Consider the following 57245-nt stretch of genomic DNA (forward strand, 5'->3'; position numbering starts at 1 on the left):
GCCCATGCTTTCATAGCTGTTGCAATTTGGTTGGCATCATCAGTATTAATTAATTCACCTTGGTTGATGGATGATATTAATTTCTCATACACGTCTTTAGATAAGAAATCTCTCATTTTTCTCTTATCAAATACATTAGAGCCAAAAAAGTCAGAAATTTTTGCTGATGGTGATTTAACTTCTGGTGAAATTCTGTTTTGAGCCTCTTTTAATGCGATGGTTCTTAAGCTTTTCATTAATTTGTTATGTTTTTTGTCAAAAATACTATATTTTATTAATTTTTATGAAACATTTCGGTGAAATAATTAAAATTTATAGAAAATGAAATAAAAAAATGTTTTCGAGATTAAATTTTTCAATTTTCATAAAAAATGGAGATTTTTTAATTTTTATGGAATTGATGTTGGTATCACATCATGCTATAAACTCAAAAACTATGTTCAACTCATTAATTAACGTATACAAGATCGAGTGGCTCGATATTGTATTTGCAGGCAGAAACAAAAGTTACGGTGCCTATGTGCTTAGGTCGCAATCATCGTCGATTATAACTAAATCACTGCTGATTGCCAGTAGTGCCTTCATTTTATTTTTTGTTGGTCCGATGGCTTACAATAAGCTCTTCCCGTCCGAAATTACTCAGACACCGATAACCAAGACAATCGTTCTCGATGATGTTATTCACAGCATGAAAAAACCCGAGCCAGAAAAAAAAGTGGAACCCAAAAAGGCTGAGCCCGTAAAAGTTAAAACAGTTGCGGTACCATCAAACGTTGTGGTTGTAGATAGGGTTGATTTGCCAGAACCACCAACGATAAAAGAGATTGAAAACGCCGTTGTGAGCAATAAAACACAAGACGGCGAAATTAAACCCAACTTAGTGACGAATACGAATACTGGAAACGGAAATACTGAGGGCTTGAGTAAGGAAGGAGATGGCAATAAGGCCGATACCGAAATTTATATTCCCGGTGGCGTTGATGAATATCCTGAGTTTACCGGTGGCATGAAGGCCTGGGCAAAATATATGGAGCGTAACTTAAAGTATCCTTACCAGGCTCAGGAAGCGAATATTCAGGGCAAAGTATTCATCAGCTTCGTTGTAGAAAAAGACGGTTCGATAACCGATGTTCAGGTTATAAAAGGAATTGGTTTTGGTTGCGATGAAGAAGCTGTTAAAGTAATCAAGAAATCACCATTATGGAAAGCAGGAAAAAACAAAGGCGTTCCGGTTAGGGTAAGGTACAATATGCCAATTAATTTTAATTTAATGTAAAGGTATACTTTGATGGGAGCGTGTTTAAGAGACATGAAATTAAATCGACATACTCAAATTTGTAGCGCAGCAGAATGATAAATACTTTAAACTCGTTGTTTGTTCGGTTGCGGAGATTTGTTGAACATGATTTTCGTGGAATTCAAGGCAAATAACGAAGCAAAAAAAATGGATGATGCTAAATGCATCATCCATTTTTTTATTTTATTGATTTTCAACCCATTTTCTGGCATTTACAAATGCTTCCATCCATGGGGAAACTTCATCTTTGCGTCCTTTTGGATAATTCGCCCAATGCCACTGAAATAAGGAACGCTCTATGTGAGGCATCATCACCAAATGGCGGCCGGTTGCATCACACATCATCGCCGTATTGTAATCAGAGCCATTCGGACTGGCAGGATAATTCTCGTAAGCATATTTTGCTACAATGCTATACTTATCTTCAGCGTACGGCAGACTAAATCTACCTTCGCCATGCGAAACCCAAACCCCTAAAGTGCTTCCTGCTAAAGTAGACAGCATTACAGAATTATTTTCGGCTACCGTTAAAGAAGTGAAGATACTCTCGTGCTTATGACTTTCGTTATGTAGCATTTTAGGTTTTTCTTCATGTTCTTTGTTAATCAAACCGAGTTCAACAAACAATTGGCACCCGTTACACACACCTACAGAAAGCGTATCCGGACGGGCAAAGAATTTTTCTAATGCAATTTTTGCCTTTTCATTATACATAAATGCTCCGGCCCAACCTTTTGCAGAACCTAAAACATCTGAGTTTGAGAAGCCACCAACAGCTCCGATAAACTGGATATCTTCGAGCGTTTCCCTGCCCGAAATTAAATCCGTCATGTGAACATCTTTAACATCGAAGCCGGCAAGAAACATTGCATTTGCAAGTTCGCGTTCAGAGTTACTGCCTTTTTCGCGAATAACAGCAGCTTTTGGTTTTGCTTTGGTGTTATCAATTGCCGGTCTCTTTCCGTCAAACTGAGTTGGAAAGCTGTACTTTAAAGGCTGGTTTTTATAGTTATCAAAACGTTCTTTTGCTTTAACAGCTCCGCTTTGTTTTTTATCCAGCAGGTACGATGTTTTAAACCAGACATCGCGTAATTCCTCAATATCGAAACTGAAACTGTCAGCAGCATTTACAACCTGCAATGTTGGTTTCGAAGACACCTCTCCAATTTTAAAAAATTCTACAGCGTTCGCAGAAAGCGTAGCTTCTACACTTTCATCAGCCTGAAAAACCAGGGCAATGTTTTCGGCAAAAAGTAATTTAATACTGTCTTGCTCTCCCAGAACGGATAAATCTAAAATTGCACCTAATTCCTGGTCGGCGAAACACATTTCCAGTAATGTTGTAATCAAACCACCGCTACCAATGTCGTGCCCTGCCTGAATTTTACTTTCTTTTATAAGCTGTTGAACGGTGTTAAATGCATTTTTAAATTTAGCTGCATCTTTCACATCTGGCGTATCTGAGCCTATTTTTTTCAAAACCTGTGCAAATGATGAGCCACCTAACTTATAATTATCGTTAGAAAGGTTGATGTAATAGATTGAACCTCCATCTTTTTGAAGCACAGGTTCTACCACTTTCGTAATGTCATCGCAGTTGCCGCCGGCAGAAATTATGACCGTACCGGGCGCAATAACGTCGCCATCTTTATATTTTTGCTTCATCGATAAAGAATCTTTTCCCGTTGGGATATTTATTCCTAAATCGATGGCGAAATCAGAACAAGCCTTAACCGCTTCGTATAATCTCGCATCTTCACCCTCGTTTTTGCAAGCCCACATCCAGTTTGCAGAGAGTGAAACACTTCTTAAACCATCTTTAAGTGGTGCCCAAACGATGTTAGATAACGATTCGGCGATGGCAATTCTACTTCCGGCGGCAGGATCTACCAGCGCTGAAACCGGAGCATGCCCAACCGAAGTAGCGATACCTTCCTTACCCTGAAAATCTAAAGCCATTACGCCACAGTTGTTTAATGGCAATTGCAGCGGACCAGCGGTTTGTTGTTTGGCAACCCGGCCACCCACGCAACGGTCTACTTTATTGGTCAACCAATCTTTTGATGCCACTGCCTCCAGTTGTAGCACCTGTTGCAAATAATCGTCGAATTTTTCTTTTTGATAAGATAAAGCCTCGTATTTTCTGTCGAGTTTTTTATCTTCCATAATTACTTTTGGAGAACTTCCGAACATATCTTTCAGTCCCAAATCCATTGGTTTAATTCCGCTGGTTGAAGATTGAAAAGTAAAACCGTGGTTGCCGGTAACCTTACCAACCGTATACATTGGTGAGCGTTCACGATCTGCAATTTTTTGTAGCGTTTCGATATGTTCGTTACCAATAACCAATCCCATGCGTTCCTGCGATTCGTTTCCGATAATTTCTTTTGCTGAAAGGGTAGGGTCGCCCACTGGTAATTTATCGAGATCAATTAAGCCTCCTGTTTCTTCAACCAGTTCTGACAGGCAATTTAAATGGCCACCAGCGCCATGATCGTGAATAGAAACGATGGTATTATGATCGCTTTCTACCATTCCCCGCACCGCATTCGCCGCTCTCTTTTGCATCTCCGGGTTAGAGCGTTGAATTGCATTCAATTCAATTCCGGAGCCATGCTCGCCTGTATCGGCAGAGGAAACTGCGGCGCCGCCCATACCAATCCTATAATTTTCGCCGCCAAGAACCACGATGTTATCGCCTTCTTGCGGCTTTTGCTTTTTAGCCTGGCTTGCTTTGCCGTAACCTATACCGCCGGCAAGCATAATCACTTTGTCGAAACCTAATTTCCGATCGTTTTCTTCATGTTCAAACGTTAAAACTGAACCGGCAATAAGCGGTTGTCCGAACTTATTTCCAAAATCGGTAGCGCCGTTTGATGCTTTAATGAGGATATCCATTGGCGTTTGATACAACCATTTCCTTTCCTCAACGCCCGTTTCCCATTCACGTCCTTCTTCAAGGCGAGATAGTGCCGTCATGTAAACGGCAGTTCCAGCTAGAGGTAAAGAGCCTTGTCCGCCAGCCAATCTATCTCTGATTTCGCCGCCCGAACCTGTTGCTGCGCCATTAAAAGGCTCTACAGTAGTCGGGAAATTATGGGTTTCTGCCTTGAGCGAAATAACAGATTCAAAATCGCTTGTTGCGTAATAATCCGGCTCATCGGCACGCTTTGGTGCAAATTGCTGAACCACAGGTCCTTTAATAAATGCAACATTATCTTTATAGGCCGATACGATATCATTCGGATTTGCCTCAGATGTTTTCCTGATTAACTTAAACAGCGAAGTGTGCTGTTCTACGCCATCAATTACAAAGGTGCCGTTAAAAATTTTATGCCTGCAATGTTCAGAATTTACCTGAGAGAAACCAAAAACCTCTGAATCTGTTAAAGGTCTTTCTAGCCGGTTTGCAAGGGCGTTTAAATAATCAACCTCCTCATCACTTAAAGATAAGCCTTCCTGCTTGTTATAAGCTGCAATGTCCCAAATTTCCAGGATTGGTTCTGGTTTGATATTTATCGTGTAGATTTCCTGGGTTAAACCATCATACTTCTGTGAAAGCATTGGGTCGTAATCTGAAAAATCTGCTGTAACTTCCTTAAATTCTTCAATTCGAATGATGCCATGGATGTCCATGTTTTGGGTAATTTCTACAGCATTAGTACTCCAGGGCGTAATCATGGCAGCTCGTGGACCAACAAAAAAACCGCTCAGGGCAGTTTCATTTTGTATTTTGGCACCGCCGAATAACCATTCTAACTTGGTAGTATCATTTGCTGATAGGGATTGGTCTGTTTGTAAAACAAAAACCGCATCGGATTGACTTTTGAAGAAATGAATCATGCTTTTTTTTTGAAGTTGCAAATTTAGGTTTTTTTAATTTAATGCGTGAAGGAATGGTTAACTGAAAAGCAGAATTTTGAGAGGATAATGTAATTTTTTCCTGGCGCCAGAACCCAGTAAAGAAATTTTAAATGACGGATTTCAGGCGTAAAACCTTGGCTATTTTATGCAACTTTGCCATATTAGAACCGTTAATCACCAACAAATTCACTAATTAATGTTTAACCGCATCCATCACATCGCAATTATTTGTTCCGATTACGAGAAATCTAAAGCGTTTTATGTTAACAAATTACGATTTAAAATATTGAATGAAATTTACCGCTCCGAGCGGAAATCGTACAAGTTAGATTTAGCCATAAATGATTTGTATCAAATTGAACTTTTTTCTTTCGAAAATCCACCGGCAAGGCCTTCTCAACCAGAGGCAAGGGGATTGCGTCACCTCGCTTTTGAGGTGGATGATATCGAACTGGAAATTCAAAATCTCAACAAAGAAGGTGTTGAAACCGAAGCCATTAGGGTCGACGAAATTACAGGCAAGAGGTTTACATTTTTTACGGATCCTGATGGCTTACCATTGGAACTTTACGAAAAATGAGCCTAAACAAAATAGCCAACAATTTGGTTGTTGGCTACTTAGATACCGATCGAGTATGGTTTGTTTTAACAACTCAAAGTCCGGTATAAACGCGGTTCATTCAAATTGCTTTAACAAACATAGGGCATGTACAGCTTTTTTTAAAACAAACGTTTGTTAAAGTTATTAACAGCCTTTATAGCGATAGCTATCGATTTTTTAAGTTCCTGTTTGTCAGTGTTTTATTTTCAATTTGTAATGTGGAAACTTTTTTTAATAAACTTTGTAAATGAGTAACGACAAGCTGATATTTAAGTTCAAACAGTTTGATGTGAACCAGGCTGGTTGTGCAATGAAGATCAATACTGACGGTGTGCTGCTCGCTGCTACCGCCACAAACAAACAGACTAAACATATTTTAGACATCGGAACAGGTACAGGTGTAATTGCCCTTATGCTTGCCCAACGGTTTAATGAAGCAGACATTGATGCTGTTGAAATTGATTTTCAGGCCAGTGAAACTGCCGCAGGTAATGCCAGAAATTCGAAGTTTGCCAGTAAAATTACCGTTCACAACACTGCTTTTGAAGATTTTCAAACGGATAAAATTTACGACCTAATCGTTTCTAACCCGCCGTTCTTTGTAAACGATTTGCGGAGTGGGGAAGACCGGAAGGGGATTGCCCGGCACACAAGCGACAGCTTCTTCAGCACATTAATTCGTAAATCAGCGTCGATATTGGCGGAAACAGGAAGCTTGTGGTTAATTCTCCCGCTAGCGCAGGCAGAAAAGGTTGTGAAAATGGGATTGGACATTGGATTGATTTTATCCGAAAGGGTTTACATTCATTCAGACGAAAGCAAGCCCCCATTTAGAGTAATGCTTTCGCTGGGCAAGCAAAAGTTAGATCTGATAGAAAGACACTTTTATATTTATGAGTCTTTTAAATGCCACACTAAAGATTATAACTTGTTACTAAGCGATTTTTTCCTCAAGCTGGAATGATAATATCATACAATAAATTTTCTGTGCTGAAGGAGAATCTGAACGAAATTTTAATTTTTTCTTATTGCTTGCAAAGGGTGATCTAAAAGCTATTTTTACGGCAAATGAATAACCTGTAAGTTAAAATTTATCAATTGTAATGAAAAAAATAGGTTTAATTTCTGACACGCATGGCTTTCTTGATGAAAGTGTTTTTAAACATTTCGAAAGTTGTGATGAGATTTGGCATGCGGGAGATTTTGGTCCCAATGTAGCGGCACCTTTAGCAGCCTTTAAACCGCTTCGGGGCGTGTTCGGAAATATAGACGATATAGCCATAAGGAGTGAGTTTCCGGAACAAAATCGATTTAGCTGCGAGGAAGTGGATGTTTTGATGACTCACATTGGGGGTTACCCGGGAAAGTATTCAGCTTTAGTAAAACCAGGTATTTACACTAAGCCGCCTAAATTATTCATAACAGGACACTCGCATATTTTGAAAGTCATGTTTGATGAAAAGTTAAAATTACTGCATATAAACCCTGGTGCTGCCGGTAAACACGGATGGCACAAGGTTAGAACCTTAATTCGTTTTTGCATAACTGACGAAAATATTCATACATTAGAGGTAATAGAGTTATCGGGTAGATAATGTAAAAAATACACTAAGTATGACTTTTGGCGTAAAAACATTAGGACAATTTATTATAGAAAAACAAGCAGATTTTCCATATGCAAAGGGCGAGCTTTCGAGATTGCTGCGTGATATCGCGATAGCCGCAAAAATTGTAAATCGAGAAGTTAACAAAGCAGGTTTGGTTGACATTCTTGGTGATGTTGGTACCACAAATATTCAGGGTGAAGAACAGAAAAAACTCGATGTTTATGCAAATGAACAGTTTATTGCCGCGCTAACAAGTGGTGGTGAGTGTTGCATCGTTGCCACGGAAGAAGAAGATGATATCATTCATATCGAATCGCCTGTATCGCAGAATGCAAAATACATTGTGTGTATCGACCCGCTTGATGGCTCCTCTAATACTGATGTAAACGTTGCTGTGGGTACGATATTCTCGATTTACCGAAGAAAATCTGTAGACGGAAAGGCAAGTTTAGAAGATGTGTTGCAAAAAGGCACACAACAGGTTGCGGCGGGCTACATCATTTATGGTTCCTCTACAATGCTGGTATACACAACCGGTAAAGGCGTTAATGGCTTTACCTTGGATCCATCTATCGGAGAATTTTGCCTTTCGCACCCGGAAATGAAAATGCCGGAGGTTGGTTATATGTATTCCATTAATGAAGGAAATTACGTGCATTTCCCTGATGGTGTAAAAAAATACATTAAATATTGCCAGGTGGAAGACGATGCCACAAAACGGCCATATACTTCGAGGTATATTGGGTCTATGGTTGGCGATATCCACCGGAATTTGATAAAGGGTGGTATATATATTTACCCAACAACATCGCGTTCGCCAAACGGTAAACTCAGGCTCTTGTACGAATGCAACCCAATGGCCTTAATTATTGAGCAGGCCGGTGGTAAAGCATCAACTGGCTTCGATCGAATTTTGGACATCAATCCAACTGAGTTACATCAACGGGTTCCAATTTTTATAGGGTCGAAAAAAATGGTTGAAAAAGCAGAAGAACTTATGTCAATGCACACTGATAGAGTAAATTCAATCAGCGTAAATGTGGAGGAACAACTCGGAAACTTAAATATTGTTGGTGGATTAGATTAGCCTGGGAAATGGTTAAATCAGTACAAGTTTATAACCTACATGATTTTAGATCGGAAAAAAGGGTTCGTATCTTTCGAAGCGAACCCTTTTTCTATTTTAGATATCGGTACAAAAACGTTAATTATGCCTGAATAAATTCAAGAATATCTTTATTAATTGTTGCCGCTTCAGTGGTTGGCATTCCATGAGGAAAACCAGGATAAGTAATCAATTTTCCGTTCTTTAACAGTTTTGCAGATTTTACACCGGCATTTTGATAAGGAACAATCTGGTCGTCTTCACCATGCAAAACCAGAACAGGAATATCAACGGCCTGTAAATCTTCTCTAAAATCTGTTTCAGAAAAGGCTTTTATCCCATCGTAATGCGCCACAATACCACCCATCATTCCCTGGCGCCACCAGTTACGTTGTACGCCTTCTTTAATATCGGCGCCTGGCCTGTTATAGCCATAAAATGGAATCGTCAAATCTATATAAAATTGCTGTCTGTTGTTTAATGTCTGCTCTCTTATACCATCGAAAACCGAGATGGGTACGCCATCAGGATTGCTGTCACTTTGCACCATAATCGGCGGGACTGCGCTAATCAGTACCGCTTTTTTAGCCCTTCCATTGGCATATTTGTTCACATATCTGATAACTTCGCCGCCACCTGTTGAATGGCCAATGTGAACAACTTCTTGTAAATTTAGGTGCTCAACCAGCTCAGCGGCATCAGCTGCATAAGTTTCAATATTGTGTCCGTAAATATTCTGACTCGAACGGCCATGACCTCTTCTGTCGTGAGTTATAACCCTAAACCCTTTTTGTAAGAAAAAAATAACCTGCGCATCCCAGTCATCTGATGATAGCGGCCATCCGTGGTGAAACATCAAGGTTGGTCCTTCACCTTGGTCTTTGTAAAAAATTTCCGTTCCGTCTTTTAATTTTAAAGTACTCATAGTTTAAGTGTTTAAATGTGATCAATTTGTATAGAGAGTTTTTTTTTTCTTAAGCGAAGATAATGTGGATACAATTAATCAATCTTGATCTATGATAAATTCATTCAATTTAGTTTCTGCCTGTGATAGGAGCGGAAGCCATTTAACGAATCAATCTTCAAAAAGTATTCGGGCAGTTACTAACTGTTTCTGTTAACGATAGTAAATGCCCCAATTATTATAAGTGTTTATAGCTCATCTCAACAAGAAAAGACAAGGCTTCCTCAATTAACGATCTTCCAGCCTTAACCCACAAAACGTATTTTCATTGGTGGTGGCATAAATATCCAGGTAATAAATGCCGGAAATTAGCAGTTTTTTATCCAGCCCAGCAACTACAGCTATGTTACTAACTTTTAAGGCAGCAAAACCTTCCGTTTTTATGATTGTTCCAACGGCAGCCAAAAACTTTTCTTTGCTTTTCTCTTTATTTCTGACATTGCCTTCAACCATTTTTCATTCCATTAAACTTTACATAGGGCCTGTAAAATGCATGATCAAATTTACTTTTTTTCATATCACCTGGTAAACTACAAATGTTATATTTGAGTTAAATCACTAAATAGTGATAAATTTTTTCAAAGCCGGTGATGGTAGCATCTACTGAACCTAAGCTTCGTAACTATCTGTTTATAAAATGCTTCAATCAAAACAAGTGACCATTATTTTAGTACTCAGCCTGATATCGATGTTAGCAATCGTTATTTCGTCGATTATTTTGATAAACAGTAGCGGAATGGACCAAAGACTACAGGGCTGGGTAAATCTGCTTTGGGTTCCTGTGGCTGTTCTTTTCCTAATTATCGACAGGCTTTGCGTTAAAAAATATGGAACCCATGTGGTAAATAAAGTTGAACTTTATATCCTGGGTATCTTAATTCTACTTGTTGTCCTCAATTGGATTAGACTTCGATTTCAGCACTAAATACTTTTTTATCTGTTTGGATTGCAATAATTTCTGTTGATAACAAGGCTGATCGTACTCGGAGAGGTTTAAAAGTTTCATCCGAGCAGATAGAAAATCATCTTGAATTTATCACTGTTTGGTGACTTATCTTGTTGTTTTTGTTTTGAGGTACAAGGACGGTTTAACTATCATTCAGCTCGCAAGGAGCGATGCAAAAGATTTACGGCAGAATGCTTGAAAAACAAAAAAGCAGTTCTTGAAAAGAACTGCTTTAAAACTCGGGGTGGCTGATGGGGCTCGAACCCACGACCCTCGGCACCACAAACCAATACTCTAACCAACTGAGCTACAACCACCGTGTTTTTTAGTGTCACAAAAGTACGACTTTTAATATTTCTTGCAAATATTTTTTTAAAAATGGGGGAATATCGTTTTAAACGGCTATAATTCAATTATTTGAATTTCGAAATTTTTTAAAAAAGGATTTGCTGGTGTTTAGTTTAAACCTAAAAACATAACTTTACAGTGTTTATGATTGAAATTTATACAGACGGCGCAGCAAGCGGAAATCCTGGTCCGGGTGGCTACGGCACAATTTTGAGGTCGGGGAAACACTACAAAGAGTTAAGTGGTGGTTTTAGGATGACAACAAATAACAGGATGGAGTTGCTGGCGGTTATTAAGGGTTTGGAGGCGCTCAAAAGTTTAAACCAAGAGGTTACAATCTATTCAGATTCAAAATACGTGGTAGATGCTGTTGAAAAAAAATGGGTCTTCGGGTGGGTTGCAAAGCAGTTTAAGGATAAGAAAAACAAGGATTTATGGTTAAGGTTTCTCGAGCTTTATAAGTTACATAAAGTTAAATTTGTTTGGATAAAGGGCCATAACGATCACCCCGAAAATGAACGATGCGACCGTTTGGCAGTTGCTGCATCACAGAATAAACAAAATCTTCTAATCGACTCTTTTTTCGAAGCCGAACGAAGTAAAACCAGTTTGCTTTAATCAGGCAGCTTTAATTACAAATTAGCCTCAACAATCAGTTTCAAAGCTTTTAGCCGCCATATCAATGGTTGGTTCACGCGGCTCTCCGGATTCAGCCTCAATGGCGTGAAGTGGCTTTCAAGAAAATGATCGTAATTTTCAATTACCGTGGCTTCGTTTAAATAAATCGGCGTCGCCTGTTTCGGTGCATTGGCAAAAAAATCCTCAAGCTGCGAAATTTCTTCTCTCGTCATGCTGCGAAATTAAATAAAATTTCTCCAGTTTGCTTTTGTTACCCAGGTGTGTTCGTGGTTTTATCAATCATTTCCAAATTTAATATTTCGCTCTTGTATTGGGCTGGGAGTAACATATTCCTCACAAAGCGGTGTAGCTTAAAAGTTTTCAAAGCTTTGTAAACCAATAGAATTGGCACAATAGATTTTCCATTCCCCAACTTCAACAGTTGTTTAACATGTTGTGGCGCAATAAGCCCTTGAATTCTTTTCAAAAGCGAAAATCTGAACAAACCTAAATTTTTCCGGTACTGTACAAAAAGATTCGCTGAGAATTTACTATAGATTAAATCCTCATCGAGTTGCTTGTTGTGCATAATTTCCCACTGCTCAAAATTTTTAGGCAGGCCACTTATTTGCATTCGCTCACCCACCGCTAAAAACGTCCGAAAAACTTCTTCCTTTTCACTTAAGGTAAGTTTCCTTTCTAATGCTTGGAACGATTGGATGGAGTAATATATCAGCATGAATAAGACGTCCCGGTAAGCCCAGTCAGGAATTTGGCTCTGCCTGGATTTTTCAACATTTTTATGGATAGAAACAATTTGATCTATCGCTGAATTTGCAGCCGACAATTCCGAAAAAACGATTTTTTGTGCGTAGGTAACCGTTGAAAAGAGTCGTCCAAGCGGGTCTTTCGGAAGCTTGCCGGTAAAGTAAAGCCAATCTACGGCCTTATTAAGACTAAATTCTGCGGCGGCCCCGGCGAAAATGAAAAGTACAACATCTGCATCACCCCAAATTTTCCTTACTATCGATTGTTTATCTACAAAATCCATAATTCCATCCACAAACTTTAAGCATAATGACGACTCTAAAAACCTTTGCGACAAACATTACGTAAATAGGCCAAGTTTAAAATAAAAGATATTTTAAAAGCACTTTGAGATACAAAGTTAAAAAAGATTTCGATATTTAAAAATGTAGAGGTGTGCATTATTGAACAGAAGGTGCCTTAAAGTCAACTTTCGATTCAAGCGGCTAATCCTGAATTTATTGAGATTGTTAATAATCAAGAGATGTTAACAAAATTGTTTTAATTTTTGTATGATTAATGAGTGAGAATTATAATTTTGTGTTCGTCAATGGAAAAACGTAAAACTGATCTTAAAACCTTTCTCACAAGAGTTAAGCATCTGAGAGGTTTTGGTGATATGGATGCTTACAAAGCAGCAGCTGATTTTAAAATGATTTCTTCGAATGAAGCTGGCGAGGAAATCTCTGAAATTATGAAAGATTTCTCACAACTATCAACCTATAACAAAGCCAAACAGGCGCTAATTGAAAAAATTGAATCCGAATTAAAAAGCGAAACCGATACCAGTATTTGACTTCTCAGTACATTCCGTTCTTTCTGCTTAATTCGCAGCTGCGCAAGTTTGCCGTCTAAATCCGATGTTGAAGTGCTCAGGCATTCGTATAAAACTCATTTTCATTAAAAATATTCTGCTCAGATTAGTTTCAACTTAAATCTGGAGATTCCGAAAGGAAGATTAGATTGTAACAGAATTCATTTTTGTTCACCAGCTAACTGCTTCCGAACGAACAATTCTAAATAATTCTTAAATTATTTCTGTGTCTTAAAAATAATAGCATAAATTCAGCCTTTAGTTAAACGTTTTACTTTTTAATTGCTGCCTTTCTCAACCATGTCTATTCTGAAGCCAAAATTATTCATCGCAACGCTGATTTTTGTTATTAGTGCTGCTCAACTAGTATTTTCGGCAGAGCCCCAGGCGCTGAAATGTGAATACTTGTTTAGACCGATTGGTGTCGACAACCCCAATCCAAGGCTTTCTTGGCAGATGTCGGATGGGAGAGATGGTGCAATGCAAAAAGCTTATCGAATCGTTGTGGGTACTGATTCGGTTCAGCTTATAAACAAAGCTGGTATTATATGGGATTCTGGTAAAAAATCTTCAACAATTGCTTTGGTGACTTATGACGGAGCAACGCTTAAACCTTTTACAAAATATTATTGGCAGCTGGAACTTTGGGACAAAGATTCGAAGCCGTTAAAAAAGTCAATTTCAAGTTTCGAAACAGGTATGATGGGTATGCAAAACTGGAAAGGCACCTGGATTAGCGACAGAAATGACATCAATATTATGCCTGCGCCATATTTTAGGAAAGTTTTTAAACCGGCAAAGGTTATCAAGTCTGCAAGAGCTTATGTTGCTGCTGCAGGTTTGTATGAACTCTATCTGAACGGCAAAAAGGTTGGTAACCACCGGCTCGACCCAATGTATACCCGGTGTGATAGAAGAAACCTTTATGTAACTTACGATGTAACTTCAGATTTAAGGCAGGGCGACAATGCAGTTGGTGTGCTTCTTGGTAATGGCTGGTATAATCATCAATCGCTTGCTGTTTGGAACTTTGATAAAGCGCCGTGGCGGGCCAGGCCAACCTTTTGCCTCGATTTAAGAATTACCTATACGGATGGGACAGTAGAAACCGTTAAGACGGGCGCAGACTGGAAAACAAGTTTGAGCCCCATTATTTCCAATAGCATTTACACAGCCGAGCACTATGATGCCCGTTTAGCACAAAAGGGATGGAATACCATCAACTTTGATGATTCCAAGTGGCGGGAGGTAACATTGAGGGCTACACCATCAAAAAATATTGTATCTCAACTGATGCATCCAATACGAAATGTGGAAGAAATAAGTGTGAAAAAGCTGCGCAAATTTGCAGATACTTCTTACGTTTTTGACCTCGGGAGAAATATTGCCGGTGTGAGCAGATTAAAGGTAAAAGGTGAAAAAGGAACGGTAATAAGACTGCGACACGCCGAGCGCTTATACCCGGATGGCCACACCGATTTATCTAACATCGACGTTTACCACCGGCCAAAAGATAAATCTGACCCATTTCAAACTGATATTTTTATTTTGGGTGGCGATGGCGAGGAAGAATTTATGCCTTTGTTTAACTATAAAGGTTTTCAGTATGTTGAGGTAACAAGCTCCAGTCCGATATCGTTGAATGAGAAAAGCCTTGTTGGTTATTTTATGCACAGCGATGTGCCGACTGTTGGGAAAATTTCCTCATCAAATGAGTTAATCGATAAGCTTTGGTGGGCAACTAACAACTCTTACTTGTCTAATCTTTACGGTTTTCCTACTGATTGTCCGCAGAGAGAAAAAAATGGGTGGACAGGCGACGGACATTTTGCAATTGAAACCGGTTTGTATAATTTTGATGGCATAACGGTATACGAAAAATGGATGGCCGACCATCGTGATGAACAGCAACCAAACGGTGTACTTCCAGACATTATTCCTACAGGTGGTTGGGGTTATGGCACAGCAAATGGTACCGACTGGACCAGTACGATAGCCATTATTCCATGGAATATTTACATGTTTTACGGCGATAGCAAGTTGCTCGCCGATAATTATCAAAGCATAAAAAGCTATGTAAATTACGTTGAAGGGACGAGTAAAGGTTATTTAACAACTTTCGGCAGGGGAGATTGGGTACCTGTAAAATCCACCTCCGATTTGGAGTACACATCGTCAGTTTACTTTTATGTTGATGCAGATATACTCGCCAAAGCTGCAAAGTTGTTTGGTAATCAAAATGATTATTTACAATACAGCGCCTTGGCTGCGAAGATTAGAAGTGCCATTAACGAAAAGTTTTTCGACAGCAAAACCGGCATTTATGGTAAAGGTGTACAAACAGAACTTTCGATGGCTTTGCAGTGGAATATAGTGCCCGAGGCCTCAAGGCAGTTGGTTGCAAATAATTTGGCGGCTCGTGTAAAAGCCGACGGGATGCATATAGATGTTGGGGTATTGGGTGCGAAGGCCGTCTTAAATGCCCTAAGTGATAACGGGCATAGCGATGTAGCTTACAAACTTGCATCGCAGGATACTTATCCTGGTTGGGGTTGGTGGATAAAAAATGGCGCTACAACCCTTCACGAAAACTGGGATATGCAGGCAACCAGAGACATCTCCGACAACCACATGATGTTTGGAGAAATCGGTGGGTGGTTTTTTAAAGGAATTGGAGGCATCAAAGTTGATGAAAAACAGCCAGGATTTAAAAATATTTTGCTGACGCCACATTTTGTTGAAGGACTCGACCATTTCGAAGCCTCGCACGAAGGGTCATACGGATTGATTCTATCTTCCTGGAAAAGAGTACCAAAAGGTATTAAATACAATGTGATCGTACCTGCAAACTCAACAGCAAGTGTTCAAATCCCGGTTACAACAGATGCTGAAGTTTTTTTGGATGGAAAAAAAGTTGCGAACAACTTAAATATCAAATCTGGTAAATATCTGTTCGAAATTAGGTATCTGAAAAATTGATATATTATAACAGAAATTGATGCGCTTGTTATATTTTTGATTACAATGCAATCGTTTTTAGCTTCGGGAAAATTTGGATGTTCTCAAATAAACAACAAAGCTTAAGCGTGCAAACTTTTCCGTTTGATTAGCATTATATTAACTTACAAAGAATGATATGAAGATAGCGACTTACAACGTAAACGGTGTGAATGGAAGGCTTCCGGTTTTAATTCGCTGGCTCGAAGAATGCAAGCCAGATGTAGTTTGCTTACAGGAGCTTAAAGCGCCAGATGAAAAATTTCCAGTTGAAGCCATAAACAACGCTGGCTATAACGCCATTTGGCATGGGCAGAAAAGCTGGAACGGGGTTGCTATTTTGGCAAAAGGCAAAGAAATTAAAGAACTGAGAAGGGGTTTGCCCGGTGATGAGGAAGACTTGCACAGCCGCTATATCGAAGCTATGATTGATGATGTTGTAATCGGTTGCCTTTACCTCCCAAACGGAAATCCGGCGCCTGGAGCAAAGTTAGACTATAAACTCGCCTGGTTTGAGCGATTGACACAACACGCTGCTAAATTGTTGGATTATAATTTGCCGGTTGTATTATGTGGCGATTACAACGTAATGCCGACAGAATTAGATGTTTATAAACCGGAGCGTTGGGTAAACGATGCATTATTCAGACCCGAGGTGCGGGCCGCGTTCCATAACTTAATTGCCCAGGGCTGGACAGATGCCATCAGAAAGTTATATCCAGATGAAGTAATTTATACCTTTTGGGATTATTTCCGCAATGCGTATGGGCGTAATGCGGGCCTCCGGATCGACCATTTTCTTTTAAGTCCGCTTTTAAAGGATAGATTAAAGGCAGGTGGAGTTGATAGAAATGTACGGGGCTGGGAAAAATCCAGCGACCACGGGCCGGTTTGGATAGAAATTGAAAACGGATAGCCTTGGTAATTTGTGTATTGTCTCTGTTACAGGTTATTCTCTGCTGAAATAATTTATTAATTTGAGTTATCAAAACCCTAGCTTATGGATTCCTCAAAAGATGAAAGAAAAATCACGGCTTTTTTAAATAAAATTAAAGCTGAGTGGCCTGGAAAAATTGAACGATTTGAATTTAAAACTGCCAGTGTTATTTATGTCCATCTAAAAGAAGGGATTTCAAGTCTCGATTTTTTGAGCAGTTTATCAAGACAGGTTGAAAGATTAGTCGACTTTACGCGACCGATAATACTATACCATGTCGAAAGTGATGGCGTTAGTTTACGTTCACATCCAATAAACTGGTATTCTGCAATAAAAAGATAAAAAAGACTTCAGGTAAATTGTTGTTGCCGATAAGTCATGCCTGCTCCACACAAAGCTTTAATCACCCTTTCTGGCGATGCCTGGTTACTTGCCGGTTATAGCTGATAAGCTACATCGAAATCTCTATTGAAGGCACGTCTAATCGGTGTGAGCAATTCAAGAGGTTTTCAGCCTTATTTGGAAAATTTTTTCGTGGCAAATTTGTTAAATCGGGGTGCAGGTTTTGGTGCTCCTTCCTCCGATATTTTTATCGTTAAGGTATTTCCTTTAAACGTTTCGCCATTTAGCATCGAAATGATGTTTTTAGCATCGGTAATTTTAGGAATTTCTAAAAAAGCATAACCTTTACATTTACCCGTTGCCCTGTCTCTAACAACCTTAATGGTGTCAATCTCTCCGTGTAAACTTACCAAAATTGCTAAGTCCATTTCCTGAATATTGTCGGCCAAACCACCGATGAAAAGTTTAGTCATAAAAATTAATGTTATAATTCAGGTAACGTATCGTATTTTTTATTCTTGAACAAGAAAATTTTGCTCTGGTTTTAATTTTTTTTGCAAAATAATACAATTAAAAATTGAAACCAAAGGCAACTCTCAATTTGTAACGCATTTTTGCGTAAAAAAAAGCCTAATCAGCAGGATTAGGCTTTGATAAATGATGTATCATTGATTTTTATTTGCCTGCAGCGTCTGATTTCAATACTGGCTCAGACTTACCGTTGTGGCAGGTGGTGCATGAAATCTCTACCAGGCCTTTTCCATCTTTCATCTCGTGTTGAAAATACTTTTTGTTTATTTTTGCAGTCATTTTCATCATTTCCCGAGCAACCTGTTTCTTTAGATTGTCATCACTTGCGAAATCCATTTTACGGGGGTTGTCTTTCATCGCAGCATGACAATAATTACAGCGTACGCCTAAAGAAGCTTTAAAGCCATCCATTACTTTATCTAAATCTTCTTTGCTGATATTTTTCGGTAAAACCTTAAGATTTTTAGCCTTAAAAGCCTCCTGCTGTTTAGGCATAAATGCACTTAAGAGCAGCACTACGCCTGCAAGCATAGCCATTGTGATGGTTTTTTTGTTAATCATGTTCGTTTGTTAGTCATCGAATATAAAAAAAAATCTTTGAGATTTTGCTGCCTTAGCTTCGTAAAAATTATGGTGGATTTAAACCTGACTAAAACGCTGATTAAAAGTTAATAAAACTTAATTTTTAATGTCGATTTTTAAAAAGGATCGGTTGTTGCATGTTGAAAAGCGAAAATTTATAATTAAAATAATAAGTTATGAAAATTTACAAATCAATCCCTTTAGTTTTTTTATCTGTTCTGTTAGTTTCAGGATGTGTTAGCAATAAGAAATACACAGAACTTCAATCTACTTTTGATAAGCTTCGCGAGCGAAATCAGGAGCTAAGTAATAAATACCAGGATAGTCAACGCGAACTTACCGGAGCAAACAGCAGGGTAAAAAGTCTGGAAGAGCAAATCGCCTCAGAGAAGGCAAACACTGCTGCACTGCAAGATGCACTAAACAAATGCTTAAGCTCTAGTAATCAGGGTAATGTTAACATTTCAAAATTGGTTGACGAGATTAACAGCTCAAACAAATATATTAAGCAATTAATTAATGCCAAAAACAAAAGCGATTCGCTTAATATGGTGTTAACAAACAACTTAACACGCTCTTTGAGCAGAGAAGAGTTAGGTGATGTTGACGTACAGGTTTTAAAAGGTGTAGTCTATATTTCGCTTGCAGATAACATGCTTTACAAGTCTGGAAGTTATGAAGTATCAGACAAGGCTGGTGAAACCTTAAGCAAAATTGCTAAAATCATTAAAGATTATGATACCTATGATGTATTGATTGAGGGTAACACGGACAACGTTCCAATAGCGCAAGCAAACATCAGAAACAACTGGGATTTAAGTGCTTTGAGGGCATCTTCAGTGGTTCAGGTTTTACAAACAAAATATGCTGTAGATCCGAAAAGATTAACTGCAGGCGGTAGGGGCGAATTTAACCCGGTGGCAGACAACAGCACACCGGCCGGAAAATCTAAAAACAGACGTACCCAAATTATCATTACGCCGAAACTGGATCAGTTTATGGAACTAATCGGCAAAGCACCGGCGGCATCGGCAACACCGAAACAATAATGCGCCATTAATCGATTTTAGCCTCAACATATGTTGGGGCTTTTTTATGATTATTGAATTCTATCCCAGCAACTTAAATACGATTCTGACGGTTATTACCCAAATAGAGTAGCAAAAGAGCGCCTGAAGGTTGTATAACAGAACGATTAATGCACCTTAGTGTTATTTGCACACTTTAATTTAAAAAAAGTTTTAAAAAATTCACAATTTAATCGTTTGGCAAACAGTCAGTTGTATTTTTTTTTCGAATATTAGTTAGTGATTAGTGCAATTTACCGTTCAACTATCATCTTTTTTTAAAAAAATATATATATTTGTTCTTACCCTTTCGAGGGTATGTTTTTCATAGGTAGATGTAGGGTCGAATACTTGTATTCGGCCCTTTTTTATTTTCTATCGTTAATTAACCGTATTTTTGTTTGTATAATGAATAAGAAAAAAATCGTAGTTGCTGTTACCGGCGCAAGTGGTTCCGTTTATGCTAAAGTTTTATTTGATAAGCTGATGGCTTTGAAAGCGCAGATTGCGGCGGTTGGTGTGGTAATGAGTGATAACGCGAAAGCTGTATGGCAGTTTGAATTGGGCAACCACGACTACGAAAATTTTGATTTTACTTTTTACAATAAGAACGATTTTAATGCACCTTTTGCATCTGGCTCCGCAAAGTACGATACGATGATTATATTGCCATGCTCTATGGGTACCCTCGGTAGAATAGCCCATGGAATTTCAAACGATTTAATCTCCAGAGCGGCAGATGTTGTATTAAAAGAGCGAAGAAAATTGATTGCTGTTGTCCGGGATACCCCTTTCAGTTTGATACACATTAACAATATGAAAGCCGTAACAGAAGCTGGCGGTATTATCTGTCCTGCAAATCCTTCCTTTTATAGTCTCCCAAAAACCATTGAAGAAGTAGCAGAAACCGTAGTAAACAGGGTTTTAGATTTAGCAGGTTTTGAGCAAACGAGTTATCGTTGGCAGGAGCAATAGTCTGAATTTGTTATCTTACTGTAAGGTTAACGCAAACTAAAATGCTAAATCTCCAATCTTGCTTCAAAATTGTATCTTTGCTGGCTAAATGAAAAAGGTCGCGTTTTATACATTAGGTTGCAAATTAAATTTCTCCGAAACATCAACTATTGGTCGGTTATTTACCGATGCAGGTTATGCAGTCGTTGAGTTTCAAGACGCTGCTGATGTGTACGTGATTAACACGTGCTCGGTTACCGATCACGCTGATAAGAAATGCCGCAAGGTTGTTAAAGAAGCTTTAAAGCATTCGCCAAATGCCTATGTAACAATTGTTGGCTGTTATGCTCAGCTGAAACCTCAGGAAATTGCCGAAATTGAAGGTGTTGATATGGTGTTAGGGGCTGCAGAAAAATTCAGGATTGTAGAATACATTTCTGATTTGACAAAAAATCCTAAGGCGGTTGTTCATCAACAGAACATAGAAAAGGTTAACCACAATTTTATAGCTTCTTACTCAATAGGCGATAGAACCCGTACATTTTTGAAGGTTCAGGATGGTTGCGATTATCCTTGTACCTACTGCACAATTCCTTTGGCCCGCGGTGCAAGTCGTAGTGATACCATTGAAAATGTGGTAAACCGTGCTATAATGATAGCCGGGAGCGGCGTTAAAGAAATTGTTTTAACCGGTGTAAATCTTGGTGATTTCGGCATCCGTAATGGCCAGCGGGAGGATAAGTTTTTTGATTTAGTTAAGGCGCTTGATGATGTAGAGGGAATAGAAAGGATCAGGATTTCTTCCATTGAGCCCAACCTTTTAAGCAACGAAATTATACAGTTTGTATCAACTTCGAAAAGATTTGTTCCACACTTCCACATTCCGCTACAATCGGGCTCTGATAAGATTTTGGGTTTAATGCGCCGTCGTTACCGCAGAGATTTGTATGTAGAGCGTGTGGCGAAGATTAAAGAAGTAATGCCAAACTGTTGCATTGGTGTCGATGTTATTGTCGGCTTCCCCGGAGAAACAAAAGAAGATTTTCTTGATACCTACCAGTTTTTAAATCAACTGGATATATCTTATTTACACGTATTCACTTACTCTGAACGCGAACTAACCGCTGCCGCGGAAATGAAAGGCGTTGTTGCGGGCAGTGAACGCAACGAGCGTAGTAAAATGCTTCATATCCTGTCTGACAAGAAACGCAGGGCTTTCTACCAATCCCAAGTTGGCAACGAGGCTGAAGTTTTATTTGAAGCAGACCAAAAAGTGGGTTACATGCATGGCTTTACCAAAAATTACGTAAAAGTTCGGGCCAAGTATGATCCGGTAATGGTAAACGAATTAAAAGCGGTTAAGCTCTTGGAACTCACTGCGGATGGCGAAGTTGAGGTAGCAGAGTTGGAAAATGTTTATGCGCACCATTAAGAAAAATTTCTAGCATCAAGGTTGTAGCGACGTTTTCTGCTCTCAAACTTGCTGTTTTCGTTAACCTTTCAGCTTTACGCTTTCTTTACTATCTTCGCTTCAAAATATTTGTATGTTTCCTACCGTTTCGCACTTCTTAGAATATCTTTTTGGTATCAATTTGCCACTTCCATTTAAAACGTTCGGCTTATTTGTTGCCCTGGCGTTTGTTGCTGGTTACTGGGCTTTTTCTCAGGAGTTAAAACGTAAGGAAGCGCTAGGTATACTTCATTCTTTTAAGAAAAAAGTAACGCTTGGTTTGCCAGCAAGCACGGGTGATTTGATTTTAAATGGCTTATTCGGCTTTATCATCGGTTACAAACTACTCTACTTAATTACTAATTATCAGCTGGCTGCCGATAATATTGAAGTGGTTTTACTTTCTCTAAAAGGAAATGTAATTGGTGGCTTAGCACTTGGCGGGCTATTTGCCTATTGGGATTACAAGGAAAAGAACAAGGTAAAGCTTGCCAAACCTAAAGAAGTTGAGGTAACAATTCACCCTTACCAAATTATGAGTAATCTTGTGGTTTGGGCAGCTGTTTGTGGTTTTCTAGGGGCTAAAATTTTTGATGGTCTGGAATATTGGGACGATTTCATCCAACACCCAATCGAAAGAATATTATCTGCAGGTGGTTTCACCTTTTATGGCGGATTAATTTGTGGGGGCGCAGCTGTATTATTCATTGCCAAAAAGCATGGTATCAAGCCCTTGCATATGCTTGATGTTGGTGGACCAGGTATGATGCTCGCTTATGCTGTTGGTCGCATTGGGTGTCATCTTTCAGGTGATGGTGATTGGGGAATTGTTAATACAAATCCAAAACCGTTTTCGTGGTTACCAGATTGGCTTTGGTCTTACAAATACCCCAACAATGTTGTCGGCGAAGGTATTCCGATTCCAGGTTGCACAGGTAAATTCTGTAACGAACTTGCTCAGGGCGTTTACCCGACACCAATATACGAAGTAATTATATGCTTAATTCTATTTGCGTTTCTTTGGAGCATAAGAGATAAAATAAAGGCACCCGGATTAATGTTCGGAATTTACATGATATTGAACGGTGTTGAGCGTTTCTTTATCGAGCTTATTCGGGTGAATTCAAAATACCATGTTCTTGGTTTGCCACCGTTTACGCAGGCCGAAATGATTTCGACATTGCTGGTTGTTGGAGGCATTTGCTTAAGTGTTTATGCACTTAGAAACAAAAACAACCTCGCCTAAACCGTTCATTTATTTCATTTAATCTCAACAACCTTAAATGATTGTTGTTAATCAATTATGAATTACGAATTACTGTGCAATAAGGTTATTTCAATTGTAAAGCTTACCGGAAACTTTATCAGAAAGGAAGCAATGCAGTTTGATGTTAACAAAATTGAATACAAGGGCTTAAATGATATGGTTTCTTATGTAGATAAAACTGCAGAACAGAAACTTGTTCAAAATCTTGATAAACTCATTCCTGATGCTGGTTTTATTACTGAAGAGAAAACCATTAGTCGAGAAGGGAAGGTTTATAAATGGATCATTGATCCGCTTGACGGGACCACAAATTTCATCCACGGAATTCCGGCTTATGGAATTAGTGTTGCGCTATACGAAGAAAATTTACCAGTTCTGGGCGTGGTTTATGAATTAAATCGCGGTGAAATGTTTTATTCTTATAAAGGAGGAAGCGCATTTCTTAATAAAAAAGAGATTCATGTTTCTGCCAATCATGATTTGAAATCAAGTTTACTGGCAACCGGTTTTCCATACTATCAGTTCGATAAACAAGCTCAATATTTAAAATTGCTGGAAGAAATAATGCAGAAAAGTCACGGTGTACGCAGAATAGGTGCAGCAGCGATTGATTTAGTTTACACAGCCTGCGGTCGTTTCGATGCTTTTTTTGAGTACAATTTACAACAGTGGGACTTCGCCGCGGGCTGTTTTATCGTTCAGCAGGCTGGGGGAGAAGTACTGGATTTTTCAGGAGGAAATGATTATTTTACAAAAAGAGAAATCTTGGCCACCAACGGACAACTTACAAAGGAATTACTGGAAGCAATTAAAAGGCATTTTTAGTGTTTGAAGTCAACAAAAAAAGGCTCTCGGTTTTTAATCGAGAGCCTTTTTGTTAGCTTATATTGTTTACAATGCTTCTGAAACCACTTCTGTAACTTCGGGCACCATTCTTTGAAGCAAGTTCTGTATACCTGATTTTAACGTAATTGTGGAAGACGGACAACCGCTGCAAGAACCACGAAGTTCTACCGTTACAACACCTTCATCAAAAGATTTATAAGTTATCGCACCGCCATCCTGCTCAACTGCAGGCCGAACGTAATCGTGCAAAATCTGCTGTATTTTAATTTCAGTTTCAGAACCCTCAAATGCAGGAGCTTCTTCTGTTGTTGCTTCCTTAATTTTAAGTTCAGACTCAACCGCACCTTTAACAAATTCTTTTAAAATTGCCTCAATATCAGCCCAATCTGCATCGTCAGTTTTAGTAATGGTAACGAAATTACTTGCAAAAAAAACGCCAGCAACAAAGTTGAATTTAAAAAGCTCTTTAGCAAAAGGAGAATGTTCTGCACTTTCTTTAGTTGCAAAATCCTCACTTCCGTTAATTAATAACTTGTTAACCATGAATTTCATGGTCGCCGGATTTGGCGTTTGTTCTGTATATACGTTAATGTTCATGTCTTAATCAATTAGAATTATCAAAATTAACAAATACTCATCAATAAAGCTTTTACAGGCTGTCTGTTTATCGTCAATTTAATTTCACTAAAATATGCCTGTGTAATTAAAAGGTGTAATGGTCCTTAGCTGTGTTTTTACCGAATCAGAAACAGCTAAACCTTCAATAAACTCGGCAATACTAGCCGCATTTATCTTCGAATTTGTTCTTGTAAGCTCTTTCAATGCTTCGTACGGATTAGGATAGTTTTCTCTCCTTAACACGGTTTGAATCGCTTCGGCAACAACTGCCCAATTATCATCAAGATCGGCATGCAATGCTGGTTCATTCAAAAGAATCTTGTTTAAACCACGCAGGGTAGAATTAATAGCGATTAAGGTATGACCAAAAGGAACACCAATGTTTCTTAAAACCGTTGAGTCTGTTAAATCGCGTTGTAAACGGGAAATAGGAAGCTTCGCTGCAAAAAATTCAAATAAAGCGTTCGCAATCCCAGCATTTCCTTCCGCATTTTCAAAGTCTATCGGATTAACTTTATGTGGCATTGCAGACGAGCCAATTTCCCCAGCCTTAATCCTTTGCTTAAAGTAATTTTTGGAAATATAAGTCCAGATGTCTCTGTCTAAATCAATTATAATGTTGTTTATGCGTTTTAAAGCATCGCACTGGGCTGCAAACTGATCATAGTGTTCAATTTGTGTTGTATGTTGCGCACGGGTTAAACCCAGCGTCTCGTTTACTAACTTGTTAGAAAATTCTACCCAATTTACGGTTGGATAGGCGATATGGTGCGCATTGAAATTTCCGGTGGCACCGCCAAACTTAGCACTATTCGGAATTGCTCTCAGGCTATCGAGCTGTATGCTTAAACGTTCTGCAAAAACTAAAAATTCTTTGCCAAGTTTGGTTGGAGATGCAGGCTGGCCATGGGTGTGGGCAAGCATCGGAATATCCTTCCATTCTGTTGCCAGGGTATTTATTTTTTCGATTAGTGAGCTAATTGCCGGGTAATAGCATTCGGTTAATGCCAGCTTAATAGAATAAGGAATAGCGGTATTGTTAATATCTTGTGAGGTTAATCCGAAATGAATAAACTCTTTAAAGTTATTAAGGCCCAAGGCATCGAATTTAGCTTTAATAAAATATTCAACGGCTTTAACATCGTGGTTGGTTACTTTTTCTGTTTCTTTAATTTCTAGCGCATCAGCTTCTGAGAATTGCTCGTAAATTTTTCTCAATTCTGCAAAAAGCCTGCTATCGAAATTTTCCAGGCCTGGCAGGTTAATTTCGCAGAGCGCAATAAAGTATTCAATTTCTATAAAAACACGGTATTTTATAAGTGCTTCTTCTGAAAAATAAGCAGCTAAATTTTCTGTCGTTTTTCTATAGCGGCCGTCAATTGGTGAAATTGCCTGTAGTGATGTTAAATTCATTATGCGGAATATAATTTGCCGCAAATTTACTACAATTGGGGGATTTTGAAGACTATGTGACTGAAAGAATTGTTGTAAACAAAAAAAGGCTTCTGTGAAAGAAGCCTTTTCGAATTAGGTAAAATTAGACTACATTTTTTTAGTCGTGTCCATTTTAGTCGTATCCATTTTAGAAGTATCCATTGCTGAACTATCTTTCATTGATGAATCAACAACTGTAGAATCAACTACTGTAGTATCAGCACCGTCAGCTTTTTTTTCTGAACAAGCTACAACTGATAAAGATAACGCTAGGGCTAAAAAGCCTAATTTGAATGCATTTTTCATTTTTTGTTTTGTTTTTGGTTTGATCTTTTAATTAATTACTTATCAATTAATACAAATACACTGAAAAGGTAACCCGCCATATCAAAAAAAAAGACCTAAGCAAAATGCTTAAGTCTTTTTTTTATAATTTAAAGCTAAAAACTAGTGTTTAACTTCAGTTTTCTCTGTAGTTGCTTTAACTGTAGTATCTTTTACTGTAGAATCTTTTACAGTTGTATCAACAGCAGTAGTATCTGTAATAATTGTAGAAGAATCAGTTACTGTAGTATCAGCACCTTCGCCTTTTTTTTCTGAGTTACAAGCTGCAACTGATAAAGATAAAGCCAAAGCTAAAAAGCCTAATTTGAATGCATTTTTCATGTTCGAATTTTTTTTGTTTTAAGTAATTAATTACCCTTTATACCAGAAAAGTAAAAAGGTAACCCAAAAAAGTAAAATAATATAAAAAGGCTTTGAGAAACCCCAAAGCCTTTTCTTATAAGTAAAGGTAAACTAGTGTTTAACTTCAGTTTTTTCAACAGTAGTTTTAACTGTAGTATCTTTTACAGTTGAATCAGTTACTGAAGTATCTTTTGCAGTTGTATCAGTAACTACAGTAGTAGAATCAGTTGCTGTAGTATCAGCACCTTCAGCTTTTTTCTCTGAGTTACAAGCTGCTACTGATAAAGATAATGCTAAAGCTAAAAAGCCTAATTTGAATGAATTTTTCATTTTTGAATTTTTTAAGTATTAATTAATTTATCATTAATGCCGCAAAGGTAAAAAGGTAACCCGATAATTTTAAAAAAACTGAAAATATTTTTGAATCCGCAGTTGTGATGTCTAGTGTGGATAGTATTAGCCAATTGTTAGTCGTTATAAATATTTTTTTTATCTAATATTGGGTTACTATTTACAGAAAAACGTATTAATTGGTGAATAACGGTTTAAAGAGTTCAGTTCCAACGGATAGAGAAGTTATTTTAGGCATACTAAATAACTCTGCAGATACATTAAATAAGTTATATAAGGCACACTTTGCGATGGTATTGCAATTTATCCTGAATAATAATGGCGATGAGGACGATGCGAAAGATGTTTATCAGGAAGCGATAATTATTTTATATAACAAAGTTAAAGAGGGGAATTTTGAACTCAGCAGCAAATTAAAAACATATTTATATTCGGTTTGCCGTAGAATTTGGCTTAAAAAGTTGAGCCAAAACAGTAAAAAGACAGGTAACATTACGGATTACGAAGATCTGTTTGAGGTTGAGGAAGATGTAGAGCAACACGAGGAAAAAGACGCAGCTTTTACTAAAATGCAAACTGCTCTTGAACACCTGGGCGAGCCTTGCAAAACCATAATTCAGGATTTTTACATACACAATTTATCCATGCAGGATATTTGCGAAAAGTTTGGTTACACCAATACCGATAATGCAAAAACACAAAAATATAAGTGCCTGCAGAGGTTAAAGAAAATATTTTTTCAACACAAATAATTGAGATGAGAAACGATTTAGAGTTAGATGCAATTATTGAAGATTATCTTTTAGGTAAACTTAATGCAGAGGAAACCGATGCTTTTGAACAGTTGCGCCGTAATGATGCAACTGTAGATCACAAGGTTGTTTCGCATAAGCTGTTTTTAGATAATATGGAAGAATATTCGCGGCAGTTACTTTTAAAAGAGCAGCTCAACGATATTCATGCAGAAATAGACATTGATTCGCTGGTAACAAAGTTTGCGCCACATCCTTCACGGGTTGTTCAGTTATGGCGTAAGCACAAATCTGCAATTGCAGTTGCAGCATCTTTTATTGTGCTATCATTCGTTTCTATTTACTCGATACAGCACAGCAGCCAACAAGCCGATAAATTTGTACAGTTAAGTAAAAACGTAACCAACGCTGTAAAAACTCAAAATAATTTAATTCGTAAAATCAGTTCAGATAACCTGCCGGCAAATAAGCAGATTAATCCTGGTAATTTCGGCGGAACCGGTTTTGCTGTGTCAACCAACGGTTACATCGCGACCAACCTTCACGTGATTAAAGATGCAGATTCAGTTTATATTCAGAACAGCGAAGGCGAATCTTTTAAGGTAAAGGTTATATTGAAAGACCCGGAATATGACATTGCAATCCTGAAGATTGATGATAAACATTTTAAAAACTTATCGGCCTTGCCTTATACAATTAAGAAAAACAGCACCGGTGTTGGAGAAAATGTTTACACCTGGGGATATCCGAAGGATGATGCAGTGCTAGGTGAAGGTTACGTGAGTTCTAAAAGTGGCTTCATTGGCGATACAACTCAATATCAGGTTGCTATACCATTAAATCCTGGTAACAGTGGTGGCCCGCTTCTGGATAATAACGGAAACCTGGTTGGCATAATCAGCGGTAAAGAAACCTCGTCTGAGGGCGCTTCATTTGCGATAAAGTCCAAATACATTTTGGAAGCTATGAGGGCAATTCCTCAAGATTCTTTAGGTAAAAAATTAACAGTTAATAAGAAAAGTATTTTAGCTGGAATGAGACGTGCAAAGCAAATTGAAAAGTTGCAGGATTACGTATTCATGATTAAAGTTTATAATTAACTACCCAATAGATTAATTTTCTTAAAACCTTGCTGGCTAATGCCTTCAAGGTTTTTTTTGTGAAAAAAAATTAAATATATTAGCTCTATGTGTTTTGTATACTATTTATTAAGTTTGTTTAAATAATTAATTGAATTAACATATGAGCATAAGATTAGGTGATACTGCCCCGAATTTTCAGGCAAATACATCAATAGGCGAAATCGACTTTTATAACTATTTGGGAAAACACTGGGGTGTTCTATTTTCACATCCTGCCGATTATACACCGGTTTGTACTACAGAACTTGGTCGCACAGCGGCTTTAAAAGATGAGTTTGAAAAACGAAATGTCAAGGTTCTGGCCGTTAGTGTTGATTCAGCAGAAGCACACAAAGGTTGGATAAGTGATATTAACGAAACACAGAATACATCGGTTGAGTTTCCGATAATTGCTGACCCTGAACGGGTTGTAGCAAATCTCTACGATATGATCCACCCAAATTCTTCCGAAACGCTAACCGTTCGTTCACTTTTTATTATCAGTCCAGACAAAAAGGTAAAACTGATTATCACTTATCCGGCATCAACAGGCCGGAATTTTAACGAAGTTTTAAGGGTGATCGATTCTTTACAGTTAACGGCTAATTATAGTGTGGCTACACCTGCCGATTGGCAAAATGGGGAGGACGTGATTGTGCTTAACAGCATTAAAACGGAAGACATTCCCGAAAAATTTCCAAAAGGTTTTAAACAGATCAAGCCATATTTGCGCACAACGCCCCAGCCGAATACTTAAATAATAGCTGCTTTGGATTAATGCATAATTTTTATTACTTAGGCGAAAATAGCTTGCATTATATCTCTTAATTATTATATTTGATAGTTTTGTTTCGGTGTTAACGCTTATTCTGGTTGTTTTATTCATTTAAATTCCAATTAGTTGTAGAAAATTAGAAGCAAAACAATAAGGGTTTTATTTTTTTATACAATTTTTTATTTTTTTATGGCTAACGGAAAAGTTAAATGGTTTAACACTCAAAAAGGCTTTGGTTTTATTGTTCAAGAAGACAATAAAGATTTATTCGTACATTTTAAAGATGTTTTAGGCGGTATTGAAAGCTTAAAAGAAAACGATCAAGTAGAATTTGAAGTAGCTGAAGGGAGAAAAGGTTTACAAGCAGTAAACGTTAAGAAAGTTTAAGCGAATTTTATAAATTGTACACCCCAAATGCAAAAAAGCTTTCCAAATTTGGGAAGCTTTTTTAGTAAAACTGAATTATTTTCGCCTGGATAACCACGTTTTGGTCAGCTATAATTTTTGTGAAGATAAAGAAATCATCTTTGGCAGGTATTATCTTATATTTTTTAGAAAGCTCTTCCGGTTTGCCTGGAAAGTTCCTGACGATGATGTTTCCAGCCAGCTGCTTCTCTTTTTTTAAATCGTTTGCAGCTGATATTTTTTCAATTTTGAAAATTCGGCCTGGAAAAGATTTTTGAAAATCAGGTGCTGTATATAGTTGCGTTTGAGCATGAAGCTTTTTAAGGTGATAGCGATTTCCAATCAGGTTGAAAGCACCTGTTTTTAATAAAGCTGCATCGGGTTCGTATAAATACTCATCACGATACAGATGATCGGCAAACACAACTGAAGTGTTCATTTCAGCTTTGTGAAAAGAAAATTCTTTCTCCTCCTCATTTAAGGCCGCTGCTACAATTTTTGGTTCGCCAAAAAATCCTTCATCAATTACCCAAAGTAACTCTTTGCACTCATTTCTAACACTTACAATATGAATTTCGCTAACAAAACTTAATTCTTGCAGGCCGGCAGAAATATCAAGCAATGGTGCTGTTTTCACAATTATCCGTTCTGCTTTTTCCAATAAGCCGGAAAGGTTAGTAACTATGTCGGGGCTGCAGTCTTTCAACAAAAATACTTTCCGCGTTTCTGCCCTTCGTGCAGGGTCTACATAGATTGTGTCGAATTGTTGCGTAGAATTTTTTACAAACTCGAGCCCGTTAATAGGTTCAAACTCGATATTTTTACAGCCGAGCACGTTCGCGTTATATTGAGAAATTTCAGATAATTCTTCGTTTATTTCGCAGTGAATAATGCGGTCTAAGTGCTTTGCAAATGCTAATGAATCAATGCCGAATCCACCCGTAATGTCAATTAAAAGTTTTCCCTTCGCTAATCGAGCCTTGTAATCTGCTGTAATTTCTGATGAAGTTTGCTCGATGGACAGGGCAGGAGGATAATATATCTGAGCGGTATTAAACCATGATGGCAACTTTTTTTCTGCTTTGTTTTTCGATACAATCTGGTTCGCCAGTTCTGCTGCACTTATGCCTGCAAACGGACTTTTGCTTAAAGCAATTTTATTTACATCACTGCTTAAATTTGCTGTGATGTATTTCTGCACCTCTAAATCTAAAATCCTTTTATTCATTCCGGTTGCTCGATTGACGAATTTCTCACTATCTGAATGCGGGTTCCAACACTACTTACTTCTGACGAACCTTAATAGACTAATGGAATAGAAAAAACTATGCTTTGTTTTTCATTACCATTTGGCAGGTATGCCGACTTTTAACTTCAAGTAAAATGTCTTTTTCAACAGCAACTCTTTCAATTGTTTGTTGGTTATAATAGCGAATGGTTACCAATTCCAGGTTTTTATTGTACTTAACGGTAAACTGGGTTGAAAGTGCTGCGATAAGTTTTTTAATTTTCTCCTCATCGTCGTCCACGCTAACTGAGAAACTAATCGCAGAGTTGAGCATGGTATTTATTTTAATTTTATATTGATGAAAGAGCTCGAATATGGTGCTTAGATTTTCCTCAATGATGAAAGAATAATCTCTTGGAAAAATAGAGATAAGCGCCTGGTTCACCTTAAAAATAAAGGACGGCACCGGTAAAGGATTGCTCTCTTTAGTGATTGCCGTTCCAGTACCTTCGGGCTCTATAAACGAGCGAACGAAAAGTGGAATGCCTTTGTTTTGCAAGGGTTTTATAGTTTTTGGGTGAATTACAGTTGCACCATAATAGGTGAGCTCAATTGCATCATGGTAAGAGAGTTGCGCAATTTTTTCTGTCTCATCGAACCATTTCGGGTCGGCATTGAGAACGCCTGGAACATCTTTCCAAATGGTTAAAGCGCTTGCGTTTAAGCACGAAGCAAAAATCGCGGCAGAATAATCAGAGCCTTCCCTGCCAAGAGTAGTGGTGTAATTTTCGCTGGTTCCACCAATAAAGCCCTGGGTTACAATAATATTTTTTTGCATCTCTGGAAGTAAATCCCTTTGGATAGTCTGATAAGTCTTATCCCAGTCTACTTTCCCTTCGCGATAGCTGTTATCCGTTTTAATGTAATTTCTGGCATCAACCCACAGCGCTTTGTTATTGGTTTCGTTTAACCACGCGGCCACAATTTTAGTAGAAACAACTTCGCCGATTGATACAATTTGATCGTAAATATAATCCGCTTCGTTGTCAGGCTCATCTTCAATTAACCAATCTATTTCGACAAAAGTATTGGCCACATCATCATAAACAGTGTTGTTTTTTCCTTCAAACAACTCTTCTATCAAAGTAAAATGGAAATGTTTAACTTCCTCAAAAATTGAATGTGTCTGCTCGGATTGTTCGAGGTAGGCAAAGGCAAGCGCTTCGAGCTTATCTGTTATTTTACCCATGGCCGAAACTACAATTAGCAATTCTGTTTGTTTGTAATCGCGAACAATATTGGCCAGATTTCTTACGCCATCAGCATCTTTAACGGAAGCGCCTCCAAATTTAAATATCTCCATAGTTTAAAATGCCTTAACCTGCTCTTTAGAAAAGGATGCATTTAGCCATCCTTCCTCAAGGTTGGCTTTGTACTTATTGTAAAAGTTTATCGCGGGTTGATTCCAGTCTAACACCTGCCAAACCATTCCATTATAATTCCCATTTTTTGCTTCTTCTATCACCCTTTCAAAAAGGAGTTTACCAATTCCTTTTCCGCGGTGTTCTTCGGTAACGATAAAATCTTCCAGATATAACCGGCAGCCTTTCCAGGTAGAATAACGTGTATAATAAAGCGCAAAGCCTAGAATGAGGCCATCCATTTCAGCAACAAAAGCTTTCCAAACCGGTTTGTCTCCAAACCCAGCTTCAACAAAATGTTCGTGCGTTACCGTTACCTCTTCAGGCGCACGCTCATAAACGGCGAGTTCATTAATAAGTTCTAATATCCTTGTGCAGTCGCTTGCAACGGCTGTTCTAACATTTACGTTCATTGGTGTGTTAATTTGCCGAAATATCGGCCTTGAAGTGTTTTATAATTCTTTTTCCAAAGATGCCGCTTCCTATTCGCACCATCGTACTCCCTTCCTCAATCGCAATTTTGTAGTCGGCGCTCATGCCTGTAGAAATTTCTTTAAAATAATCATCTTTGCGGAAAAAACTAACCTTAATGCCGTCGAAAAATACTTTTAATTCATGAAATTCGATGGCAATTTGTTTTTCATTTTTGGTGTTTGTGGCAATTGCCATTAATCCAACTATTCTAATATTTTTCAAACCGGAAAATTCTTCCGAACGTAAAAGCTCAATCAATTCATCATGTCCTAAGCCAAATTTTGTGTCCTCATCTGCAATATATACCTGCAACAGGCAATCTATGGTTCGGTTATTTTTTAAAGCCTGTTTATTTATTTCCTGAAGCAGTTTCAAGCTATCTACCCCATGAATTAAAGTGACAAATGGTGCAATATATTTCACTTTGTTGCTTTGCAGATGACCAATCATATGCCACTCAATATCTTTAGGAAGTTGTAGCTGCTTATCAACCATCTCCTGTACCTGGTTTTCACCAAAAATTCTTTGTCCGGCGTGGTAGGCCTCCAGAATAGCATCGTTGGTTTGCGTTTTAGATACTGCAATTAACTTTACGCCGTCAGTTTCTACTTCACTTTTATAATGTTTAAGATTATCAGCTATGCTCATTTATAACTATTTTTGCGTAAAATTAATAACCTTGCCGCAATTTGGGCAATAAATAATATTTTAAATTAAGAATGAGAAGATTGATTTGGGTGCTAGCGGTTGTGTTTGGGATAGCTTCCTGTAAGGAGGAAAGGCCTTCAAATGTGATTGCTCCCGATAAGATGCAGAATATATTGTACGATATCCACGTTAGTGACGGTTATATTTCAACTATCGCGATGCCAGATTCGTCAAAGAAAGTAGCCGCATCATACTATAAGGGAATTTATAAGAAATTTGGTATCGATTCTACACAGTATGCGCAAAGCATGAGCTATTATTATAAGCATCCTCAGGATTTGGATAAGATGTATAAATATATTAGCAAGCGTCTATCAAAACAACAAAAAGCAATGGAAAAGGCTGATTCTTTAGCTAAATCTAAAATTAAAGTACTTCCAGCAGTTAAATAATATGTTATATCCCGAGAATTGTTTAGAGCGTTTGGGCTTTGTTGAAATTAGACAGCTGATAAGTAAACATTGCTTAAGTACAATGGGCCAGGCAATGGTGCAGAAGATGCAGGTAATGAACCGGTTCGATCAGATCGATAAATTCCTTCGCCAGACGAATGAGTTTAAAACCATCATTCAAAATCAGGAACCTTTGCAAATTAATAGCTTTTTCGATATTAAGGCGCTTGTTGAGAAAATCCGTGTAGAAGGGACTTACTTACAGGAAGAAGAGTGGTTTCAAATTTACACCTCGTTGCAAACCGTTTTTTCTGTGCTGAGGTTTTTTGAAGAAAGGGCAGAAGTGTACCCAACATTGGAAGCATTATTTGAGCACTTGCCGATTGAAAAAAATATCCTTCGTAAAATTGAGCAGGTTATTGATGTTAAGGGAAAGATTAAACCAAATGCATCGAAAGAACTACAGGAAATCACCGCTTCAATTTCGAAAACCGAACAGGATGTACGTAAGCGGATGGATTCTATTTATAAGCAAGCAATTGCAAATAACTGGGTTGCGGACGGCAGTTTAACAATTCGCGACGGAAGGATGTGTATTCCGGTTTTGGCAGAGAACAAACGCAAACTAAAAGGCTTTGTTCACGATGAATCGGCAACCGGACAAACTGTTTACATTGAACCTGAAGAAGTTTTTACGCTAAACAATAAACTTCGTGATTTAGAATTTGATAAGCGAAGGGAGATTATTAAAATTTTAATTGCTCTTACCGATGAGTTAAGACCCTATTCACCACTTTTATTATCGTACCACGGCTTTTTAACAAAGCTGGATTTTGTGAGAGCTAAGGCGATGTTTGCAATTGATGTAGAGGGCGAAATGCCCGGGCTGTTAAAAGAGCCTAAAACTAAATTGATTAATGCCAGACATCCTTTACTAATGCTTTCTTTTGCTGCAGAGAAGAAAACAGTAACGCCTTTAAACATTCATATTGATGCAGAAACGAGGGTTGTTTTGGTTTCAGGTCCGAACGCCGGTGGTAAATCCGTTTGTATGAAAACGGTCGGTTTACTACAAATTATGCTGCAAACTGGCCTTTTAATTCCCGTTGATGCGAATTCGGAGGTTGGCATTTTTGAGAATATTTTTGCAGATATCGGCGATGATCAATCGATAGAAAGCGACCTGAGTACCTATAGCGCTCACCTTAAAAAGATGCGTTACTTTGTTGAACATGCTTCGCCAAAAACGATGGTGCTGATTGATGAATTTGGTACAGGAACTGACCCTCAATTTGGCGGACCTATGGCAGAGGCTGTTCTGGAGGTTTTAAACAATAAAAAAGTTCGCGGTGTAATTACAACACATTATTCCAACTTGAAGCTTTTTGCCGGCAATACTGCCGGACTTGAAAATGCATCAATGCTTTTTGATAATGCGAAGATGAAACCGCTATACATACTTGAAATGGGTAAGCCCGGAAGTTCTTACGCTTTTGAGATTGCGCAAAATATAGGCTTGCCGAAAGAAGTTATTGCACTTGCCAAAGAAAAAACAGGTTCTAATCAAAATCGGGTTGATACGATGCTGGTTGATTTGGAGCGTGAGAAGAAAACGATTTACGATACCAAAGTTAGCTTGGCAAACCAGCAGAATAAAGCCAAAAATCTTGTCGCCGAGAATGAAAAACTGAGGGCTTTCCTCGATGAAAACAGACGTATTTTGATTAAGGAAGCAAAGCAGGAAGCGCAGAACATCATAAAAAATGCGAACAGACTCGTTGAAAATACCATTGCCGAGATTAAAGAGAAGCAAGCAGATAAAGCCGTTACAAAAGAATTAAGGGAAAATCTGCAAAAAGAATTGGTGAAGAATACGGTTCCGAAAGAAAAGCCGAAAACTCAGCCTGTTGTAGTTGGTGGCGAGATTGAAGTTGGCGATTGGGTAAAGTTTGTGGATAGCGAAACAACTGCCACCGTTTTGGAAATTAACAGAAACGAACTGGTTTTAGCGATTGGAGATTTACGGTCTAACGTGAAAAAAAATCGTGTTCAAAAGATTAGCAATAAAGAAGCTAAGAAAGTTGCTCAAAGTAGCGCCGGCTCTTTCGCAGGGCGGATGAATGAGGCTGTTTCCGGTTTTAGAGCGGAGCTGGATCTACGTGGGAAAAGAACCGAAGATGCACTTTTTGAAGTTGAGAAATATTTAGATAAAGCCATTATGTTGGGTTTTCCCTCGATAAAACTAATTCATGGTAAGGGCGATGGAATTTTACGAAAAATGATTCGCGAATATTTGAAAAAATATAGTCAGGTAAACAGAATGGAAGATGAACATGTAGACAGAGGAGGCGATGGAATCACCTACGTTTATTTAAACTAGTATATTAAAAGGCAGTAGGGCAGCACCAAAACTAATTTTCAATAAGTGTGTTACTATTAAAACGTTACGATTATGAGAGCTTTTTTTACCTGCCTTGTTGTACTCTTCTTGTTTACAACCTGCAAAAAAAACAAAAGTGATGGTAATGATACCGGAAACCTTCCAGATGTTGAACTTAAAAACAGGGTTGTCGTTTCAGGTTTGCGTTTTCCATGGGGCATGGTTTACGGACCAGATAACTTTATCTGGTTTACCGAAAGAGGCGGAAAAATTAGTCGGTTAAACCCTGCTAACGGACAAATATCACCACTTCTCACCATCAGTGAGGTTCGGGAAAATGGCGAAGGTGGTTTGCTAGGAATTGCGTTAAACCCTGATTTTTCGACAATTCCCTGGGTTTATGTAGCCTACAATTACGGCAGCAGCTATAAAGAAAAAATAGTACGCTACACCTATACCGGTGGCGCACTTACCAATCCTCTTACCATATTAGATAATATCGGTGCTGCTTCGAATCACAACGGCTCCAGATTACTAATTTCTGGTGGAAAGCTTTTCATTTCGACAGGCGATGCGGCAGATACCAACACGCCTCAAAATGTAAATTCAACTTCGGGAAAAATTTTAAGGGTTAATCTCGATGGCTCAATTCCTGCAGATAATCCTTACCCGAATAATCGCTTATGGACTTTCGGTCATCGTAATCCGCAAGGATTGGTACAGGTTGGAAATAAAGTTTTTTCCTCAGAACACGGACCTGATTCTGACGATGAAATTAATGTAATTGAAAAAGGAAGAAATTATGGATGGCCAAACATTAAAGGATTTTGTGATGAAGCAGGAGAGCAGTCTTTCTGTTCGGCAAATAGTATTGCCCAACCTTTAATTGTGTGGACACCTACAATTGCGCCAAGTGGAATGGCTTATTATACTTCAGATTATATCCCCCAGTTTAAAAATTCACTACTTCTTGCTGTTTTGAAGAATACAAAATTAATGCAGCTTAAGCTAGATGATGGACAAACTAAAATTGAGGGTACGAAAGATTTTTTTGTAAACAGTTATGGCAGGATGCGGGATGTTTGTATTTCGCCGGAAGGTAAAATATACGTTTGCACCAGCAATGGCAACGATGATAAAATTATTGAAATTTATAAATAATTACTTTTTATCCTTGCCAGGACACTTTTTGCAACGCTTTCCTTTTTTATATTTTTCGCAACATTTTTTATGTTCTGCTGTACAGCTGAAAATAAAACCCATTCCTTTTTGAAATTCAGGGTCTGTTGGTATTCTAAAATCCTCGTTATCTCTATCGTTAAACATCTGATTACAAAGGTAGTGTTATTTAGATTAATTCCAATTTATTATTCTTAAAGGGGTTACATAATTTTTAGGACCGACTTCCATTTAAGTTTTAAAAAGCTGTATCGTTTCTGTACTTTAGCAGCCTAACCAAAAATTCATAAAATGATAAATAAAGTTGTATCAGGAGCTGAAGAAGCCATACATGATATACCTGATGGTGCCACCATTATGTTAGGTGGCTTCGGTTTATGCGGCATCCCTGAAAATTGTATCAACGCGTTAGTAGCAAAAAAAACCAAAAACCTTACCTGCATATCCAATAACGCCGGCGTGGATGATTTTGGAATCGGGTTAATGCTGAAACAACGTCAGGTCAAAAAGATGATATCATCCTATGTTGGAGAAAATGCTGAATTCGAAAGGCAACTGCTGAGTGGGGAATTGGAGGTAGATTTAATTCCGCAAGGCACACTTGCAACGCGGTGTTTGGCAGCGGGATATGGCATGCCTGCAATATTTACACCTGCAGGTGTAGGAACCGAAGTGGCAGAGGGAAAAGAAATACGAAATTTTGATGGTAAAGATTATCTCCTTGAATATGCATTTGACGCGGATTTTGCAATTGTCAAAGCATGGAAAGGTGACACTGCAGGAAACCTCATTTTCCGCTCAACCAGCAGAAATTTTAATCCCGTAATGGCGATGGCCGGCAAAATTACCATTGCCGAAGTTGAAGAACTGGTTGAAGTTGGAGCGCTTGACCCAGACTACATTCATACTCCGGGAATTTATGTGCATCGGGTTTTTCAGGGAAAAGATTATGAAAAAAGAATTGAGCAAAGAACCGTAAGGAAAGTCATTAGTTCATCGGCTCATTAGTTCGTTTGTAAGTCGGTATTTCATTACTTTATTGATTGCTAACATGAAATAGTAATCGTCCCTGAAAACAGTTAAGAAATTCTTTCCTGATACAATTAGTCAATAACACTTACTCAATTAACTTTCATTCATTTGATTTATGGCATTTACAAAAGAGGAAATCGCACAGCGCATTGCTAAAGAAATAAAAGATGGTTATTATGTTAACCTGGGCATTGGTATTCCAACCTTGGTTGCCAATTACATCCCAACGGATATAAATGTTGTATTACAATCAGAAAATGGCCTCTTGGGCATGGGACCGTTTCCCTTTGAAGGTGAAGAGGATGCCGATCTAATTAACGCAGGCAAACAGACGATTACAACCTTGCCCGGATCTTCAATATTCGATTCGGCAATGAGTTTTGGAATGATTAGAGCTCAAAAAGTAGATTTAACTATTTTAGGTGCCATGGAAGTTTCGGAAAACGGTGATATTGCGAACTGGAAAATTCCCGGTAAAATGGTTAAGGGAATGGGTGGGGCTATGGATTTAGTGGCATCTGCAAAGAATATTATTGTGGCCATGCAACACGTAAATAAGGCAGGAGAAAGTAAACTTTTACCAAAATGTACATTGCCTTTAACAGGGGTTAAGTGCATAAAGAAGGTCGTTACTGAACTTGCCGTATTAGATATTTTACCTGAAGGTGGGTTTAGGCTTCTGGAAAGAGCGCCGGGTGTAAGTGTCGATTTCATCAAACAAGCTACCGCCGGCAGGCTGGTGATTGAAGGTGAAATTCCGGAGATGACTTTAAATTAATTCTTTGTAAATAGTATGCAAATGAAAATATTGGCAAGCAATGGTAAAATTAAAACCAGGATGCTCGCCAGTTTGTCGAACCAGGATGTTTTAAGGAGGTCGCCACGAATAACCAGGTGGAAATCGCGATGATACCTATAACGACAGATTTTATTAAAAGCCACTACGAGAATTATAAATAATAGCGGGATAAAAGAAAATATATCCCTTTGCTCTTCATTGATGATTAATAGCGTTGCAAACAATGCAAAAAATGTGGCGACGAGCAAATGTGTAACCAGTGCATTTTTTGTTTGCAGCAAAGATTTGTATCTCCTGATTTGTGGTTTGGATTTGAGCGGATCGAGTAGGTAAAGCCAATATGCAAAAGCCAGAAGGTTTGTGCATATTGGCATTAAATTCGCTTTCATCAAGAAATATCTACCAAAATGCTATTTCTCAAGTCATTGGAAATGGCCTCGGTAATGGCTATTATCTCATCGGGCTCATTTGTATTGTTTATAACGATTTTGTGGCAATCGTTTTTATAAGGCAATAAATATTCTTTATAAGCCGGCAGAACATGGTTTCGCCATTTGTATAACACATCTTCTTCAGGGTAGCCACGCTCTAATCCATCGCGTTTTATGCGGCGGTCTAACGCCACCTGCTCATCTGCATCTACGAAAATCATGTGATCCAGCAGAGCGGCAATTTCTTTAAAATAAAGAATAAATAATCCTTCAACTATTATTATTGGTGCCGATTTTATTTCAAGTATTTTAACAACTGCTAAAGGATTATTGAAGTTGTACTCTTTTTTGTAAACGACCTCGCCAGCGAGAAGCTGCTTAATGTCTCTTAAAAACTGCTCACTATCTATTGTTGATGGTAAATCGAAGTTATAAAGTTTGTTTTCCTCCTGCGTCATCTCTCCGGCAGGAATGTAATAATCGTCCTGAGAAACTAGCGTAACTTCATCTTGTTTAAAATGATGAAGAAAACAATTTAAAAAAAATGTTTTTCCTGAACCGCTTCCTCCTGCAATTCCAATAATAAATGGTTTCTTATTCAAGCTCATGCACACCGTACGTTAAATTGCAAAAAAATCTCTTGTCTAAAGCGCCCAGCGAGTCTGCTACGGCTTTCGTCATTACAATTATAACATCTTTTGTGGATTCGTTCTCTGTAAATTTACCAACAACTTTGGCCAGCGCAGTTCGATTTGTCATTGGGTTGGTTAATTTTATTATTGTACCAATAGGTGCAGTACGGTGTAGAACAAGCATTTTCGACGCATCCAAATCAGCATCGGCAATGGAAACAGCTGTTCCTTTTTCTTCTATCTGGTTTAATCCGTATTTGCTGGGAGCGCCTCTAAGTTTTGGGTCTTTAAACGATGTGCTATCCGGATTTTCTTCCTGATCTTGTTTGGCTAAATCGTTAACAGATTTCGGCTCAGGTGGTTTCGGAATCACAAGTTTCTGACCTGTTGTAATCGTGTTATCACTTAATTTGTTAGCCGTTCTAATCTGGTAAGCTGTTAAATTAAATTTCTTTGCAATATTGAAGATAGATTCGCCATTACCAACGGTGTAAATAAAACTTTCATCTTTACTAGTTTCTTTAACTGCAACTGGAACTTCTTTTTCTGTCACTTTCGGAATTTCCGTTGTGATTTCGGTAGGGATTTTCAAAACTTGCCCAGTCGATAAACCATTATCCGTTAAATTGTTAAGCTTTCTGATTTGATATGCGGTTATACCAAACTGCTTCGCAATTGCGAAAATACTTTCTCCTTTTTTTACAGTATATGTACCAGGCGCATCCTTAACTTCTACTGTTTGGGTTGTTACACTTTCGCCGGCAGGCGCTACCTTACTATCTTCTATATTTTTTGTTGCAGGAATTTTTAGTTTCTGTCCAATTCTTAAATTAATACCTGAAAGATTATTTGCTTTCTTTATCTCTTCTACGGTTGTGCCGTACTTTTCTGCAATTTTTCCCAAAAATTCTTTCGGTTGCACGGTATGTTCAATCAATGTGGATGGTGTATTTTCAGCTTGCTGGGGAATGCTCGTTGGCTCCGCTGATTTTACAGGTACAACGGTTTCGGTTTTTTGAGTTTGAGTTACTTCTCCGTTTTTTGTAGGTATTTTTAAAACCTGGCCAATGCTCAAATTATTGCCACTTAAATTGTTAAGCGCTTTTAATTCATTAATAGTTGTGCCATATTTTTCAGCCAGCATATTCAAATTATCCTTTGGCTTTACAACGTACTCCGTAACGTTCGTTGTTGAGCTAACAGTTTGATTTGCGGCACTGCCCGCTGCAGGGCTAAAAGGGAAATTCGTGGGAACTTTTATCACAACACCAATCTGAAGATATTTGTTATCGTTAAAAGCCATAATCTCCTTTGGTGGTACGTTATACCTTCTTCCAATAGAATAGTATGTGTCTTTTGCAGCTGTTTGATGTATGATTAATTTTTTTCCATTATTATTTTCTACTCCGATAGAGTCGATTACTGCATTTGCCTTAGCACCTGTTGCATTTAAAGCAAACAAAACTATAGCAGTTAAACCTATTTTATACATTTATTTTTATCTAAATTTTTTATCAGGGGTAGCAATTATACGAATAATATTATAAAACCTATAGCCGCGTAGAAGCCGGCATTTGATATTTATAGTTTGATTATTCGTTCACTGAAACCACATTTCGCTAATTAACAATTGTTTATAATTTTTGCTCCATTGTATTTACGTCTATTAAACGGAAGGATAAATTCTGTATTGTTTAATTGTTGTTTTATGACAAACTTTTTTAATTTTTATTTGTTCGGAAAGCATACTTTAACAAAATTAAAATGGACGCTAAAGAAATCAGCCTTAACGAAAAGGAAGTTAAACCAGTTGTAGACTTATTAAATGATTACCTGGCCAATTATCATATTCATTATCAAAAATTAAGAGGTTGCCATTGGAATATCAAAGGACAAAACTTTTTTACACTTCATGTTAAATTTGAAGAATTATATACCAATGCGCAATTAACCATCGATGAAATAGCTGAACGTGTATTAACGTTGGGTAAGCCACCACATAGCCGTTTCGCAGATTATATACAAGAGTCAAAAATTAAAGAAATTGATACCATTGGTATGAAAGACCTGGATATGGTTGATGCAATTTTGGAGGATATGTCGACCTTAATTGAAATGGAACGCGAAATTTTAGATGCAACCGCCAGTGCCGGCGATGATGGTTCTAACGATATGGTTAACCGTTTTATGCAATTTAAAGAAAAAAACACCTGGATGCTTCGCTCATTTGCAGGTAAGAAATAGAATTATCTTATTAATAAAGCCGCAGTATAATAGATTTAACATAATCTGTTATTCTGTGGCTTTTTTGTTTTGGAGCACATATCTTTGGGCATGGCATACAAAAGTTTAGCAGAATGTGTTAGTGATTTAGAAAAGCACGGTCATTTATTAAGGATAAAGGATGAAGTAGACCCTTATCTGGAAATGGCCGCTATTCATTTACGCGTTTATGAAAGCAACGGACCTGCTATTTTTTTTGAAAAGATAAAGGGAAGTCCTTTTCCGGCTGTCTCTAATCTGTTTGGTACATTAGAACGTTCAAAGTTTATCTTCCGCGATACCTTACCAAAAGTGCAGCAACTGGTTTCCTTGAGAAACGACCCAATTAAAGCGCTCAAAAATCCCTTTAAATACGCAGGTTCAGCGATGTCGGCGCTTTCCGCCTTACCTTTAAAAACGCCATCAGCCAAAAATAATTTTTTAAAGACAACCATTAGTAATTTGCCTCAAATTGTAAACTGGCCGATGGATGGAGGTCCTTTTGTTACAATGCCTCAAGTTTACACCGAAGATGTTGAAAAGCCTGGCGTAATGAATTCAAATCTTGGAATGTACCGGATTCAGCTCGGTGGAAACGAATACGTACAGGATAAGGAAATCGGTTTACATTATCAGATTCATCGTGGCATTGGTGTTCATCAATCGAAAGCAAATGCCTTAGGGCAACCTTTAAAGGTGAGTATCTTTGTTGGCGGACCACCGTCACATCCTTTGGCAGCGGTAATGCCTTTACCCGAAGGCTTGTCTGAAATGACCTTTGCAGGTGCGTTGGGCGACAGAAGGTTCAGGTATTTTTACGATGATGAAGGCTTCTGCATTTCTGCAGATGCTGATTTCATTATAACAGGAATGGTTTATCCAAATGAAAATAAACCAGAAGGACCGTTTGGAGATCATTTAGGCTATTACAGTTTAACGCATCCTTTTCCACTGATGAAAGTTAGCAATGTTTACCACAGAAAAGATGCGATCTGGTCGTTCACTGTGGTAGGTCGCCCTCCCCAGGAGGACACAAGTTTTGGTGCTTTGATTCACGAGATAACGGGTTCGGCAATTCCTCAGGAAATTCATGGTCTAAAGGAGGTTAATGCAGTTGATGCCGCCGGCGTACATCCGCTTTTGTTTGCCATTGGAAGTGAGCGATATACGCCTTATTTAAAGGGGAGGAAGCCACAGGAAATTTTAACAATTGCAAACCATATTTTGGGTAAAAACCAGCTGAGTTTAGCAAAATACCTCTTTATTGCCGCGAGGGAGGATGATGAGCAATTGACTACACATAATATATCCGGGTTTTTAAAACATGTTTTGGAAAGAATCGACTTCAAAACAGACCTTCATTTTTATACAAATACAACGATTGATACTCTGGATTATAGTGGCGATGGCCTTAATAGTGGTTCGAAAGTGGTTTTTGCAGCTGCAGGCGAAAAAAAGCGAAATTTGTGGACCGAACTGCCAGAAGGAATAATTTTTCCTGCCGGATTTGAAAATCCCAGAGTCGCTATCCCAGGTATATTTACACTTAGCGCACCGCTTTATCAAAACCAGGAGAAAACGGCAGCTGAAGTCGCATTACTTAATATGGCCTTGATGGATTTAGATCTATCTGGCTTTCCGTTAATTGTTTTATGCGACGATTCCACATTCGCAGCCGAAACCATTAATAACCTCGTTTGGATTACATTTACAAGAAGTAATCCAGCAGCTGACATATTTGGTATTAACGATTTTACAATAAATAAGCATTGGGGTTGCAAAGGTTCACTAATTATCGACGCCAGAAAAAAACCACATCATGCACCAGAGTTAATTAAAAATGATGAGGTGGAAAAGCGAATTGATAAACTTTCTGAAGAAGGCGGGCCGTTGTCCGGCATCATTTAAGTTTGAATTTTTAAAATAATATCCTGATTTTTAAGCAAAATGAATGGATAATGCTTAAAAAAAGCCTGCTTTTTCTGGTTTTAAGTTTGTTTCTGGAGTTAAACCTTCGGGCTCAGACCAACAAAACTGACAGTCTGGCAAATGTTTTAGAGCACTACGATCTGCATAATCGAAATTCTGTTTTATTCGTCCATTTCGATAAAAATATTTATACCAACAATGATCAGGTTTGGTTTACAGGATATTTGCTTAAAACCATCGTCGGGTTAGCGCATTACAATACGCTCTACTTATCTCTTGTTCGTGATGCCGACAGCTCCGTTGTGCTGCAACAAAAATTTCTGATTGAAAAAGGATATGCTTTCGGGAGTTTAATTCTTCCCGATTCGTTGCAAAGTGGCAGCTATAGATTTGTTGCGAATACCAATATCAAATTCGGCGATAAACCTGATGTAGAATTCCTGCAACCAATAACAATCAAATCGACCACCATAAATCCATTAATTGCGGGTTTATCGTTATTTAAGGCAGTTGATGAAACGACTGGTAATGGAACTGTTCTGCTAAAAGCGCTCACGGGCGACAATCGCTTCGTTGCTGATGCTGAAGTAAGTTATACTATTGGCAGAGATCGTAACATTTTGAAAACAGGTAAGGCAAAAACGAGCGTCATAGGCGAGATGATGATAGACTTTCCTGCAAACAGACTAACGAATGAAAACAACCTTGTTTCAGTCTCGGTAAAAAAAGGTGTTAGTAAGGCATATCTAAATTTCGAAATTCCGATTAAGGAAGAGGTACGCTTTCAGGTTAGTTTTTTTCCCGAAGGCGGCTATACGGTATCGGGTATCCAAAATAAGGTTGGTTGGGAGGTGAAAGACAGGGATGGATTATCCATAAGTGCCAAAGCCGTTTTATTTGCGGATGATAAAGTTTTAGATACGATTTCAACGGATTTATCGGGCCTTGGAAACTTTTACTTGAAGCCCGAATCCGGTAAAAGCTATAAGGTAAAATTGCTTAACGAAAATAAACTGATTGGGAGTTACGCTTTGCCGGAAAGTTTAAAGCAAGGCACAGTTATCAGACTAAATTCTGCAATTGGGAATGATGAAATTAGGGCTGTGTTGCAAAGCAACATCGATGAAACGATACATTTGGTAGTGCATAACCAGGAAAAGATCTTTCTTGTAACTGCATTGGATATGAAGAATAACCGGCCCTTGAAAGTTTTGTTGAAACTAGATTCTGTGCCGAAAGGCCTGAACACCATTACATTGTTTGATGGTTTATATAGACCCATCGCCGAGCGGATTTTTTTTGCTCATTACAACGAACTCAGTAAACTCGAAATTCTTCCAGAAGGAGAGGAGTTTAAAACCAGAGATAGTGTGAAACTTAATCTGAAGGTTTCGAGTAGCGGTAAATTACTAAACGGCCTTGTTTCAATAGCGGTGGTGCAAGGAAACAGGATTAATTTGTCAAGTAGAAAAAATATTGTTGATTTTGCTTATTTGGAAAATCACACGAACGAATTGCCTCCAAATTCCTCAGGTATTAAATTGGAGGATTTGAATTATCTGGAAAACGTATTACTTATAAAAGGATGGCGAAAGTATAGATGGCCCCACCAAGTCAATGAGAATTTTCTTCAAGAAAAGACAATTTCAGCATTTGAATATCGTGGCGAAATAACCAAGGGTAAAAAAATGTTGAAGGTGCCTATTTCTCTAACTACAATTGCAGGTTCTAACATCAATGCGGTAACAACCGATAGCTTAGGCAAATTTGTTCTGCCCTACAGCGCCTTAATTACTGGAGACAAACCCAAAATTTGGCTAACCATTAATGATCGAAATTTTCCAGCTTATAATGTTAACATTCTTAACCCGTTTAGCGAAATTAAATCGTTACTAAGAAGTAGTCATTACGCTCAGAAAACCCAAAATACAAGTGTTTTACAATCGGGAGGTGAAGGTATAAGTGCTCTTTCTGGAATTAAACTTAAAGATGTAACCATAAAAAAGGTGAAAGATAACTCCATCTTTTTTGCCAGTAACATGAATAAGTGTGGCGACTATGTTTGCGGTAATGGCTATTTAAATTGCCCAAATCATAGGAACGATCCGAAAAATAAACCAGCTGAAAACAACCGAAGCTATAAGCTGTTCGGCGGTGGAACTACTTTATACGGCGGCTGTTCGGCCGATGCCAATAAACCAAATTTATTTATCCTGGATGGAATATCCTTGCCGAAAGAATTTTATGTTGCTGACCTAAGAAATTTGAACGAACCCATAAACTTTTCAACTATTTACTGGAACTATCAAACTGCAATTAGTAAAACCGGAGATACATCAGTGATTTTTACGACAGGTGATTTGAGCGGAGAATTCAAAATTATCATACAGGGAATAACTGACGATGGGCCTGTCTATGCAGAAAAAACCATAACGGTTAAAAAATAAAAGTCCCGGCGAACTGCCGGGACTTTTATTTTAGACAAAGATAATTTAAAACCTTACTCCGAAAGTTAAGAATACATTATCTGCTGTATTTTTAAGGTTTGCAGTTGGCCCTGCTCCGGTAAAATTGTAATCAGGGTAGCTTGAAGAAATCGTGTAGGGCGAATTCGTAGAATCCCATTTGGTATGTCTATAAGTTACATCTACATAATAGTTATCAAAGCGATAGCCTAAACCACCACTATAAGCTTGCGTTGTAAAATCCAAGTTTTTGTAAGGCGAACCTGCGAATGAGTATCCACCTCGCAACATAAAATTGTCTACCACCTTAAATTCTAAACCTGCTCTATAATTAAAGTTGCCTTTATATAGATTTGCTACATCAAGATTGGTCCTTCTTTCCTCATTAGGGAAGTTAGAAGAAAAATGTATACTGCTATAATCTACATACTCAACATCAGCGGTAATTAATCCACTATTTCCCAAAATATAAGCCGCTCCACCACTAACTTTGTATGGCGTTCTTAATGAGTATTCAGAGTTATAACTTGATAATGGATTAGTATACTCAGGAACTGCTGACCCGTTTGCTCTCCTATAAGAAGCGTTCAAGTTTTCAGAAAAGTTATCTGTTAAGCTGTACCACGTAGGCGTTACAAAACTTAAGCCCAATCTTAATTCATTAACTGGTTTGTAAATTAAGCCGAGTTTGGCATTTATTCCATTTCCTTTGGTTTCCTGAATGGAATTGTAACCAAAAGTGTATGTTCCATTTAAAAAATCGGCTGGCTGACCTGTGTAGTTTAAGTTATTTCCCGACTCAGTAAAAGCTAAATCAGAAGTATAATTGATGTTAGTGAGTCCTAATGATAAACCCAAATAAAGTTTGTTTTCGTAATTTCCAGCCATCCCAATATTCACCTCAGATTGCGAACCAGATCTATTGATAACACTTTGCTGAGTGTTATTTAATGCTGTGGTAGGAAAATATCCTGCGGGGTCATATTCTATCAAAAAAGTATTGTATGCCATTTGTTCAAGAGAACCGGCAGCCAGAGCATCAGTACTCGTGGCAGGATCACCTCCTCCCGAAGCTATTGCTAAATCAGCAAAATAATCGGCCATTGAACTTTTGGAGTTTTTTCCACCGTATGAGATTCTACTGTTAAAGTTATTCGTTTTATTATATCCAACACCGAAATTTAGACTTACCCAGCCACTATTCAAATCTGAACCTTTTGGTTTGTTAACCGGAGAGTAGAAAACTACGCCAACCTGGTTAATTCCGGCTTTACTGTTTTTATCAGATTGAGTGCTTCCCAGATATTCCGAGCCAACCTTGAAATTATTGAATTCCGGAGTGAAGGTAAATTCAGATTTTGTAAAAAAGCCTAAACCTGCAGGGTTACCGGAAAGTGAACTTATATCTCCACCCAATGCGGTTTGTGCACCGCCCAATCCTTTGAATCTGGCCGAGGAACCGAGTTCGGGTTGTGAAAATCTTAACACATCACTGGTGTATTGCGCATATAAAGAGTTGCTGGCAAGAACTATTCCTGCCACAATAAAAATTGATCTTAGTTTCATGTTATAAAATGTGTATGTGCTGATTATCTTCCTCCACCTCTTGTTGGTCTGCCGCCGCCACCGCCGCCGCCGCCTGAACTTGCGCCACCACCGCTACTTCCAGATGATTGCATTGGAGGTGGACTGTAGCTGCCACGATCTGGTCTGCTAGCAGGTTGAGATTGTTGAGTTTGAGGTTGTGGTCTGTAACTGTCATCACGAGATGGTCTTGAACTTACACCAGCTGGTCGGCCATTGATGGTTGAATTATTTCCATTTGAATACCTTTCTGGTCTGCCAGAATTATTTGTCGATACATTTGGTCTGCCGTAATTTCCACTAATTGGAGCCGTTCTAGAGCCCGATGCACCGTATGCGTTGCGGTTGTCACCGTCTCGGTTTGGTCTTGCCCTGTTATTGCGGTTCGAATACACACCACCTAAGCCACCACCGTAGTAACCGCCTCCGTAGCCGTATCCGCCACCATAAAAGCCACCGCCCCAACCAAAACGGTCGTAGTAAGAGTATGGTCCCCAAGCGCCAGAATACCAGTATGGATTGTACCCGAAGTAATTATAGTTGTATGGGTTGTTCCACATATTTCCGTAGCCAAAATAGCCACCCCAGCCACCTAAACCATAACCGCTTCCCCAATTTAAGCCATAGCCTAAAAAGTTGGTATTGCCGTAGCTGTTTCCGTAATAGTAATTATCGTAATATGGGTCAAAGTAGCCTCTAAAAGTACTGCCATTATAAAAACGATTTATCCTCGAAGAATAATCCATGTCATAATAAGGATTACTGGTTCCGTAATACTCGTCGTAATCCTGATCGTTTTGTGTTTGAACTTGTTGTTGTTGTGGCACCGGTGCAGCATATTCAACCTCCCTCGCTTTCGCAACAGTATTATAAACATCATCACCGGCGTTATTTTGCGCCAATTTTGATGTAGAGCATGATGCCACCAGCCCTGCGGCGGCTATCATAACAATGGGTAAAAATTTAATTGGTTTCATTGTGTTTATATTTAGTTGTGTGTGTCAAAAAAATAAAAATCCAGTTTCAAACTAAGAAGGAAATATAAATAATCCTAATGCTTGTGCTGATAATCGTTTTGTAGGCATAAATTTATAAATTTGTAACTTAATTTCACATTATTTAACACACAATTTACGTTCCAAATACATAATATGAGTAAAGAAATTACAAGTAGAGCAGCAGACTATTCCCAGTGGTATAATGATATCGTTATTAAGGCCGATTTGGCAGAACATTCTGCAGTACGCGGATGTATGGTGATAAAGCCTAATGGCTACGCCATATGGGAGAAAATGCAGGCCGTTTTAGATAAAATGTTTAAAGATACAGGTCATCAGAATGCTTACTTTCCATTATTCATACCTAAGTCATTTTTTTCTAAGGAAGCCTCTCACGTTGAAGGCTTTGCGACAGAATGTGCAGTTGTGACACATTATCGCTTAAAAAATGATGGAAATGGAAATATTGTTGTCGATGAAACTGCAAAGTTGGATGAAGAATTAATTGTTCGTCCAACTTCCGAAACGATAATCTGGAATACCTACAAGGGTTGGATTCAATCTTACAGAGATTTGCCAATTCTGATTAACCAATGGGCAAATGTGGTGCGTTGGGAAATGCGCACACGTTTATTTTTGCGTACAGCTGAATTTTTATGGCAAGAAGGTCATACCGCTCATGCTACCGCGCAGGAGGCGATAGAAGAAACTGAGCGTATGTTGCACATTTATGCTGATTTTGCGGAAAACTGGCTTGCCGTTCCGGTTATCCGTGGACGAAAATCGCCGAATGAGCGTTTTGCCGGCGCATTAGATACCTATTGTATCGAAGCCTTGATGCAAGATGGAAAGGCGCTGCAAGCGGGAACGTCACATTTCTTGGGTCAAAATTTCGCCAAAGCTTTTGATGTAAAGTTCACTGGGAAAGATGGTAAATTAGATTATGTGTGGGCAACATCGTGGGGCGTTTCTACCCGCTTAATGGGTGCATTAATTATGGCACATAGTGATGATTCTGGTTTAATTATCCCACCAAAACTTGCGCCGATTCAAGTAGTTATCGTTCCGATTTACAAGGGCGAAGATGATTTAGCCAAAATTACAACCTATGTTAATGAGCTGACAATGCGCTTAAAAGGCATGGGCATTTCTGTTAAATATGATGATCGGGATACACAAAGGCCTGGCTTTAAATTCGCCGATTACGAAATGAAGGGTGTGCCTATCCGCGTTGCCATAGGTGGCCGTGATTTGGAAAACAAAACCGTTGAAGTTGCCCGCAGGGATACAAAAACTAAACAAACTGTACCTCAGGATGGTTTAGATATCTACATTGCTAAATTACTTGAAGACATTCAAACCAGTATGTTTAATAAAGCATTGGCCTATCGTGATGGACACATTACAGAAGCGAACAGTTACGAAGAATTTAAAACGCTTCTTGACGGTAAGGCCGGCTTCATTTCTGCACACTGGGATGGCACTCCGGAAACAGAACAAAAAATTAAGGAAGAAACTAAAGCGACAATCCGTTGCATTCCTTTAGATAATAAACTGGAAGACGGAGTTTGCATTTACTCGGGTAAGCCCTCAAAAGAACGTGTGTTGTTTGCCAGGGCATATTAATTTGGCTAATTGACGTAAATATCTGCCTGTAACGCATCTCTAAGTTCACATCAAAATACAACGAAAATGAAATTCGCAACAAAAGCTATACACGCCGGTCAGGAGCCTGACCCAACAACAGGTGCCGTGATGACGCCTATATACCAGACGTCTACGTACTGGCAAAAATCGCCGGGCGACAATAAAGGTTATGAGTATTCCCGCGGAACAAATCCAACCCGTAAAGCCCTGGAGGATTGCCTGGCGGCTTTGGAAAACGCAAAATACGGTTTGGCTTTTTCCAGTGGAATGGGCGCTACCGATGCCGTACTGAAGCTTTTGCAACCTGGAGATGAAGTTATTACCGGAAATGATTTATACGGTGGTTCTTATCGCATCTTCACAAAAATCTTTACCAAATACGGCATTAAGTTTCATTTTTTGGATTTGTCTAATCCAGAGAATATGCGGCCATACCTCAATGAAAAAACTAAATTGGTGTGGATTGAGACGCCAACAAATCCAACCATGCAAATTATTGATATTGAGGGCGTTGCGAAGATTACTAAAGAAAAGAACCTGATTTTAACGGTTGATAATACTTTTGCTTCGCCTTATTTGCAAAACCCGATTGATTTGGGTGCAGATATCGTAATGCATTCGGTAACGAAATATATTGGCGGGCATTCTGATGTTGTAATGGGCGCATTAATTACAAATGACGAGGCACTTTACAAAGACCTTTGGTTTGTGTACAATGCCTGCGGTGCAACTCCAGGTCCGCAAGATGCATTTTTGGTTTTGAGAGGAATTAAAACGTTGCACTTACGCATGAAAGCACATTGCGAAAACGGCGAAAAGATTGCTCACTATTTAAAAAATCACCCTAAAGTAGATAAAATTTACTGGCCTGGATTTGAAGATCATCCTAATTTTGAAGTCGCGAAAAGACAAATGAGGGGTTTTGGTGGGATGATTTCGATAACCCTGAAAGATGCAGATTTACAAGAAACTTTCAGGATTGCATCTAACTTCTCGGTTTTCACTTTGGCGGAATCACTGGGTGGGGTAGAATCGTTAATCAATCACCCGGCAACGATGACGCATGGTTCTATACCCAAGGAAGAACGTGAAAAAGTTGGCGTTACAGATAACCTGCTTCGCTTAAGCGTTGGTGTGGAAGATATCGACGACTTGCTCGAAGACCTGGAAAACGCATTGAAATAGGATTGCCCAAACTTTAAGAATCCGATAGTTAAGTGGTTTTTGCATTGAACTATCGGATTTTGTTTATTATAAGATGGATTATTTAGACCTCAAAAATTTTCTTGATGGTAAAGTTGAGCAATACAACAAGCCCGATTTTATTGAAAATGATCCAATATGTATTCCCCATTTGTTCCATAAAAAACAAGATGTGGAGATAGCAGGTTTTTTCGCCGCTGTGTTAGCCTGGGGCCAGCGCAAAACCATAATCAATAAGTGTAAAGAATTGTTAACCCGTATGGATAATGCGCCATATGATTTCGTTCTGAATCATCAGGATAATGATTTAAAGCAGCTGTTGGGTTTCAAGCACCGAACTTTTAATGATACTGATTTACTCTATTTCATTTTTTTTTTTCAATCACATTACCTTAAGTTCCAAAGTTTGGAAAGTGCCTTTATTCCGACTGCCACAGAATTTTTGCCTGCTTATTTAGAGTCAGCTTCGTCAAGTTCTGAACCATTCCAGGCATCAGCACCATGCCTTTCATCTAATCTGACTTTTAGCATTGAAAAATCTTTGAACCATTTTAGAAGTTATTTTTTTTCTCTCGAAGACTTTCCGTACCGTACCAGAAAACACATCTCTTCCCCGCAACAGAAATCAACCTGTAAAAGATTGAATATGTTTTTAAGGTGGATGGTTCGCAAGGATGAAAACGGTGTCGACTTCGGCATATGGAATACTTTGAAGCCGGCAGATTTAATTTGCCCTTGCGATGTTCACGTAGACCGGGTTGGCAGATTGTTAAACCTGATTCATCGCAAACAAACCGACTGGCAAACTGCGTTGGAACTAACCCAGAATCTTAGAACGTTCGATAACGTTGACCCTGTAAAATACGATTTTGCACTTTTTGGTTTGGGTGTGGAAAAAAAGATGTAAGTGCAAAAATTTTTCACCAAAAATAACTTCGTCTTTAAAATTCATCTTCTTATAATTGCGTTTTAAAGCACTAAGGGCTTTAATTTATCCCTAACAATTATATGATTGCAGTTAATTTACCTGAAGAGGACCGGTGGAAAAAATACAACGGTTCTTCTCCGCTAATTTCGGTATTTAAACAATTTCACAATCTGAACGATGAGATTGAAGCGTACCTGAATCAAAATACCTTTCCGCTAAATTTTAAAAAGAATAAATTTATCATCACACCGGTTGAGCATAATGAAAGTCTTTTTTTGATTGTAAAAGGTATCGTAAGGGGCTATGTACAAGACGGTAAAACTGAGATTACAACATGGATTGCGGGTGAAGGTGAAATTGTTGGTACAATACATTACGTTCGGTCAAGCCAAGATTTTCAGGAGTACTTGCAGGCGCTTGAAGATGTAGAATTAATTTGTTTACCACGAGCAGTTTCAGATTATCTTTATGAGCATTATCCTGAGGCAAATATTGTCGGCCGGAAAATGATGGAACAGTATTATCGTGCCGCTGAGGAAAGCGCTTATTTATGCCGAATTTCGTCTGCCGAAAAGCGATACCGCAGATTTTTATCTTCTTTTCCCGATCTTATTAATCGGGTTTCCCTAAAGTACGTAGCTTCTTTTTTAGCAATCAGGCTGGAAACGTTGAGTAGAATCAGAGCAAAAATTCAGGCCTAGCAATTGAAATTTTAGGTTTTTGCTATTCGGGGCTTTATATCTAAGAAAAACACCTTATTGCTGAGATTGCAATTGCAGCGCAACCCCTCATTAAAAGTACTGTGAAAAAAACCAATGGTTCGTAAAGTTCGTATGTAATGTTGATTTGCAAATGCAAAATCAAACTTAAACCTGAATCATATGACAACTACTATCGCAGCCTTATTGGGCGGTCCTGAAATGATTATCCTTGCATTAGCAATATTACTTTTATTTGGTGGAAAGAAAATTCCAGAACTAATGAAAGGCCTGGGTAAAGGCATCAAAGAATTTAAAGATGGCCAGGATGGTGCTGAAGTGCCAGTTCCGGTAAAAGAACCTGTTAAACCTTAATGTGTTAAGGCACATTAGTTAATATTTATAAAATTTTAGGGGCCGCATGCTATTGTTGAAATAGTATGCGGCCTCAACTATTTACATAGCGGCCGAAGCCAGGGCAATGCTGTACTGAAGTTTTTGATATGCCTTGCTGCTTGGAACTATTTTCTGTGCAAGTTGCGTCCATTTTGTTCCATTATTCCTGTAAATAAATATTGTGGCCGGAAATGTCGTTACATTATTATTTTTATCTACCAGGATGCCTTTTTTATTATCCTGTTGAAGAAAAGCATAAATAGAAAATGTTTTTTCTCCGAACGAATGGTTTATTATACCAAGAGCCAGGGTTTTATTAATCGATGCTTTCTCTTTAGCATTCTTCCCTTTAAATTTTTCATTCCATTTCGGCAGTGATTTTGGTACGCAAATAATTTTCGCATAGGTAGATTGTCCGTCGCGGTATATGAACATCGGTAAGTTTGTTATATGCCTGTCTGTATTGTCCGACTGTAAATCTCCGAGCCACGATAGCTTAATATCTTCCGGCTTTTCGAATAAGTCGATTGCAACTGGTACAGGATTTTTCTTAAAAGCGAGCTTATTTACAGAGGATGGTAAGCTTAAACAAAGAAAGCTTAAGGCCAGCAGTAATTTGGTCATTATTGGTTAGTTTAACGGGATTTAATGCAATTTAAGCCAATAAAGAGAACTTTCTGTTTTGGTGAGAAAAAATGACATTTCGCCCAATATTCCGTATTATTTATTAGCAACTACATTGGCTAAAGACTACCTTATCGTTATTTTTGTAAGATATTTCCTTTTCTTTCTGAACGAATTCTGTCCTTTATCTATTTTAAAGTCTAGAAATGTATGCTGATCGCTATAAAAAGCCGTTTACTTTTCTGCAGCTACACTTCTTCTTCGTCGCATTCGCTTTAATTGGCCCATGTGTTCGGTGGGTATCGTATCGCCTAGGAGTTTACCCCATGGTTTTAAGCCTTCAATTCTATCAAAAATAATTTTTAGCACTGCGATAAAAGGAATGGAGAGAAACATGCCTGGCACGCCCCATAATGCAGCGCCCAATAGTACTATTACAATAGAAATCAGCGCATTTATTTGAACTTTAGAAGAGACAATTCTTGGAACAAGTATGTTATTATCAATAAATTGAATTAATGCATAAGATGCAATAATCAACAACTGAGTTGTAAACCCGTCCGACGTAAGCGTTGCCATTAATACCGGTAACGCAATCGCGATGATACCGCCGATGTATGGTAACAGATTGAGTATCGCACCAATTACACCTATCAAAATTGCATTAGGAACGCCTAAAATTAACAATGCACTAGAATTCATTACTGCCACAATACCGGTTTCTATAAGCAAACCAATAATGTAGCTCTGGATGGCTGCCTTAGTTTCTGAGAGGATCTCACCAACTTTTTTCTGATTTTCTTCAGAAAAAACTTCATACAGAAAGTTCAGTATCAAAGTTTTGTATAGCATTATCAAAAAAGTGTAAACGGGAATCAGAAAAATTACGCTCAAAATACCAAGCGCACCGCTTAGTGTTTGGCCAACCAATGCTTTACTGTTATTCGCAGCTTCTTTCACCATCTGCACCTGCTTTTGCGTTGCAATACCAAAAGTTCTTTCCAGCCATGTTTGGATAATAACCAGCAATTCTGAAAATTTTTGCTTCATTGCTTCGACGTTATCAAAGAAATGGGCAATTTGTGATGAAAGAAAGTAGGCTAGCCCGGCAATAAACAGGAGCGCAATCAGCATCGCTAATACAATGGCTACAATTTTTGGTACGAACCGTTCAATTCTAACTGTTAAAGGGTTTAAAAGTATGGCTATCAGCGTAGCAAACGCTAAAGGTACAAGCACATCTCGCAGGGTGCTCAAAATAAAAACAGTTATTACAAGGCCAAGTAGAATTACCGGCGCCTTTATATAAAATGGATAGTTTTTAATCATATTTTCAGAATCGTAACACTGCTAACAAAAACAGCTTGATAATGTTCTGATTGTATAAAATAAAAGTTTACAATAAGCGTTATACAACCATGAGTTCAACACACTCCCCACAGTTAGCACTTTTGCGCCCGGTTCATAATTAAATGAATAGAATGAACATTTTTTTAAGCAAAAAATGAACAGGGGATTTGCCCAACCTGTTACTATTCCAATGCTTTCATTATCAGTACAATTTCCTAAAAGTTCCGAAGATTTCCGTTAGCGCTGGCTAATTTCCTTTCAAGCTTTCCTGTATAAAGTTTTACAGGTATATGTAATTAATTTGTAATACTGTTGAAATATAAATATTTTTCAAACTTTATATCAAACGGTTTTGATTTTTCTAAAGCTGAAAGTTAAAGGCGTGACTAAAATTCTAA

Annotated in this window: 57 protein-coding genes and 1 tRNA gene (1 of these 58 running past the window's edge); 33 read left to right on the plus strand and 25 right to left on the minus strand. The window is 38.3% G+C overall.

Features of this window, described 5'->3' with window-relative positions; genetic code table 11:
* On the minus strand, positions 1-236 hold the beginning of the coding sequence (locus AC0IWT_RS02675; RefSeq protein ID WP_471795874.1) for a glutamine synthetase III family protein. It extends 1939 nt beyond the left edge of the window; only the first 236 of its 2175 coding nucleotides appear in the window; the start codon lies at positions 234-236; its stop codon lies beyond the left edge, outside the window.
* 200 nt (positions 237-436) lie between these two features.
* Here AC0IWT_RS02675 and AC0IWT_RS02680 point away from each other — a divergent pair, with 200 nt between their 5' ends.
* The gene (locus tag AC0IWT_RS02680; RefSeq protein WP_471795875.1) at positions 437-1276 is read left to right on the plus strand and encodes an energy transducer TonB; all 840 of its coding nucleotides are present in this window, start codon (positions 437-439) and stop codon (positions 1274-1276) included.
* Between the two features lie 204 nt (positions 1277-1480).
* Here the strand turns inward: AC0IWT_RS02680 and purL are convergent, their stop codons facing one another.
* On the minus strand, positions 1481-5140 hold the full coding sequence (purL, locus tag AC0IWT_RS02685; protein ID WP_471795876.1) for a phosphoribosylformylglycinamidine synthase: 3660 nt from the start codon (positions 5138-5140) through the stop codon (positions 1481-1483).
* Positions 5141-5357: 217 nt separating this feature from the next.
* On the opposite strand from purL, the gene gloA2 reads away from it, so the two are divergent.
* The 4 genes from gloA2 (at position 5358) to fbp (ending at position 8456) form a co-directional block, all read left to right on the plus strand.
* Positions 5358-5741 carry an SMU1112c/YaeR family gloxylase I-like metalloprotein gene (gene gloA2 / locus AC0IWT_RS02690; RefSeq protein ID WP_471795877.1) on the plus strand — a complete coding sequence of 128 codons (384 nt, stop codon included), beginning with the start codon at positions 5358-5360 and terminating at the stop codon, positions 5739-5741.
* Positions 5742-6009: 268 nt separating this feature from the next.
* On the plus strand, positions 6010-6726 hold the full coding sequence (locus AC0IWT_RS02695) for a tRNA1(Val) (adenine(37)-N6)-methyltransferase (RefSeq protein ID WP_471795878.1): 717 nt from the start codon (positions 6010-6012) through the stop codon (positions 6724-6726).
* A 139-nt stretch (positions 6727-6865) separates the two neighbouring features.
* Positions 6866-7357 carry a metallophosphoesterase family protein gene (locus tag AC0IWT_RS02700; protein ID WP_471795879.1) on the plus strand — a complete coding sequence of 164 codons (492 nt, stop codon included), beginning with the start codon at positions 6866-6868 and terminating at the stop codon, positions 7355-7357.
* A gap of 19 nt (positions 7358-7376) precedes the next feature.
* The gene (gene fbp / locus AC0IWT_RS02705) at positions 7377-8456 is read left to right on the plus strand and encodes a class 1 fructose-bisphosphatase (protein WP_471795880.1); all 1080 of its coding nucleotides are present in this window, start codon (positions 7377-7379) and stop codon (positions 8454-8456) included.
* A gap of 121 nt (positions 8457-8577) precedes the next feature.
* Here the strand turns inward: fbp and AC0IWT_RS02710 are convergent, their stop codons facing one another.
* Positions 8578-9399 (minus strand): alpha/beta fold hydrolase, encoded by an 822-nt coding sequence (locus AC0IWT_RS02710; RefSeq protein ID WP_471795881.1) that lies wholly within the window; start codon positions 9397-9399, stop codon positions 8578-8580.
* Between the two features lie 267 nt (positions 9400-9666).
* Entirely contained in the window at positions 9667-9891 is a 225-nt protein-coding gene (locus AC0IWT_RS02715; RefSeq protein ID WP_471795882.1) for a hypothetical protein, read from the minus strand.
* 283 nt (positions 9892-10174) lie between these two features.
* Between AC0IWT_RS02715 and AC0IWT_RS02720 the strand changes: the two genes are divergently transcribed.
* Positions 10175-10363, plus strand: coding sequence for a hypothetical protein (locus AC0IWT_RS02720; RefSeq protein WP_471795883.1), 189 nt, complete (start codon positions 10175-10177; stop codon positions 10361-10363).
* 264 nt (positions 10364-10627) lie between these two features.
* On the opposite strand, the gene AC0IWT_RS02725 is transcribed toward AC0IWT_RS02720, so the two are convergent.
* Positions 10628-10701: transfer RNA gene (locus AC0IWT_RS02725), tRNA-His, on the minus strand.
* A 175-nt stretch (positions 10702-10876) separates the two neighbouring features.
* Between AC0IWT_RS02725 and rnhA the strand changes: the two genes are divergently transcribed.
* Positions 10877-11350 carry a ribonuclease HI gene (rnhA, locus tag AC0IWT_RS02730; RefSeq protein WP_471795884.1) on the plus strand — a complete coding sequence of 158 codons (474 nt, stop codon included), beginning with the start codon at positions 10877-10879 and terminating at the stop codon, positions 11348-11350.
* Positions 11351-11364: 14 nt separating this feature from the next.
* Here the strand turns inward: rnhA and AC0IWT_RS02735 are convergent, their stop codons facing one another.
* Together AC0IWT_RS02735 and AC0IWT_RS02740 are read right to left on the minus strand one after the other, a co-directional pair.
* Positions 11365-11583, minus strand: a complete 219-nt coding sequence (locus AC0IWT_RS02735) for a DUF6965 family protein (protein WP_056872115.1) — start codon at positions 11581-11583, stop codon at positions 11365-11367.
* 38 nt (positions 11584-11621) lie between these two features.
* Complete coding sequence (locus AC0IWT_RS02740; RefSeq protein WP_471795885.1) at positions 11622-12401, minus strand: oxygenase MpaB family protein; 780 nt, start codon at positions 12399-12401, stop codon at positions 11622-11624.
* A 306-nt stretch (positions 12402-12707) separates the two neighbouring features.
* Here AC0IWT_RS02740 and AC0IWT_RS02745 point away from each other — a divergent pair, with 306 nt between their 5' ends.
* From AC0IWT_RS02745 to AC0IWT_RS02760, 4 genes are all read left to right on the plus strand, one after another.
* Entirely contained in the window at positions 12708-12953 is a 246-nt protein-coding gene (locus AC0IWT_RS02745; protein ID WP_471795886.1) for a hypothetical protein, read from the plus strand.
* Positions 12954-13271: 318 nt separating this feature from the next.
* Positions 13272-15950 carry an alpha-L-rhamnosidase gene (locus AC0IWT_RS02750; protein WP_471795887.1) on the plus strand — a complete coding sequence of 893 codons (2679 nt, stop codon included), beginning with the start codon at positions 13272-13274 and terminating at the stop codon, positions 15948-15950.
* A 157-nt stretch (positions 15951-16107) separates the two neighbouring features.
* Complete coding sequence (xth, locus tag AC0IWT_RS02755; protein WP_471795888.1) at positions 16108-16884, plus strand: exodeoxyribonuclease III; 777 nt, start codon at positions 16108-16110, stop codon at positions 16882-16884.
* An 84-nt stretch (positions 16885-16968) separates the two neighbouring features.
* The gene (locus tag AC0IWT_RS02760) at positions 16969-17247 is read left to right on the plus strand and encodes a hypothetical protein (RefSeq protein ID WP_056872119.1); all 279 of its coding nucleotides are present in this window, start codon (positions 16969-16971) and stop codon (positions 17245-17247) included.
* A gap of 173 nt (positions 17248-17420) precedes the next feature.
* On the opposite strand, the gene AC0IWT_RS02765 is transcribed toward AC0IWT_RS02760, so the two are convergent.
* Both AC0IWT_RS02765 and AC0IWT_RS02770 read right to left on the minus strand, forming a co-directional pair.
* Entirely contained in the window at positions 17421-17720 is a 300-nt protein-coding gene (locus AC0IWT_RS02765; protein WP_056872120.1) for an RNA recognition motif domain-containing protein, read from the minus strand.
* A gap of 202 nt (positions 17721-17922) precedes the next feature.
* Positions 17923-18339 (minus strand): c-type cytochrome, encoded by a 417-nt coding sequence (locus AC0IWT_RS02770; protein WP_471795889.1) that lies wholly within the window; start codon positions 18337-18339, stop codon positions 17923-17925.
* Between the two features lie 197 nt (positions 18340-18536).
* On the opposite strand from AC0IWT_RS02770, the gene AC0IWT_RS02775 reads away from it, so the two are divergent.
* The 5 genes from AC0IWT_RS02775 (at position 18537) to AC0IWT_RS02795 (ending at position 23923) form a co-directional block, all read left to right on the plus strand.
* The gene (locus tag AC0IWT_RS02775; RefSeq protein ID WP_056872122.1) at positions 18537-19409 is read left to right on the plus strand and encodes an OmpA family protein; all 873 of its coding nucleotides are present in this window, start codon (positions 18537-18539) and stop codon (positions 19407-19409) included.
* 426 nt (positions 19410-19835) lie between these two features.
* Positions 19836-20402 (plus strand): UbiX family flavin prenyltransferase, encoded by a 567-nt coding sequence (locus AC0IWT_RS02780; RefSeq protein WP_056872123.1) that lies wholly within the window; start codon positions 19836-19838, stop codon positions 20400-20402.
* A gap of 88 nt (positions 20403-20490) precedes the next feature.
* Entirely contained in the window at positions 20491-21813 is a 1323-nt protein-coding gene (gene mtaB, locus AC0IWT_RS02785; protein WP_471795890.1) for a tRNA (N(6)-L-threonylcarbamoyladenosine(37)-C(2))-methylthiotransferase MtaB, read from the plus strand.
* 112 nt (positions 21814-21925) lie between these two features.
* Positions 21926-23077: a prolipoprotein diacylglyceryl transferase gene (locus tag AC0IWT_RS02790; RefSeq protein WP_471795891.1), complete on the plus strand. Its 1152-nt coding sequence runs from the start codon at positions 21926-21928 to the stop codon at positions 23075-23077.
* Between the two features lie 57 nt (positions 23078-23134).
* The gene (locus AC0IWT_RS02795) at positions 23135-23923 is read left to right on the plus strand and encodes an inositol monophosphatase family protein (RefSeq protein ID WP_471795892.1); all 789 of its coding nucleotides are present in this window, start codon (positions 23135-23137) and stop codon (positions 23921-23923) included.
* A gap of 66 nt (positions 23924-23989) precedes the next feature.
* On the opposite strand, the gene AC0IWT_RS02800 is transcribed toward AC0IWT_RS02795, so the two are convergent.
* From AC0IWT_RS02800 to AC0IWT_RS02820, 5 genes are all read right to left on the minus strand, one after another.
* Positions 23990-24541, minus strand: coding sequence for a NifU family protein (locus tag AC0IWT_RS02800; protein ID WP_056872127.1), 552 nt, complete (start codon positions 24539-24541; stop codon positions 23990-23992).
* A gap of 87 nt (positions 24542-24628) precedes the next feature.
* Complete coding sequence (purB, locus tag AC0IWT_RS02805; RefSeq protein ID WP_471795893.1) at positions 24629-25975, minus strand: adenylosuccinate lyase; 1347 nt, start codon at positions 25973-25975, stop codon at positions 24629-24631.
* 129 nt (positions 25976-26104) lie between these two features.
* Complete coding sequence (locus AC0IWT_RS02810; protein WP_056872129.1) at positions 26105-26302, minus strand: hypothetical protein; 198 nt, start codon at positions 26300-26302, stop codon at positions 26105-26107.
* Positions 26303-26443: 141 nt separating this feature from the next.
* Positions 26444-26662 (minus strand): hypothetical protein, encoded by a 219-nt coding sequence (locus AC0IWT_RS02815; RefSeq protein WP_056872130.1) that lies wholly within the window; start codon positions 26660-26662, stop codon positions 26444-26446.
* Positions 26663-26794: 132 nt separating this feature from the next.
* Positions 26795-27013 (minus strand): hypothetical protein, encoded by a 219-nt coding sequence (locus AC0IWT_RS02820; RefSeq protein ID WP_056872131.1) that lies wholly within the window; start codon positions 27011-27013, stop codon positions 26795-26797.
* Between the two features lie 203 nt (positions 27014-27216).
* On the opposite strand from AC0IWT_RS02820, the gene AC0IWT_RS02825 reads away from it, so the two are divergent.
* From AC0IWT_RS02825 to AC0IWT_RS02840, 4 genes are all read left to right on the plus strand, one after another.
* Positions 27217-27786 (plus strand): RNA polymerase sigma factor, encoded by a 570-nt coding sequence (locus AC0IWT_RS02825; protein ID WP_471795894.1) that lies wholly within the window; start codon positions 27217-27219, stop codon positions 27784-27786.
* Positions 27787-27791: 5 nt separating this feature from the next.
* A complete protein-coding gene (locus AC0IWT_RS02830; protein ID WP_471795895.1) occupies positions 27792-28886 on the plus strand; it encodes a S1C family serine protease in 1095 nt (364 codons plus the stop codon).
* A 142-nt stretch (positions 28887-29028) separates the two neighbouring features.
* On the plus strand, positions 29029-29664 hold the full coding sequence (locus AC0IWT_RS02835) for a peroxiredoxin (protein WP_471795896.1): 636 nt from the start codon (positions 29029-29031) through the stop codon (positions 29662-29664).
* Positions 29665-29871: 207 nt separating this feature from the next.
* Positions 29872-30069, plus strand: coding sequence for a cold-shock protein (locus AC0IWT_RS02840; RefSeq protein WP_056872135.1), 198 nt, complete (start codon positions 29872-29874; stop codon positions 30067-30069).
* Positions 30070-30130: 61 nt separating this feature from the next.
* Here AC0IWT_RS02840 and AC0IWT_RS02845 read toward each other — a convergent pair whose 3' ends face one another.
* The 4 genes from AC0IWT_RS02845 to AC0IWT_RS02860 all read right to left on the minus strand — a co-directional run bounded on the left by AC0IWT_RS02845 (position 30131) and on the right by AC0IWT_RS02860 (position 33858).
* The gene (locus AC0IWT_RS02845) at positions 30131-31315 is read right to left on the minus strand and encodes a THUMP-like domain-containing protein (RefSeq protein ID WP_471795897.1); all 1185 of its coding nucleotides are present in this window, start codon (positions 31313-31315) and stop codon (positions 30131-30133) included.
* Positions 31316-31412: 97 nt separating this feature from the next.
* The gene (locus AC0IWT_RS02850; protein WP_471795898.1) at positions 31413-32678 is read right to left on the minus strand and encodes an aspartate kinase; all 1266 of its coding nucleotides are present in this window, start codon (positions 32676-32678) and stop codon (positions 31413-31415) included.
* Between the two features lie 3 nt (positions 32679-32681).
* Positions 32682-33149, minus strand: a complete 468-nt coding sequence (locus AC0IWT_RS02855; protein ID WP_471795899.1) for a GNAT family N-acetyltransferase — start codon at positions 33147-33149, stop codon at positions 32682-32684.
* Positions 33150-33156: 7 nt separating this feature from the next.
* Positions 33157-33858, minus strand: coding sequence for a YggS family pyridoxal phosphate-dependent enzyme (locus tag AC0IWT_RS02860; protein ID WP_471795900.1), 702 nt, complete (start codon positions 33856-33858; stop codon positions 33157-33159).
* A 71-nt stretch (positions 33859-33929) separates the two neighbouring features.
* Between AC0IWT_RS02860 and AC0IWT_RS02865 the strand changes: the two genes are divergently transcribed.
* From AC0IWT_RS02865 to AC0IWT_RS02885, 5 genes are all read left to right on the plus strand, one after another.
* A complete protein-coding gene (locus tag AC0IWT_RS02865; protein WP_056872140.1) occupies positions 33930-34310 on the plus strand; it encodes a DUF4296 domain-containing protein in 381 nt (126 codons plus the stop codon).
* Position 34311: 1 nt separating this feature from the next.
* On the plus strand, positions 34312-36690 hold the full coding sequence (locus AC0IWT_RS02870) for an endonuclease MutS2 (RefSeq protein ID WP_471795901.1): 2379 nt from the start codon (positions 34312-34314) through the stop codon (positions 36688-36690).
* A gap of 72 nt (positions 36691-36762) precedes the next feature.
* Positions 36763-37851: a PQQ-dependent sugar dehydrogenase gene (locus AC0IWT_RS02875; RefSeq protein ID WP_471795902.1), complete on the plus strand. Its 1089-nt coding sequence runs from the start codon at positions 36763-36765 to the stop codon at positions 37849-37851.
* A gap of 309 nt (positions 37852-38160) precedes the next feature.
* Positions 38161-38877, plus strand: a complete 717-nt coding sequence (locus tag AC0IWT_RS02880) for a CoA transferase subunit A (RefSeq protein WP_471795903.1) — start codon at positions 38161-38163, stop codon at positions 38875-38877.
* 139 nt (positions 38878-39016) lie between these two features.
* Positions 39017-39679, plus strand: a complete 663-nt coding sequence (locus AC0IWT_RS02885) for a CoA transferase subunit B (RefSeq protein ID WP_471795904.1) — start codon at positions 39017-39019, stop codon at positions 39677-39679.
* Here the strand turns inward: AC0IWT_RS02885 and AC0IWT_RS02890 are convergent.
* Genes AC0IWT_RS02890 through AC0IWT_RS02900 form a run of 3 tightly spaced genes read right to left on the minus strand, consistent with a single transcriptional unit; the run spans position 39676 to position 42255 of the window.
* Positions 39676-40089, minus strand: a complete 414-nt coding sequence (locus tag AC0IWT_RS02890) for a hypothetical protein (RefSeq protein ID WP_471795905.1) — start codon at positions 40087-40089, stop codon at positions 39676-39678. The two genes, AC0IWT_RS02885 and AC0IWT_RS02890, sit on opposite strands and share 4 nt — an antisense overlap.
* Positions 40089-40733 (minus strand): uridine kinase family protein, encoded by a 645-nt coding sequence (locus AC0IWT_RS02895; protein WP_056872271.1) that lies wholly within the window; start codon positions 40731-40733, stop codon positions 40089-40091. The genes AC0IWT_RS02890 and AC0IWT_RS02895 overlap by 1 nt, the downstream gene beginning before the upstream one ends.
* Complete coding sequence (locus tag AC0IWT_RS02900) at positions 40726-42255, minus strand: LysM peptidoglycan-binding domain-containing protein (protein ID WP_471795906.1); 1530 nt, start codon at positions 42253-42255, stop codon at positions 40726-40728. Before AC0IWT_RS02900 ends, AC0IWT_RS02895 begins: the two co-directional genes overlap by 8 nt.
* A gap of 272 nt (positions 42256-42527) precedes the next feature.
* On the opposite strand from AC0IWT_RS02900, the gene AC0IWT_RS02905 reads away from it, so the two are divergent.
* The 3 genes from AC0IWT_RS02905 (at position 42528) to AC0IWT_RS02915 (ending at position 47401) form a co-directional block, all read left to right on the plus strand.
* Positions 42528-43007, plus strand: coding sequence for a Dps family protein (locus tag AC0IWT_RS02905; RefSeq protein ID WP_471795907.1), 480 nt, complete (start codon positions 42528-42530; stop codon positions 43005-43007).
* A 90-nt stretch (positions 43008-43097) separates the two neighbouring features.
* Positions 43098-44933, plus strand: a complete 1836-nt coding sequence (locus AC0IWT_RS02910) for a UbiD family decarboxylase (protein ID WP_471795908.1) — start codon at positions 43098-43100, stop codon at positions 44931-44933.
* A gap of 50 nt (positions 44934-44983) precedes the next feature.
* Positions 44984-47401, plus strand: a complete 2418-nt coding sequence (locus tag AC0IWT_RS02915) for a hypothetical protein (RefSeq protein WP_471795909.1) — start codon at positions 44984-44986, stop codon at positions 47399-47401.
* A 45-nt stretch (positions 47402-47446) separates the two neighbouring features.
* Here AC0IWT_RS02915 and AC0IWT_RS02920 read toward each other — a convergent pair whose 3' ends face one another.
* Positions 47447-48985, minus strand: coding sequence for an OmpP1/FadL family transporter (locus AC0IWT_RS02920; protein ID WP_471795910.1), 1539 nt, complete (start codon positions 48983-48985; stop codon positions 47447-47449).
* 23 nt (positions 48986-49008) lie between these two features.
* Positions 49009-49980, minus strand: coding sequence for a hypothetical protein (locus AC0IWT_RS02925; RefSeq protein WP_471795911.1), 972 nt, complete (start codon positions 49978-49980; stop codon positions 49009-49011).
* Positions 49981-50154: 174 nt separating this feature from the next.
* Between AC0IWT_RS02925 and proS the strand changes: the two genes are divergently transcribed.
* The 5 genes from proS to tatA all read left to right on the plus strand — a co-directional run bounded on the left by proS (position 50155) and on the right by tatA (position 54852).
* Positions 50155-51627 carry a proline--tRNA ligase gene (gene proS / locus AC0IWT_RS02930; RefSeq protein WP_471795912.1) on the plus strand — a complete coding sequence of 491 codons (1473 nt, stop codon included), beginning with the start codon at positions 50155-50157 and terminating at the stop codon, positions 51625-51627.
* A gap of 18 nt (positions 51628-51645) precedes the next feature.
* A complete protein-coding gene (locus AC0IWT_RS02935; protein ID WP_471797201.1) occupies positions 51646-52833 on the plus strand; it encodes a cystathionine gamma-synthase in 1188 nt (395 codons plus the stop codon).
* Positions 52834-52906: 73 nt separating this feature from the next.
* Positions 52907-53758: a TIGR02757 family protein gene (locus tag AC0IWT_RS02940; RefSeq protein ID WP_471795913.1), complete on the plus strand. Its 852-nt coding sequence runs from the start codon at positions 52907-52909 to the stop codon at positions 53756-53758.
* A 101-nt stretch (positions 53759-53859) separates the two neighbouring features.
* Positions 53860-54480, plus strand: a complete 621-nt coding sequence (locus AC0IWT_RS02945; protein WP_471795914.1) for a Crp/Fnr family transcriptional regulator — start codon at positions 53860-53862, stop codon at positions 54478-54480.
* A gap of 180 nt (positions 54481-54660) precedes the next feature.
* Positions 54661-54852 carry a twin-arginine translocase TatA/TatE family subunit gene (gene tatA, locus AC0IWT_RS02950; protein WP_056872155.1) on the plus strand — a complete coding sequence of 64 codons (192 nt, stop codon included), beginning with the start codon at positions 54661-54663 and terminating at the stop codon, positions 54850-54852.
* Between the two features lie 81 nt (positions 54853-54933).
* Here the strand turns inward: tatA and AC0IWT_RS02955 are convergent, their stop codons facing one another.
* Together AC0IWT_RS02955 and AC0IWT_RS02960 are read right to left on the minus strand one after the other, a co-directional pair.
* Positions 54934-55497, minus strand: a complete 564-nt coding sequence (locus AC0IWT_RS02955; RefSeq protein ID WP_471795915.1) for a hypothetical protein — start codon at positions 55495-55497, stop codon at positions 54934-54936.
* Positions 55498-55731: 234 nt separating this feature from the next.
* Complete coding sequence (locus AC0IWT_RS02960) at positions 55732-56826, minus strand: AI-2E family transporter (protein WP_471795916.1); 1095 nt, start codon at positions 56824-56826, stop codon at positions 55732-55734.
* Positions 56827-57245 lie beyond the last annotated feature (419 nt).

The organism is Pedobacter sp. AC464 (assembly GCF_979253075.1).

Bases quoted from the DNA above. Each gene is read 5' to 3' on its own strand.
- AC0IWT_RS02680 (WP_471795875.1), top strand. From the start codon at position 437: ATGTTCAACTCATTAATTAACGTATACAAGATCGAGTGGCTCGATATT.
- purL (WP_471795876.1), bottom strand. From the start codon at position 5,140: ATGATTCATTTCTTCAAAAGTCAATCCGATGCGGTTTTTGTTTTACAA.
- gloA2 (WP_471795877.1), top strand. From the start codon at position 5,358: ATGTTTAACCGCATCCATCACATCGCAATTATTTGTTCCGATTACGAG.
- AC0IWT_RS02695 (WP_471795878.1), top strand. From the start codon at position 6,010: ATGAGTAACGACAAGCTGATATTTAAGTTCAAACAGTTTGATGTGAAC.
- AC0IWT_RS02700 (WP_471795879.1), top strand. From the start codon at position 6,866: ATGAAAAAAATAGGTTTAATTTCTGACACGCATGGCTTTCTTGATGAA.
- fbp (WP_471795880.1), top strand. From the start codon at position 7,377: ATGACTTTTGGCGTAAAAACATTAGGACAATTTATTATAGAAAAACAA.
- AC0IWT_RS02710 (WP_471795881.1), bottom strand. From the start codon at position 9,399: ATGAGTACTTTAAAATTAAAAGACGGAACGGAAATTTTTTACAAAGAC.
- AC0IWT_RS02715 (WP_471795882.1), bottom strand. From the start codon at position 9,891: ATGGTTGAAGGCAATGTCAGAAATAAAGAGAAAAGCAAAGAAAAGTTT.
- AC0IWT_RS02720 (WP_471795883.1), top strand. From the start codon at position 10,175: ATGGACCAAAGACTACAGGGCTGGGTAAATCTGCTTTGGGTTCCTGTG.
- rnhA (WP_471795884.1), top strand. From the start codon at position 10,877: ATGATTGAAATTTATACAGACGGCGCAGCAAGCGGAAATCCTGGTCCG.
- AC0IWT_RS02735 (WP_056872115.1), bottom strand. From the start codon at position 11,583: ATGACGAGAGAAGAAATTTCGCAGCTTGAGGATTTTTTTGCCAATGCA.
- AC0IWT_RS02740 (WP_471795885.1), bottom strand. From the start codon at position 12,401: ATGGATTTTGTAGATAAACAATCGATAGTAAGGAAAATTTGGGGTGAT.
- AC0IWT_RS02745 (WP_471795886.1), top strand. From the start codon at position 12,708: ATGGAAAAACGTAAAACTGATCTTAAAACCTTTCTCACAAGAGTTAAG.
- AC0IWT_RS02750 (WP_471795887.1), top strand. From the start codon at position 13,272: ATGTCTATTCTGAAGCCAAAATTATTCATCGCAACGCTGATTTTTGTT.
- xth (WP_471795888.1), top strand. From the start codon at position 16,108: ATGAAGATAGCGACTTACAACGTAAACGGTGTGAATGGAAGGCTTCCG.
- AC0IWT_RS02760 (WP_056872119.1), top strand. From the start codon at position 16,969: ATGGATTCCTCAAAAGATGAAAGAAAAATCACGGCTTTTTTAAATAAA.
- AC0IWT_RS02765 (WP_056872120.1), bottom strand. From the start codon at position 17,720: ATGACTAAACTTTTCATCGGTGGTTTGGCCGACAATATTCAGGAAATG.
- AC0IWT_RS02770 (WP_471795889.1), bottom strand. From the start codon at position 18,339: ATGATTAACAAAAAAACCATCACAATGGCTATGCTTGCAGGCGTAGTG.
- AC0IWT_RS02775 (WP_056872122.1), top strand. From the start codon at position 18,537: ATGAAAATTTACAAATCAATCCCTTTAGTTTTTTTATCTGTTCTGTTA.
- AC0IWT_RS02780 (WP_056872123.1), top strand. From the start codon at position 19,836: ATGAATAAGAAAAAAATCGTAGTTGCTGTTACCGGCGCAAGTGGTTCC.
- mtaB (WP_471795890.1), top strand. From the start codon at position 20,491: ATGAAAAAGGTCGCGTTTTATACATTAGGTTGCAAATTAAATTTCTCC.
- AC0IWT_RS02790 (WP_471795891.1), top strand. From the start codon at position 21,926: ATGTTTCCTACCGTTTCGCACTTCTTAGAATATCTTTTTGGTATCAAT.
- AC0IWT_RS02795 (WP_471795892.1), top strand. From the start codon at position 23,135: ATGAATTACGAATTACTGTGCAATAAGGTTATTTCAATTGTAAAGCTT.
- AC0IWT_RS02800 (WP_056872127.1), bottom strand. From the start codon at position 24,541: ATGAACATTAACGTATATACAGAACAAACGCCAAATCCGGCGACCATG.
- purB (WP_471795893.1), bottom strand. From the start codon at position 25,975: ATGAATTTAACATCACTACAGGCAATTTCACCAATTGACGGCCGCTAT.
- AC0IWT_RS02810 (WP_056872129.1), bottom strand. From the start codon at position 26,302: ATGAAAAATGCATTCAAATTAGGCTTTTTAGCCCTAGCGTTATCTTTA.
- AC0IWT_RS02815 (WP_056872130.1), bottom strand. From the start codon at position 26,662: ATGAAAAATGCATTCAAATTAGGCTTTTTAGCTTTGGCTTTATCTTTA.
- AC0IWT_RS02820 (WP_056872131.1), bottom strand. From the start codon at position 27,013: ATGAAAAATTCATTCAAATTAGGCTTTTTAGCTTTAGCATTATCTTTA.
- AC0IWT_RS02830 (WP_471795895.1), top strand. From the start codon at position 27,792: ATGAGAAACGATTTAGAGTTAGATGCAATTATTGAAGATTATCTTTTA.
- AC0IWT_RS02835 (WP_471795896.1), top strand. From the start codon at position 29,029: ATGAGCATAAGATTAGGTGATACTGCCCCGAATTTTCAGGCAAATACA.
- AC0IWT_RS02840 (WP_056872135.1), top strand. From the start codon at position 29,872: ATGGCTAACGGAAAAGTTAAATGGTTTAACACTCAAAAAGGCTTTGGT.
- AC0IWT_RS02845 (WP_471795897.1), bottom strand. From the start codon at position 31,315: ATGAATAAAAGGATTTTAGATTTAGAGGTGCAGAAATACATCACAGCA.
- AC0IWT_RS02850 (WP_471795898.1), bottom strand. From the start codon at position 32,678: ATGGAGATATTTAAATTTGGAGGCGCTTCCGTTAAAGATGCTGATGGC.
- AC0IWT_RS02855 (WP_471795899.1), bottom strand. From the start codon at position 33,149: ATGAACGTAAATGTTAGAACAGCCGTTGCAAGCGACTGCACAAGGATA.
- AC0IWT_RS02860 (WP_471795900.1), bottom strand. From the start codon at position 33,858: ATGAGCATAGCTGATAATCTTAAACATTATAAAAGTGAAGTAGAAACT.
- AC0IWT_RS02865 (WP_056872140.1), top strand. From the start codon at position 33,930: ATGAGAAGATTGATTTGGGTGCTAGCGGTTGTGTTTGGGATAGCTTCC.
- AC0IWT_RS02870 (WP_471795901.1), top strand. From the start codon at position 34,312: ATGTTATATCCCGAGAATTGTTTAGAGCGTTTGGGCTTTGTTGAAATT.
- AC0IWT_RS02875 (WP_471795902.1), top strand. From the start codon at position 36,763: ATGAGAGCTTTTTTTACCTGCCTTGTTGTACTCTTCTTGTTTACAACC.
- AC0IWT_RS02880 (WP_471795903.1), top strand. From the start codon at position 38,161: ATGATAAATAAAGTTGTATCAGGAGCTGAAGAAGCCATACATGATATA.
- AC0IWT_RS02885 (WP_471795904.1), top strand. From the start codon at position 39,017: ATGGCATTTACAAAAGAGGAAATCGCACAGCGCATTGCTAAAGAAATA.
- AC0IWT_RS02890 (WP_471795905.1), bottom strand. From the start codon at position 40,089: ATGAAAGCGAATTTAATGCCAATATGCACAAACCTTCTGGCTTTTGCA.
- AC0IWT_RS02900 (WP_471795906.1), bottom strand. From the start codon at position 42,255: ATGTATAAAATAGGTTTAACTGCTATAGTTTTGTTTGCTTTAAATGCA.
- AC0IWT_RS02905 (WP_471795907.1), top strand. From the start codon at position 42,528: ATGGACGCTAAAGAAATCAGCCTTAACGAAAAGGAAGTTAAACCAGTT.
- AC0IWT_RS02910 (WP_471795908.1), top strand. From the start codon at position 43,098: ATGGCATACAAAAGTTTAGCAGAATGTGTTAGTGATTTAGAAAAGCAC.
- AC0IWT_RS02915 (WP_471795909.1), top strand. From the start codon at position 44,984: ATGCTTAAAAAAAGCCTGCTTTTTCTGGTTTTAAGTTTGTTTCTGGAG.
- AC0IWT_RS02920 (WP_471795910.1), bottom strand. From the start codon at position 48,985: ATGAAACTAAGATCAATTTTTATTGTGGCAGGAATAGTTCTTGCCAGC.
- AC0IWT_RS02925 (WP_471795911.1), bottom strand. From the start codon at position 49,980: ATGAAACCAATTAAATTTTTACCCATTGTTATGATAGCCGCCGCAGGG.
- proS (WP_471795912.1), top strand. From the start codon at position 50,155: ATGAGTAAAGAAATTACAAGTAGAGCAGCAGACTATTCCCAGTGGTAT.
- AC0IWT_RS02940 (WP_471795913.1), top strand. From the start codon at position 52,907: ATGGATTATTTAGACCTCAAAAATTTTCTTGATGGTAAAGTTGAGCAA.
- AC0IWT_RS02945 (WP_471795914.1), top strand. From the start codon at position 53,860: ATGATTGCAGTTAATTTACCTGAAGAGGACCGGTGGAAAAAATACAAC.
- tatA (WP_056872155.1), top strand. From the start codon at position 54,661: ATGACAACTACTATCGCAGCCTTATTGGGCGGTCCTGAAATGATTATC.
- AC0IWT_RS02955 (WP_471795915.1), bottom strand. From the start codon at position 55,497: ATGACCAAATTACTGCTGGCCTTAAGCTTTCTTTGTTTAAGCTTACCA.
- AC0IWT_RS02960 (WP_471795916.1), bottom strand. From the start codon at position 56,826: ATGATTAAAAACTATCCATTTTATATAAAGGCGCCGGTAATTCTACTT.